Raw genomic sequence first — 56,731 nt, 5'->3', positions numbered from 1 at the left:
GGATGGGCGTGGCGCCATGCAACCTCTCGCCAATTGAACCTGTGGAAACGAGGGGGTAATCTTGCCGGGCCCGCAGTAACCGAGCATTGGCCGCCGTGACGGATTCCAAGATTCCCTACACCCGAATGGATGTGTGCAACCGTTCCCTGGAAACGGTAAAGCACTCGCGCAACCTGGGCATGGAAGTGCTCAGCGCCGAGGAAGAGGGCGTGCGCGTGCGCCTGCCCTGGCGCGAGGATCTGGTCGGCAATCCGGACACCGGCGTACTGCATGGCGGTGCCATCTTCGCGATGATGGACCAGGCCGGTGGCATGGCCAACAGTTGCCGGCTGTACCCGAACTTCGAGATCACCCCGACCATCGACTTCCGGGTCGATCACCTGCACGCGCCGACGCCGGGCAAGGCGGTGATCTGCCATGCCGCCTGCTACCGGCTCACCGAGCACGTCACCTTCGTCAGGCTGACCACCTGGGAGGAAGGCAAGGAAGACGGCGAGCCGGTGGCCACCGGGCTGGCCACCTACACGCGTATGAAAATCGACAAGAACGGCCGGGTGGTGTCCTGATGACCGAGAGCCTCAAAGCGCTGATCGAAGCCTGCCGGCACGGCAAGGCGGATTATCAGGATCTGGTGGACCGGGTGCCCTACGCCCGCTTCCTGGGCATTGAACTGCGTGTTCAGGGAGAGGAGCTCACCTTTATCCTGCCCAAGAATCCGGACAATATCGGCAACCCGACGCTGCCGGCGCTGCATGGTGGCGCGGTGGCCGGCTTCATGGAACAGGCCGCGATCATTTTCATCCTGCTGGAAATGGGCGAGCCCAAGGTGCCCAAGACCATCGACTTCACCATCGATTACCTGCGTGCCGGGCTGTTCCGCGATACTTTCGCGGAATGCCGAATTACCCGCCTGGGACGGCGTATCGCCAATGTGCACATCAGCGCCTGGCAGAAGCGCCGGGAAGAGCCGATCACCATCGCCCGGGCCCATTTCCTGCTTTCCGAAGAAAACAATTGAACCCCTCGCTCGCCCCCGGCCCGACCCAGGCCCTGCTGCTGGGGGCCGTGGGCGTCACCGCCCTGGGCCAGACCCTGGTGTTCATTCTGCTACCTTCCCTGGGCCGCGCCGCCGGGCTGGCGGAAATCCAGGTGGGCCTGATCATCAGCTGCTCGTCCCTGGCGTTCGCCCTGGCCAGCCCGATCTGGGGCTATCTGAGCGAACTGCGCGGGCGCCGTCCGGTGCTGATCATCGGCCTGAGCGGCTACGCCGTGGGCACGCTGATCTTCGGCGTGATCTTCCACCTTGGCCTCACCGGGTTGCTGGCCGGCGGCGCGCTGCTTGCCCTCCTGGTGGTGGCGCGCATGGCCCAGGCGCTGATCATGGCCGCCACGCCCCCCTCGGCGGCGGCCTACACCGCCGACATCACCACCCCGGAGGCCCGTACCCGGGGCATGGCCCGCATTGGCGCCGCCAACAATCTGGGCACCGTGCTGGGCCCCGGCGTGGGTGGCATGCTGGCCGCGGTGTCCCTGGTGCTGCCGCTGTATCTGGTGGCGGCCCTGGTGGGGCTGATGGCCCTGGCGGTGATGTTTTTCCTGCCGCCTTCGCCGTACCGGGGCCAGCCCGCCGACCAGCGCGTGCGCGCGGTGCTTGCCACCGGGCTGCGCGCCTATGGCGACCGCCGTTTCCGTGATCTTCTGGTCACCGGCGTGGTGCTGTTCATGTGCCTGGCGCTGATCCAGCAAACCCTGGGTTTCCTGTTCCAGGACGCGCTGCACATGAGCCCGGCGGAGGCCGCCGGCGCCCTGGGCACCACCATGATGGCGGCGGCGATAACCTCGCTGCTGGGCCAGTTGCTCGTCGTGCAGTGGTTGCGGGCCCCGGCGCTGGTGCTGCTGGCGGTGGCGGTACCCGCCATCGGCGTCGGCGCCGGGTTGCTGTGGGTGTTCGATAACCGCATCGGCATGACCGCGGCGGTGATGCTGGTGGGGCTGGGGATCGGTTTCGGGATGCCCGCCATCATGGCCCTGGCCAGTCTTCGGGTGGCCAGCGAGGAGCAGGGCAGGGTGGCCGGCCTGGCGAGCGCCTGTCCGTCCCTGGGGTTCGTGCTGGGGCCGTTGGTGGGAACCGGGCTCTATTCGGTGGATCACCGCTTCCCGTACATGCTGGTGGTGGTGTTGATGGTGCCGCTGGCGTTTCTGGTATGGCGGCTGCGCGCCAAAAAGCAGATCGAGGAAGTGCCGGTGGAGGACGCCGCGGAATAATCGCGGAATAGCAGGAGCGGCGGGCGCCGCCCCTGCTGGTGGGGCTTACTTCTCGTAGGGGATCAGGGTCAGTTCAACGCGACGGTTCTGCTGGCGACCGCTGGCGGTGCCATTGTCGGCGATCGGCTGGGTTTCGCCGAAACCGACCGTGTCGATACGCACCGCCTGCACGCCGAAGCCCTGCAGGACCTGGGACACGGCCTGGGCGCGCTGCTGGGACAGCAGCAGGTTATAACGCTCGCCGCCGGTGCTGTCGGTGTGGCCGGCCACCTGAATCATGGTGGATTTGTACTCCTTGAGCACTTCGGCCACGGAATCCAGCACCGGGCGGAAGTTGCCTTGCACGGCGGTGCTGTCGGTGGCGAAGGTCACGTTACCCGGCATGTTGAGGATGATGCGGTCGCCCTGACGGGTCACGGATACGCCGGTGCCTTCCAGTTTCTGGCGCAGCTTGGCTTCCTGGGTGTCCATGTAGTAGCCCACGCCGCCGCCGGCGATGGCGCCGATACCGGCACCGGCCAGTGCCCGTTCCTTGCGCTCCTTGGCGTTGTCGGAGGTGGCGATCCCCAGCAGGGCACCGCTCACCGCGCCGATGGCGGCGCCGGAGGTGGCCTTGGAAGTCTGTTTCTCACCCGTGTACGGGTTGATGGTGCTACAGCCGGCCAGGGTCACGGCCCCCGCCAGCATGAGGCTTCCGGCAAGACGTTTCATTGTCGCTCCTTAGATCCTTTGTTTTCCGGTGGCTTCACCTTAGCCCACCGGGGAGGCGAAACCATAGCCAGCCGGTAAAAATCGGTAAAGTCGCGTAGCCTGGGAATGAGACCGGCGTTGCCTCACCTGGGCCCGAAGCGGGGCGCCTTGTCCTTAAAAGTCCATTTTTGTCCGCCAAGGCCAGTGAAAGCATGCCGCCCGGGCACTATCATCGAGGTTTTATCGCGGCCACCGCAGGAGAACCGACCGCATGCGACGCTGGAACGGCTGGGGCGACAGCGCCAACGACTATCCCTTGAAAGCGACCGGCGCCGCCTTTCTGGAGGCCCGCCTGGGTGCCGGCCGGCGGCTCGCCGACGCGGATCTGCGGCAGGTGCTGGCCACGGTGCCGGCCAGCCGCCTGCCGGACCACCCGCTGGTGGTCACGGACCCGGAGACCCGGCTGCGGCATGCCCGCGGGCAAAGCCTGGCCGACTGGCTGGCGATGCGCTCCGGGGACTTCGGAGTGTTTCCGGACGGCGTCGCCTTTCCGGACAGCAGCGATCAGGTACGCGAACTGCTCGACTGGTGCGCCGACCAGGACCTGCTGCTGATTCCTTACGGCGGTGGCACGTCGGTGGCGGGGCACATCAATCCCCGTGCCGGTGAGCGCCCGGTGCTGACCCTCAGCCTGGCGAAGCTCAACCGCCTCACCGACCTGGATGAAGCCAGCCAGATCGCCACCTTCGGGGCGGGCACCGCCGGCCCGGACGTGGAACGCCAGCTTGCCGAGCGGGGCTACCGGCTCGGCCACTATCCCCAATCCTGGGAGCTTTCCACTCTGGGGGGCTGGGTGGCGAGCCGCTCCAGCGGTCAACAATCCCTGCGCTACGGACGCATCGAGCAGCTGTTCGCCGGCGGCCGGATGGAAACGCCCACCGGTACCCTGACCCTGCCCACCATTCCGGCGTCCTCCGCGGGCCCGGATCTGCGTGAGATGGTGATGGGCTCGGAAGGCCGCCTGGGGGTGATCACCGAGGTCAAGGCGCGGGTCAGCCCGCTGCCCGAGGACGAGCAGTTTCATGTCGCCTTCCTGCCGGATTGGGACAGCGCCGTGTTACTGGCCCGTCACCTGGTGCAGGCGCGGGTGCCACTGTCCATGGTGCGCGTTTCCAACGCCGAGGAAACCCGCACCCAGCTTACCCTGGCCGGCCACGAACGGCTGGTGGCGGCCCTGGAACGTTATCTGGCCCTGCGCGGCCAGCCGCGACAACGCAAATGCATGCTTACCTTCGGCGTCACCGGCGACAAAGCCCATTGCCGCCGGACCCTGGCCGAGGCACGCCGGGCCATCCGCGCCGCCGGTGGGGTGACCACCGGCCGGGCCCTGGGCCGTAAATGGGAGGAGGCGCGTTTCCGTTCCCCGTATTTGCGCCACGGCCTCTGGGAACGGGGCTACGCGGTGGATACCCTGGAGACCTGCGTGGACTGGGGCCAGGTACCGCGCACGGTGGCGGCCATCGAGCAGTCGATCCGCGATCACGCCGGCGATGGCGAAACCGCACACGTATTCACGCACCTGTCGCATTTGTATGCGCAGGGTTCCAGTATCTACACCACCTATGTGTTCCGCTGCTCGGAGGACTACCAAGGCACCTGGCGACGCTGGTGGGCGATGAAGCAGGCCGCCAGCGACGCCATCGTCGCCAACGGCGGCACCATCAGCCATCAACACGGCGTCGGCCGCGACCACGCTCCCTGGCTGGTGCACGAGAAAGGCGAGCGGGGCCTGGCCGCCCTGCGTGACCTGGTGACCCATTTCGACCCGCAAGGGCGGCTCAATCCGGGCTGCCTCCTGGAGGACTGAGAACATGCTGGCACAGCGCCCGACCCTGGCCGACCTGGCCGGACAACAGTGGGATCTGATCGTGGTCGGCGGCGGCATCACCGGCGCCGGCGTGCTGCTGGAAGCCGCCCGGCAGGGCCGCAAGGCGTTGCTTCTGGAGCAGCGCGATTTCGCCTGGGGCACCTCCAGCCGCTCCTCGAAGATGGTGCACGGCGGGCTGCGCTACATCGCCCAGGGCGACGTGCGGCTGACCCGCGACGCGCTGCGCGAACGGGAAAGGCTGCTGCGCGACCTGCCCGGGCTGGTGGAGCGCGCCACCTATCTGTTCCCGTTGCGCAAGGGCCGCTTCCCCGGTCGCTGGCCAATGACCGCGGTGTTGTCCCTGTACGATTTCCTGGCCGGCATCCGCGACCACCGGTTCCTGTCCAGAAAGGAACTGTTGCGCCGGGTACCGGGCCTGGACGACACCGGCCTCAGCGGCGCCATGAGCTACACCGACGCGCTCACCGACGATTGCCGCCTGGTGATCCGCTGCCTGCTCGAGGCGGCCCGGGCCGGGGGGCAAAGCCTCAATTACGCCCGCGTTACCGGTACCCGCCGGGATGACGGCGTCACCCGAGTCCTGGTCCGGGACGAAGTAGCCGGCGAGGAGGGAGAACTGAGCGCGCCGGTGGTCATCAACGCCACCGGCGCCTGGGCCAACCGCCTCGGGGATGACAACGGCCAGGGCCCGCGCATTCGCCCGCTGCGCGGCAGCCACCTGTTCGTTGATCCCCAGCGCTTGCCGGTGGACGACTGCCTTACCGTGATGCACCCCCGGGATGGCCGGCCGGTGTTCGTGTTTCCCTGGGAAGGGGTCACCTGCGTGGGCACCACGGACCTGGATCACGGTGATGATCTGGACCTGGAGGCCAGCGCCAGCGGCGCCGAGGTGGATTACCTGCTGGAGCTGGTCAACGGCCAGTTTCCCGCCGCCCGGCTGACCCGCGACGATGTGCTGTCCACCATGGCCGGGGTGCGCCCGGTGATCGCCTCCGGAGACGGCAAGGACCCTTCCAAGGAACGCCGGGATCACGCGGTCTGGGAACGCGACGGCCTGGTCACGGTCAGTGGCGGCAAGCTCACCACGTTCCGCCTGATCGCCCTGGACGCTCTGGCCGCCGCCGGCCTGCTGGACCCTCGATCGGCACGCCGCGCGCGGCGCAGCAATGCGCCTCTGTTCCGCCCTTTACCGGAGGCGCCGCCCCAGGTGGATGCCTTCCTGCACGGTGCCCAGGATGACGACGCCCTGCTGCGCTGGGTATTGCGGAACGAGGCGGTGGTGCACCTGGACGATCTGTTGCTGCGGCGCACCCGTCTGGGCCTGCTGCGCCGCGATGGCGGCGAGGGCCTGGCGGAACGCCTGCGTCACCTGAGCGCGGAGCTGCTGGGCTGGGACGATACCCGCTGGGGGCAGGAGTGGGCCCGCTACCAGGACCTGCGGGCCCGGTTCTATGGGGTGCCGCCGGTGGAGCGGGCAGCGGCGTGAGCACCGCCCCGGCCCGGCCGGCGCCACTGCTGCTGGCGCTGGACCAGGGCACGCAAAGCGCGCGAGCCATGCTGTTCGACACCGCCGGCGAGCTGGTGGCGCGTCATCAGCAGCCGATCCAGGCCTACCGGGACACCGGTCCGGGGCAGGCGGAGCAGGACGCCGACTACTTCTGGGCGCAACTGGCGCGGGCCTGCCTGGGCCTGTGGGCGGAGCACGGCGCGCTGCGCGAGCGGGTGGTGGCGGTGGCGCTCACCACCCAGCGCGCCTCCGTGGTATGCCTGGATCAGGCCATGCGGCCGCTGCGACCGGCGGTGATCTGGCTTGATCAACGCCGCACCCGGGACTATCCGCGTCTGCCCTGGTACTGGCGTTGGCCGGTGGCGGCGCTGGGGCAGGGCGAGACCCTGCGCCAGTTTCAATCCAAGGCGGAATGCAACTGGCTGGCCGCCGACGAGCCCGAGCTGTGGGCCAGCACCCGTTATTTCCTGCTGCTGTCCGGTTACCTGACCTGGAAGTTGTGCGGCCAGCGCCGTGACTGCACCGCCAGCCAGGTGGGCTATCTGCCCTATGATTTCAAGCGCCAGGACTGGGCCGCTCCGACGGATATGAAATGGCGCGCCCTGCGCGTGCGCCGCGAGCAGTTGCCGGAGCTGGTGGGCCCCGGCCACTCCCTCGGCGCGATCACCGCCAGCGCCGCCGCCGACACCGGTATTCCAGAGGGGCTGCCGCTGATCGCCTGCGGTGCCGACAAGGCCTGTGAGGTACTCGGCGCCGGCGCCTTCAGCCCGGAGGTGGGCAATCTGAGCTACGGGACCACGGCCACCTTCAACACCTGCAACGAGCATTTCGTGGAGCCGATTCCCTTCGTGCCGGCCTATGGGGCGGCGGCGCCGGGGCGCTACAACTCCGAGATCATCGTGCAGCGCGGTTATTGGATGGTGAACTGGTTCAAGCGCGAGTTCGCCGCCGAGGAGGTTCGCGAGGCGGAGCGCCTGGGGGTGACCCCGGAGCACCTTTTCGAGCGCTTGCTTGAGCAATCGCCTCCCGGCGCCATGGGGCTCACCCTGCAGCCATTCTGGAACCCGGGCGTGCGCATTCCGGGGCCGGAGGCGAAGGGCGCCATCATCGGCTTCGGCGACGTGCACACCCGCGCCCACCTGTACCGGGCTATCATCGAGGGCATCGCCTACGCCCTGCGCGACGGCAAGGAGCGCTTGGAGAAACGGAACCGCACGCCGGTACGGGAATTGAGAGTGTCCGGTGGCGGCTCGCGGAGCGATGCGGTGATGCAAATTACCGCCGACCTGTTCGGCCTGCCGGCGGTGCGACCGCACACCTTCGAGACCTCCGGCCTGGGCGCCGCCATCAACGCCGCGGTGGGGGCCGGCTTGTACCCGGACCACGGCGCCGCCGTGGCGGCCATGACGCGCCGTGGCGAAACCTTCACGCCGCGCCCGGTGCCTGGCGCGCTCTATGACCGTCTTTACCGCCGTGTATACCGACGGCTTTATCCTCGCCTGGCGCCACTGTACCGTTCCATCCGCCATGCGACTGGTTACCCGGGCCAGTATTGAAAGCCCGGTGTTACACTGGGGTTTTGCCGATGCCAACACCGGGGTAATGCCATGCGCGTCACCGACCTGGCCCGCCGGGCCGACACCACCGCCGAAACCGTGCGCCACTACACCGACCTGGGCCTGCTGCGACCGCGCCGCGATCCGGGCAACGGCTACCGCCTGTATGGTGGCGACGATCTGCGCCGCCTGCGCTTCGCGCTCAAGGCGCGCAGCCTGGGCTTCACCCTGAGCGACGTGCGCGAGCTGATCGAGGAGTCGGAAGGGGGCGAGGCACCCTGTCCCCGGGTGCGTAAGCTGATCGAGACGCGGCTGAGCGAGGTGGAGGACCGGATTCGTGAACTGAGCGGCCTCAGCGAGCGCATGCGCGCCGCCATGGCCGCCTGGGAGCACGCCCCGGATTGCCGACTGGACGACGGTCGCGTGTGCGGGCTGATCGATTCGTTCAACGCGGTCGGCGAGGAAACACATCCCTGAAGGAGATCGCCTTCCCGGGCCGATCGCGGCTGAAGCCGCTCCTACAGCTCTCCAGTAGGAGCGGCTTCAGCCGCGATCGGTGCCCTTGCCGGCGCCTTTCTCCGACGCTTTTTCGGAGGCCTTTTCGGAGACCCGTTCTTCCTTGGCATCATCCTTGATCAGCGCCATCACCGACCAGCCCGGGCGCGGTTCCGGCTGCGCCTCGGCGGTGAATACATGGATGCGGTCGCGGGGGTCGATGGCGAACAGCGGCCACACCTGGCGGTCTTCCACCGCCAGGTAGGCCTGGAAGTCGAATTCCTCGGTGATCCGGGTGCGGCGGATTTCCGCGCCCTGGCTGATCAGGCTGGCCAGTCGCGCGTAGCTGGCCTCGTTGCTGAACAGGGTGGCGCCGCGATGGTGCGCCGCCACCTCGTGCTTGTCTTCCTTCTCGCTCACCCAGGGCAGGCTGTAGACGTTGGGCTCGCCGAATTCCAGCCGGTAGCGCATGGTGGATACGGTGTTCAGTTCCCGTCGCGGGCTCAGCCCCAGCAGCTTGCCATAGCCGACCAGATCCAGGTGCTGGTCGGCGTGGCTGGACACCGGATTACCATAGAAGGTACTCAGCCCGTCCATGCGCGCGGAACGAATGCTCTCCCAGTTGGAATCGATCAGCAGCACCGGGAAGTTGTTCTGTTGCAGGGCCTTGCCGATGGCCCGGGACACCGGGTTGGCGCCGATCAGCAGGAAGCCGCGCGGCCCCGGCTCCGCCACTTTAAGCAAGCGCGCCAGCGGGCGCGCGGTAACGCTCTGCAGGGCCACCGTGCCGATAATGATCATGAAGGTAAGGGGCACCAGAAGGTCGGCACCGGCCACGCCACTTTCCTCCAGTCGCTGGGCGAACAGCGCCGACACCGCCGCGGCGACGATGCCGCGCGGCGCGATCCAGGCCAGCAGTGCCTTCTCCCGCCAGTTGAGGCTGCTGCCCAGGGTCGCCACCCATACCGACAGCGGCCGGGCCACCAGCTGCACGATGGCCAGCACCAGCAGGGCGGACGCCCCGAGGCTGAGCAACTGGTCCATTTCCAGGCGCGCCGCGAGCACGATGAACAGACCGGAGATCAGCATCACCGACAGGTTCTCCTTGAAGTGGAGAATGTCGTCGGTGCGCACGCCCTTGCGGTTGGCCATGACGATGCCGGTGACGGTTACCGCCACCAGGCCGGATTCCTCGCTGAGACCATTGGCGAGCACGAATTCACCGATCACCGCCGATAGAACCAGGAAGCTGCGCAGGTATTCCGGCACCAGATGGCGGCTGAGCAGGGCGCTCAGCATGAAGGCCACCACGGTACCGATCACGGCGCCCACGGCGATCGCCTGGAAGAACAGCCACAGGCCATGCAGCAGGGCGCCTTGCTGGCCGGTGGCCACCACCAGCTCATAGGCCAGTACCGCCAGGATCGCGCCCAGCGGATCGATGACGATGCCTTCCCAGCGCAGCAGCCGGGCGATGTTGGCCTTGGGCCGCACGCTGCGCAATAACGGCACGATCACCGTCGGGCCGGTGACCACCACCAGGGCGCCGAACAGCAGCGCCAGCCCCAGCGGCAGCTTGAGCAGCCCCCAGGCGGCCAGGGTCACCACGCCCCAGGTGATCAGGGCACCCCAGGTCACCAGCCGGCGTACCGTCTTCTCCAGGCCGCGAATCTCATCGAACCGCAGGGTCAGGGCGCCTTCGAACAGAATGATCGATACCGCCAGGGACACCCCCGGCAGCAACAGGTCGCCGAACAACTCAAGGGGTTGGATCAGTCCGCCCACCGAGCCGAGCAACAAGCCGGAGATCAGCAACGGCAGAATCGCCGGCAGTTTGATTCGCCAGGACGCCCATTGGCACAGAAAGGCGACCACGGTAATCAGCGCCAGCTGGAAGGGAGCGGAAAGTTCCATGGGCTTCCTTGTCTCGAGAATGCGGCTATGGTCCCAGCCAACCCGGAACGCCGCAAGCCTTTGTTTTGAAGCGATCAAAATCTGATAAAAAGCGCGTCAAAGCGGGCACCGGGGGCACTTGAATGATAGGCTTGCCCTCCCTCTGAACTGGTTTCCCGGGAAACGATTCATGTCCGCGATTTCTCCGCTGCGCCTGGCGCTCATGCTGGGCACGCTGGTGGCCCTTGGGCCGCTGGCCATCGACACCTATCTGCCGGCACTGCCGACCATGGCGGAGGGCTTCGGCGTGGCGGTGCACCGGGTGGAACTCTCGGTCAGTTTCTATGTGATCGGCGTGGCCCTGGGGCAATGGCTGGGCGGTCCGCTGTCGGACCACTTCGGTCGCAAGCCAGTGGCCTACGTGGGGTTGGTGGTGTTCATTCTCGCCAGCCTGGCGATCAGTATCTGCCGTACCGTGGAGCAGCTTTACCTGCTGCGCGTGGTGCAAGCGCTCGGCGGCGGCGCCACGGTGGTGATCGCCGCCGCCTCGGTGCGCGATCATTTCAACGGTCGGGAAGCGGCCCGGGTACTCACCTCCGTGGGCCTGGTGCTGCTCATCGCGCCGCTGCTGGCGCCGGCCATCGGCGCCGCGCTGCTCAAGCTGTCCGGCTGGCCCAGCATCTTCGTGATGCTGGCCGGTTACGCCGTGGTGGTGGGGCTGATGCTGCGTTTCGCGCTGCCCACGGTGACGCCCCAGGTAGCGGAGGAACCGCTGCGCCACCGCATGTTCGCCGCCTACGGGCGGGTGCTTCGCCAGCGCAAGGCGATGGGGTTCATCCTCGCCAACGGCCTGGTGTTCTCGGCCATGTTCACCTTCATCACCGACGCCGCCTTCCTGTACATCGAGTACTTCGGCATGGACGAGTCGGAGTTCCCGCTGCTGTTCGGCGCCAACGTGGTCACCATGCTCGGCCTGAACCGGGTCAACGTGCTGTTGCTGCGCCGCCATGACAGCCCGGTGATCATGGGCGTGGCGGTGCTGATCCAGGCGGTGGCCGCCCTGGTGCTGCTGGGCCTCACGCTGAGCGGCCACCTGACCCTGTGGACCACGGTGCCGTTGATCATGCTGGTGGCGGGCATGGCGGCGCTGGCGATTCCCAACGCCCTGGCCAGCTTTCTGGCCTATTTCGACCGGGACAGCGGCGCCGCCACCGGGCTCAACGGCTGCCTGCAGTTTCTTCTGGCCGGCCTGATCGGCACCGGGTTGGGCATGATCCATGATGGCACGCCGCTGCCCATGACCGCCCTGATGGCGGGCAGCTCGGTGGCGGCACTGATTTGCTTCCGGGCGCTCGCCGGCGAGCGCATCGCCAACCGGCTCTAACCGCCGGCGCCGTCAGCCGGCCAGGCGCGCCAGAGGGCGCTCCTGGTTGCGCGGCCGCGCCGCCTCCAGGACCAGCATGGGCACGACCAGCGCCCAGGGCAGCAGAATCCAGCCGGACAACGGCAGGTCGCCGTCGAACAGCTTGATGCCCAGGGGCACCAGCGCCGCCAAGTGCAGCAGGTGGGCGAACAGGGCGGCGCCGCCGAGCAGCAGCAACTGCTCCAGCACCGCCACCCGCCGCAACAGGGCGCTGCGTGCCCCCAGCACCCGCAGCAGCGCTTCGTCCTTGCGCCGCTGCTGGCCGCCGGCCAGCCAGGCCGCCGCCATCACCAGCACGCTGGCCGCCAGCAGCAGCGCCGCCAGGGCCAGGGCCGCGCGGCTGGCCTGGGCGATCAGCGCCTGGGCCTGGTCGAGCAGGGCGTTCACGTCCAGCAGGGTGATCTGCGGAAACTGGCGAATCAGCGCCGGCAGTTCCGTGGCGCGGTCCTCGGGTAGATAGAAACTGGTCAGCCAGTAGCGGCTCTGGCCGTCCAGGGTGCCCGGGCTGAACATGAAATAGAAATTGGGCTCGAAGCTTTCCCAGTCCACCTCGCGCAGGCCTACCACCGTGGCGGTCAGGTCACCGGCCTGGGCGGTAAAGGTCAGTTGGTCGCCCACCTCAAGGCCCAGGGACTCCGCCAGTTCCGACTCCACCGACACCTCGCCGGGGCGGTCGCCGAGCCAGCGCCCCGCCAGGGTCCGGTTGCTTTCCGGCAGGGCGTCCGCCTCGGTGAGTGACAGGTCCCGGTTGAGGGCGCGCTGGCCCTGATCGTCCTCGTCCTCTTCCTTGGTTACCGCCTCGCGGACCGGCTGGCCATCGATTTCGGTGAGCCGGCCACGTACCACCGGGTAATAGCCGGGCACGCGGGCACCATGATCGTCCAGCCAGGCGCGGAAAGCGTCCAGATCCTGGTCGAACAGGTTAAGCACGAAGTAGTTCGGCGCCTGCTCCGGCAACCGGTCGCGCCAGTCCGCCAGCAGTTGCCGGCCGACCTGCGTGGCCAGCGACATGATCGCCAGGGCCAGCACCATGGCGGCCAGCATCGGCAGGGTGGTCAGCGGTCGCCGCGACAGCCGGCGCAGGGCCAGCCGCGCGGCCAGGGGCCAGCGCTGGCCGGCCCGGTCCGCCAGGCGCAGCGGCATCCACAGCAGCAGTGGCAGCCCCACGGCCACCGCCACCATCAGCGCCAGCAACTGGCCCAGATCCATCAATGATCCGGACAGCATCATCGCCACCAGCACCGGCGCCAGCAGGGCGCCGACCAGATTCAGGCCGGCCCGGGCGGAGGGCGCTTCCGGGCTGTCGCCGAGGATTTCCCTGGCTGGCAGATGGACCAGCCGCCACAGGCGCGGCAGGGCGAAGCCCGCCCAGATCACCACCGGCGCCAGGCCCAGCAGTAGCCAGGTGTGCCAGGGCGGTCGCCAGGCCAGTTCGTCGCCCAGCCATTGCCGCAGCGCCAGGAAAGCGCCGGCGGCCAGGGCCAGCCCCACCAGCAGCGACGGCAGCAGCGCCACCAGTTCGCGGCCCAGCACCCGGGAAAGTATCTGGCGACGGCGGGCGCCGAAGGTCTTCATCACCGCGCAGCGACGCGCCTGCTCGGCGCCGCGCACGCCGGCGGCCAGGTAGACCGCGCCGCCGCACAGCAGCACCACCATCATCACCGCCAGTTGCCCCCACAGGGTGAGCTGGCGCAGCGGGCCCATGGAGCGCAGACCGGCATCGTCGCGGGTGTCGATTTCCTGGTTCACCGCCAGGGTCGGGCGCAGCGCCTCCGCCACCGTGTCCAGGGCGTCGCCGGGGGCGGCGATGCGCAGTTCATGGCGCACCCGGGTGCCCGGGCCGAGAATGCCGGTGGAGGCCACGTCCGCCCGGTTCATCATCAGCCTCGGGTTCATGCTGTAGAAGCCGGCGCCCTGGTCCGGCTCGCGGATCAGCACCTTGCTGACCAGCAGGGCGCGGTCGCCCACGGTGATGAACTCTCCGGTGGCCTGGCCAAGCCGGTCCAGGGCGGTGCCGGCCAGCCACACCTCGCCGGGAGCCGGTCCATGGGCCGCCGGGTAGGGATCGCCGAAGCGCTGGTCGGCCACGGTGAGCGCGCCGAACAGCGGGTAGCCGTCGTCCACCGCCTTGACGCTGGCCAGCACGAAGGTGTCGTCGCGCACCAGCACGGTGGTGAAACGGGTGACCTGGGAATGGGGCCGGTCCGCCACCAGCGCGACCTGCCCGTCACCGGCCGGCTGGCTGCCTTCCAGGATCAGGTCACCGCCAATGGCCTCGGCGGTGCGGTTGGCGAAGCGGTGGTCCAACTCGCCGCGCATCAGCACCACCGCGGCGATCGCCAGGGACGCCACCAGCAGCGCCAGGGCCTGGATGCGGAAGGCGCCGGAACGCCAGGGGCGCATCAGCAATCGTGGATCAAACACTCAGACGGCCCTCCACCAGCTCATGGTGATGGGCGCAATGGGCGGCGAGGGCCGGGTCATGGGTGACCAGCACCAGGGCGGTGCCATGGTCCCGGTTGAGGTCAAACAGCAAGCTCGCCACCTGTTCGCCGTTGGCCCGGTCCAGGCTGCCGGTGGGTTCGTCGGCGAACAGCAGGTCCGGTTCCAGGGCGAACGCTCGGGCCAGGGCGACCCGCTGCTGCTCGCCGCCGGACAACTGGCCGGGAAAATGGCGCTCGCGGTGCGCCAGGCCAACCCGCTCCAGCCAGTGACGGGCCCGCGCCCGGGCCCGGTCGGCGCCGGTGATCTCCAGCGGCAGCATGACGTTTTCCACGGCGTTGAGGTCGGAAACCAGATGAAACGCCTGGAATACGAAACCGCAATAGCGCCCGCGCAATGCCGCCCGACCGTCCTCGTCCAGGCGGCTGAAAGGCTCGCCGCGCAGCAGTACTTCGCCGCCGCTGGGCACGTCCAGGCCGGCGAGCAGGCCCAGCAGAGTGGATTTTCCGGAACCGGACGGCCCGGTGATGGCCATACTGTCACCAGGGTTCAGCGTCAGGTCGATATCATCGAGGAGGGTAAGCGTGCCTTCCGGGGCGGGAACCGTTTTGCTAAGTTGACGCGCGTCGAGTACCGGAGTCGAAGCCATATGTTGGGACGCCTGCTGATCGTAATCTGTTTGATTGTGCCCGCCATCGTGCGCGCCGAAGGGGTGCTGGTGCTGGGCGACAGCATCAGCGCGGCCTATGGCATCGACGAAACGCAGGGATGGGTACAGCTTCTCCGACAGCGTCTGGATAAGCAATGTTCCGGGTTACCGGTGGTGAACGCCTCGGTGAGCGGCGATACCAGCGACGGTGGCCGGGTGCGTCTGCCCAAGCTGCTGGAACGCCACCAGCCGGATACCGTGGTCATCGAGCTGGGCGGTAATGACGGCCTGCGCGGTCTGCCGCCGCGCCGGCTGGCGGACAACCTGGCCACCATGATACGCCTCAGCCGTGAAGCCGGCGCGGAGGCGGTGCTGCTGGGCATGCGCATCCCGCCCAACTACGGACAGGGCTACACCCGCCTGTTCGAGGGCGCGTTCCAGGACGTGGCCGAAGAGACCGGGGTGCCGTTCCTGCCGTTCCTGCTGGACGGCGTGGTGGAGGCCGGGCAACTGCAGGGCGACGGCATCCATCCCACCGCCGAGGCGCAGCCCCGGTTGCTGGACAATGCCTGGCCGGTGATCGAGACCGCGCTGCCCGATGAGGCCTGCGAATGACCTGCCCACCGCCCGTGACCTTCCAGGAAGGAGCCGCCCCATGGATCTGAGCGCCCCCCATCAGGACGTCCTCACCTTCTGGTTTGGCGACGCCGGCGGCGACTGGCCGCCGGCGTCGGTGAGCCGGCGCTGGTTCAAGAGCACCCCGGCCCGAGACGCGGAGATCGAGGAACGGTTCGGCGACCGGGTGCGGGCCGCTTTGCAGCGGGAACTGGTGGACTGGGAACGGGAAGCCGGCTCGCGGCTGGCGCTGATCGTGCTGCTGGATCAGTTCACCCGCAACATTTACCGGGGCACCGCCGATGCCTTCGCCGGCGATCATCGGGGCGCCACTCTGTGCCTGGAAGGATTGTCGACGGGCATGGACCGGCGCCTGGATTGGGCCGGGCAAGTGTTCTTCTGCATGCCGCTGATGCACGCCGAGGATGAGGACCTGCAGAAACGGTCAGTGGCTTGCTACCGGGACATCCAGGCACGGGCGCCGGAGGTGGCACGGGCCGCCATCGGGCACAGCCTGAAAGCAGCGGAAGAACATTCGCGGATCATCCGGCGCTTCGGGCGCTTCCCGCACCGCAACCAGGTTCTCGGCCGGGAAAGCACCGCCGAGGAACTGGTGTTCCTGGAAACCGCCAAACGCCACGGGCAATAGCGGGATTTGAGCGCCGGATCGCGACCGAAGCCACTCCTACGGTGGCTTCCATACCCGGTAGGAGCGGCTTCAGCCGCGATCAGCTTTATCCGGCGTGCGGCTCAACAGCGGCCAGGGCCACCGTCATGCGCTGGCGCAGCGCCGGGTCCAGCGGGGCGTCCGCGTCCCGTTGCTCCACCAGCTTGAGCGCTTCTTCCAACGGCGCGTAGCCGGCGGACTTCATCGCCCGGGGCAGTTGTTCAAGCTGCCAGGCCATGCGTTCGGCGCGGGCATGCTCCGGGCTGTCCACGCCGGCCAGGGCTTCCAGGGCCACCGCCAGGGCGCGGTCCTGATCGGAGACCTCGCCGTCCGGGGCGGCCGCCAGGCGTTGCTCCGCATCGCGCCAGCGATGCCAGCGGGGCAGATCGGCGCGGCGGCGGCGCAGGCTGTCCAGCAGCTGCTGCTTGCGGCGCTGCTGACCGCGTTCCAGAGCACCATGATCGAGCCCATCCAGCTCCCCGATCAGCGCCGCCAGCGCGGCATCATCCAGCTCCAGCGGATCGTCGCGCAGGCGGCGTTCGCCGTCGTCGAGCAGGGCGGCGGCCCGCTCACGCTCAGCCTGCCGGGCCTCGTCCCGGGCCTGGCTGGCGGCCTGACGGGCGCCGAAGATGGCGTCCATCAGGCCCCGGAAATCCTTCTGCCAGCGCCGGTGCCGGGCCGGTGGCAGCCAGGGCGCGGCGCGCCACTCCTTCTGCAACTCGCGGGCCTGGCGGGCGGCGTCGTGGGCATCTTCCCGCTCGCTCAGGGCGCGGGCGCGGTCGATCATCCCGGCGCGCTGGCGCTCGGCCTCCTGCCAGGCTCGGTCCAGGTGTTCGTCGATCTCGGAGAGCAGGGCGGAAAAGCGCTTGCGCAAATCACGACCGTCGGTGAAGCGCACCGGTGAATGGTCCTTCCATTCCTGGGGGGCGCGCCGGCGGATCTCCCACACCGCCTGCCAGTCCGCCTTGTCCCAATTCTCGCCGTTGACGAAGGCCGCCAACTGGTCGCACAGGGCGCGGCGGCGGCGCAGGTTCTCGGCTCGTTGCGCATCCAGTTCCTCGAAATGGGCCCGGCAGGGTTCATAGGCCCGGTCCGAGGCGGCCTTGAAACGGTCCCAAAGAGCCTGATCCTGGTCCTGGTCGGAGCTCATCAGCGCCCGCCATTCATCGTGCAGGGCCTGGATCGCACTGGCCCGCTCGTCGGCGTCCATGGACTGCTCGATAAGCGCTTCCATGCGCTCACACAACGCTTCCTTCTTGGGCTGGGCGGCGAAGGCATGCCAGTCACGCAACTCCTCGCGCCGCGCGCCGTGGCGTTCCAGTTGCCGCGCCAGCCAGGGATCGTTTTCCTCGGCGAGCACCGCCTCGGCCTTCAACCAAAGGCGGTTGGCGTGTTTCAGGTTGCCGCGCTGCAACTCGCGGCGCAGTGCCACCACCAGGCCCTGGTGGCGGCTGCGCTGGGAGCGTCGCGGGGAAGCCTCCCCGGTCAACTCGGCAGGCCCGGCGGCATCGACATCGCCGCCGAGCGGCGGCGCCAGGTCCGCCAGGGATGAGGGGGCCGGCACCCGCCGGGGCCATTGTTCGGCCAGCGCGCGGCGGTCTTCCGGGTCCGGGTTATCGCGGGCGGCCTCGGCCAGCGCGATCAGTCGCCGCCACTCATCCAATTGCGAGCGGAACGCCAGCTCCTGGTCGTCGTCGCCGGGGGCTTCCTCGGCGGCGGCCTGCCAGCGGCGCTCCTGGGTGGCCACCGCGGAACGCAGCTCGCCCAGTTGCTGGTCCCAAGTGTCGCCGTCCAGGTCGCGCATCAGAGCGCGCAGGGTGTCCAGGGCCGCGTGCCGCTCTTGCCGGGCGGCCGCCAGCTCCGCTTCCCGTCGCTCCTCCTGGCGCGCCTGCTCAAGCCGCGCGCGGGCGTCCTCCAGGGCCTTGCCGGCGCGTTCCGCCTGACGTGGGTCGGCGCCCTCGGCGAGCGCCTCCCAGCGTTGTTCCAACTGGCCGAAACGGGCCGCGAACAGGGGATCGGCGCTATGGGCGGCGAGGTGCTCCAGGGCATCCAGGGTCTGTCCCCGTTCCTCCTCCCGACGCTCCTGTTCGGTGTGTTCGCGCTGATGGGCCTTGAGGCGCTCCCGAGCCAGGCGCACCACCTTCTTGTCGCGACCCTCACGGCCCAGCTGGCGCAACCGCTCGTCGTCTTCCAGCCGTTCCGCGGCGGCCAGCCGGGTGGCCGCGTCCTTGCCATGCAACGCCAGTTGGTACAACGACTCGGCATCGCGGATCGACGCCAGCGCCGCCTCGCGGCTGGCCGCGTCCGGGCTGTGCCGGACCACATGCATCAATACCCGGGGATTGTCGGTATGGCGGATCAGCCGCAGGCGGGTCTCGGCGGCGGGAGCCCCGGCCACGGTGCCGGCCAGCAGCGCCATGATGCGCTCGGAGGCGGCGTCACGCACCGCCGCGTCCGTGTCCTTGGCGATCAGTTGATCAAGCAGGCTGAGATCAAGCAGGGCGGCGGCGGCCGCCGCGCGTACTCGCGGGCTGTCGTCGTCGCGCGCCAGCCGCGCCAGCAGTTCGCTGTCCTGGTCCGGATTCAGGGCCGTGGCGGCTTGCGCGCGCACGTCGGCGTCCCGGTGTCGCCACCGGGGTTTGAACAGATTGCCTAGCATGGCCTTCCCATCGGATTCGCTTTGTATTTCTCGGGGCCGGGATGGCACCGGGCCACTACTATAGGCAAATCCGCCCTTACGCGGAAAGCCGTGACTGAATCAAAGCGTCCTTTTCCGTCCACAATTCGCTGATCCAGGCCTGGATGCGAGCGCGGAATTCCGGGTCATTCTCGTAATCGCCCCGCGAAGCCCAGTCCGGGATTGGCCGGCGGTGCACGATCACCTGAACTTCATCCATGGCGCCGCCCAGGAATCCGAGCAGCGAGCGGGTGGTATTCGGCGGATAGACGATGGTGAAATCGAGCAGGGTATGTAACTGGCCGCCCATCGCCTTCAGGGTGAAGGCGGCGCCGCCGGCCTTGGGCTTGAGCAGGTGGGTATAGGGCGAGCCCTGTTCGTCGTGTTTTTCCCGGGTGAAGCGGGTGCCCTCGAAGAAGTTCATCACCGACACCGGGTAATGGGCGTATTTCTCGCAAGCCCGGCGGGTGGTTTCCATGTCCTTGCCTTTCAGTTCCGGGTGCTTGGCGAGCTGGGCACGGGTGTAGCGCTTCATGAACGGAAAATCCAGCGCCCACCAGGCCAGCCCCAATAGCGGCACCCAGATCAATTGCTGCTTGAGAAAGAACTTCAAAAACGGCACCCGGCGGTTGGTGGCCATCTGCAGCACCAGGATATCGGCCCAGGACTGGTGGTTGGACGTGACCAGATACCACTCCTGGCGCGCCAGCCCCTCCATCCCCTCAATCCGCCAGCGTACGCCACTGGTGAGCCTGGCGATGGCGTTGTTCACCGCGATCCAGGTCTCCGCGATCACCACCAGCACCCGGGCCAGCATCACCTGGGCCCGATGGAACGGCAGGCACAGCCGCAGCAGGGCGAACAGATACAGCAGTGGCGCCATGATCAGGGTGTTCAGTGTGATGCCCACCAGGGCCAGGGTGCCGCGCAGTTTGATGAGTGGCGTCATAATGATCCGCGATATCCATGGAAGAGGCGCATGCTAGCGCAGTTGACGCCCGCGCCCCATGTCCGTTTCGGTCAGTCGGCGATGGCAATGGCCATTGGCGGCGCCGTCCCCGGACGGTAGGGTTCCGGTTCCCCACAGCCCGTTTTGGAAAGGAGCGGTTTCATGAGCGGACCCCTGGCCACCCTGAAAGTCCTGGATTTTTCCACCTTGCTGCCTGGCCCCTTCGCCACCCTGTTGCTGGCCGACATGGGCGCCGAGGTGCTGCGCGTGGAGTCGCCCACCCGTCCGGATATGGTTCGTCTGCTGCCGCCCTCCGAGGACAATGTCTCGGCGGTGCACGGCTACATCAACCGTTCCAAACGCTCCCTGGCGCTGGATCTGAAAACCCCGGAAGGCCGCGAGGTGGTGTACCGGCTGGTAAAGGACTACGACATCGTGGTGGAGCAGTTCCGGCCCGGCGTCATGGACAAGTTGGGGGTCGGCTACGAGACCCTCAAGGCGATCAACCCGGGCCTGATTTACTGCTCAATCACCGGCTACGGCCAGGATGGCCCCTACCGCGACCGCGCCGGCCACGATCTGAATTACCTCTCCATCGCCGGCATGACCAGCTATAACGGTCGCCGGGACAGCGGCCCGGCGCCGATGGCGTTCCAGGTGGCGGACGTGGCCGGCGGCTCCTGCCATGCCGTCATGGGCCTGCTGGCGGCGGTGATTCATCGCCACCATACCGGCGAGGGCCAGCAGCTGGACATTTCCATGACCGATGCCGCCTTCAGCCTGCACGGGCTGAGCGCGCCGCCGGCCCTGGTGGCCGGCGAGGACCCGACCCTGGAAGGCACCACCCTGAATGGCGGCAGCTTCTATGATTGCTACCGTACCCGTGACGGTCGCTACCTTTCCGTGGCGGGGCTGGAGCCCCAGTTCTTCAGTCAGTTTTGCGAGACCATTGGCCGGCCGGATCTGACCACCAAGGGGCTCAGCCGCGAGCCCGCCCAGGTGGCGGAGGTGAAGGCGGCGATCGCCGAGGTGATCGGCGGCCAGGACCATGATCACTGGTGCCAGGTATTCGCCGAACTGGACTGCTGCGTGGAGCCGGTGCTGAGCTTCAGCGAGGCGGCGGCGCATCCGCAGCTCCAGGCCCGCGGCATGGTGGTGGAGGTACCGCGCCACGATGGCGGGCATCAGCGTCAGGTGGCGTCGCCGTTCAAGTTCTCGGCCACGCCGGTGGGCTACCGGTTCAGCGGCGCCCGGCTTGGCCAGCACAATGAGGCGGTGCTGCGCGAGCAGGGCTTCGACGACGACGAAATTGCCGCTCTTCGCGCCGCCGGCGCCCTGGGCTGATTCCCGAGGCGTCGCCGGCACGCTATGCTGGCGCCATGAGGTGTTGGTGGTCACTTGGTCGTTCGTTGTTGCCCGGCATGATAATGCTTGGTATGTCGTCCATGGCGGGGGCACAGTCCGTCGACGCCTGTCGTTGGGAAGGCGCCGGCACCCTGGTGGACCGCACCCATGACTGGCTGTCGCGCAGCCTGTGCTGGCCGAGCCGCTGGGTGGACGGTTTCTTCGAGGACCCGCTGCGCGAGAACAACGAACCGGCCGCCAGCCTGGTGCGTCTTACCGGTGAGCGGGTATGGCGCGACGATGGCGACGGCGCCAGCGACGTGGACCTGGACGCCCGGGTCTGGCTGCCGAGCGCTGAACGCCGCTTCTCGCTGCTGTTCCGCAGCCACGATGAGGATCAGGATCCGGAGACGCCGGTGGCCCGGGAAATTCCCGCCGGGGAACGCGACAATGGTTTTCGTGGGGCCCTGCGCTGGGCCATCGAGCGCACCGACGCCATGGATCTGGATCTGGACGTGGGCGTGCGTTCGGACCTGACCACCTTCACCCGCCTGCGTTACCGCCGTCTTTATCCACTGTTCAACGAATCCGCCTGGTTGCGCTACACCCAGCGCATCTACTGGCGCGACCCTGACGGCTGGGGCAGCCGCTCCCTGTTCGACCTGGACCGGCCCCTGGCGCCGGACACCACCCTGCGTTTTTCCAGCGAGATCCGTTACACCGAGGAACTCAACCAGGCCGGTGATGGGCTGGGGCTGTTCCAGGGCGTGAATTTGTTCAAACGGCTGGACGGGCGCTCGGCGCTCAATCTGGGGCTCGGGGTAGGGGGCCACAGTAAACCGGCCGTGGTGGACAATTACCGGGTCTATGCGCGCTATCGGCGTAACGTGTGGCGGCCCTGGCTGTTCTTCGAGGTGGAGCCGTTCGTGCTGTGGCCCCGGGATCAGGGTTACCAGGGCGTCAACGGGGTGGTGCTGCGCCTGGAAACCCTGTTCGGGCGGGTGGCCAGGGAGCCTCTGAATACCGCCTTGCGTACTCAGGCTTACAGGCTGGCTCACAATCAAGGCGCCCTTTTGAAGGCAGGCTGGTTGCCTGTCGAAAAAGGGCAACGATGAGTGTGGGCCAGCCTGTAAGCCCCACCGGGCGTGGCCTGAAGTGCACCGCCGCCGCGCCTTGCCTCTTGGAAAGGGCACCACCCTGTCCGTCGAGACAAGACACGACGGCGGTGCACTTCAGGCCACGCTGAGCACGTAAGGCGGTATTCAGAGGCTCCCTAGTTAGCCCAGGTGCTGCGGCGGCGACCGGATTTGGATTTGAGCAACAGGCCGGCGATGGCGCCGAGCAGCAGGATGCCGACCCCGGTGATCCATTTGCGCGAGGTGTTGTCGCTGCGCAGCATGGTGTTTTCCGCCTTCAACTGATCCAGATCCGAGCGCAGCATGCTCAGTTCCTCGTTGAGCCGGCGGTTGGCCTGGTCCAGACGAATCGGATCGGCGGCCACGTCGCGCAGCTTGTCCAGCTCCTGACCACGGCTGCTCAGCGAGCCCTTCAATTCCTCGTTCTCGCCACTCAGGCTGTCGCGCTCCTGGCGAATCCGCCCGAGTTCCTCCTGGAGTTCACCGACCTGTTTCTCGAGCTGCTGGTTTTCCTGGCTGACCCGCTGCAGGCGGATGGCGGCGGTGGGGGAGCGGCTGATGTACTGCTTGCCAATGTAGCCCTCGGTGCCCTGGTAGCGGATGTGCGCCCAGTCGCCTTCCTCGCCGAGAAACTCCACCTGGGTACCGCTTTTCAGCCCGCGGTGGACGATTCGATAACCGGAACCGGCGCCGGAGCGGACCGGTACGTAGATTTCATCGTCCACCCAGGCGGTGGCGGCCAGGGCCGGCGCCGACAAAGCGGCAATCAGGAAACAGCAGAACCAGCGAACCAGCATGAACGGGCACTCCTTGATGATCTGGGCGCGAAGTTTAGGCAACCGGCGCGGCGAACGGCGCCGAAGTAGTCACATTTCCCGGCCCTGGCGGGCCGGGTTTGTAAAAAATCAGGGCAGAACGGCCTTGAACGGTTTCACCGTGACCCGCTCGTAGACGCCGGCCTCGATATAGGGGTCGGCGTCGGCCCAGGCGCGGGCATCGTCCAGGGAGTCGAACTCCGCCACCACCAGGGAGCCGGTGAAACCCGCTTCGCCGGGATCGGCGCTGTCCACCGCCGGGTGCGGCCCGGCCAGCACCAGGCGGCCCTGATCACGGAGCCGCTCCAGGCGCGCCAGGTGGTCGGCGCGAGCGCCGGCCCGGCGGCTCAGGGAATCGGCCACGTCTTCACTGATGATCGCGTACAGCATCGTCCTCGTCGTCCTTCTTGGTCGGTTCCGGTTCGTTTTTGTCCTGGTGAAACAGGCGTTGGCGATCCGCCTCCGGCATGCGTTTGTAGAAATACAGGAAGGCGGCCACGTAGAACACCATCTGGATGGCGGTGAAGCCGAACAGCTTGAAGTTCACCCAGAATTCAGTGCTGAAATTATAGGCGATGAACAGGTTCAGCCCCCCCAGAGCCAGAAAATACAGCACGAAGGCCAGGTTCAGCCGGCTCCAGTCGCGGCGCTCCAGCGTTACGACGAAGCCGAAGCCACCCACCATCAAGCGTTCGCACAGGCGTTGCAACAGGTTGCGCTCGCCCAGGAAGTGGCCCACCAGCAGCACCGCGCCAAGCACGAAGCTGATGATCGAGGGACGCCATTTAATGAACACATCATCGCGCAGCAACAGGGTCAGGCCACCGAACACCAGGGTGATCACGAACACCACCAGATGCAGCCGGTGCCAGCGCTTCCAGATCAGCCGGCCGGCCAGCACCTGGAAGGTGGTGGCGCCGATGATGCCCCAGGTGGCCAGCATGATGTCCTGGCCACTGAGGAAATAGAGGCCGAAAAACACCACCACGGGCAGGTAGTCGAACAGTTGCTTCATGGAATCGTTCCTTGTTCGGATCGCCGATGGTATCGGGAACCGCACGGCAAATCATCCCGAGTATGGTACCGTTGCCCCCATGATTGAAGCCGCACCCTTCCAACGCCCCGACCTGCATTGCCACAGCCTCGCCTCCGACGGCGTGCTGTCGCCGGCGGATCTGGTCGCCCGCGCCGCCGAGTACGGCGTCGATGCCCTGGCGCTCACCGACCACGACACCCTGGCCGGGTTGCCCGAGGCCCGCGCCGCGGCGGCCCACCATGGCCTGACCCTGGTCAACGGCATCGAGCTGTCGGTGCTGTGGGGCAGTCGCGAGATTCATGTGCTGGGCCTGTGGGTGGACCCGGATTGCCCGGTGCTGGCCGCCCGCGTCGCCGATCAGTTGGAAGCCCGCCGGCAGCGGGCAAGGCGCATCGGCGCCCGGCTCGACAAGGCGGCCCGGCTCGAGGACAGCTACGCCAAGGCCTGCGCGCTGTCGGATTCGGACACCCCCGGCCGGCCCTGGTTCGCCCGGGTGCTGGTGGAGGAGGGCGTGGTGCGCGATCAGCGCCATGCCTTCAACCGCTTTCTCAAGAAAGGCCAGTCGGCGTTCGTCGCCACACCCTGGGTCAGCCTGGAGCAGGGCATCCAGGACCTGCGCACCGGCGGCGGCGTGGCGGTGCTGGCCCATCCCCAGGCCTATGACCTGACCCGCAAACGTCTGCGCGAGCTGGTGCGCGACTTCCGCGCCGCCGGAGGCCAGGCCATGGAGGCGGTGATGCCCGGACTGACCCGGCACCAGGCCGGCCTGCTGGAGGAATGCTGGCGCCACTTCGGGCTGGCGGTGTCCGGTGGCAGCGATTTTCACTCGCCGCAACAGAAATGGCTGAGCCTGGGCGGCCTGCCGCCGTTCCCGCCGGACGGCACGCCGGTATGGCGATTGGCCGGTGCTCCGGGGGACCTTGCGCCGACCCCGGGCCGGGTGGAGAATGCCGCCCCATGACCGAAGTACTGCATATTCATCCCGAGACTCCCCAACCGCGCCTGATTCGTCAGGCCGTGGACGTAATCCGTCAGGGTGGGCTGATCGCTTACCCCACCGACACCACCTATGCCCTGGGCTGCGGCATCGGCGAGAAGGATGCCCTGGAGCGTCTGATCCGCCTGCGGCGGCTCGACGACAAGCACCAGTTCACCCTGCTGTGCGCGGACCTGTCCGTGCTCGCCACCTATGCCAAGGTGGACAACCCGGACTATCGCCTGCTCAAGGCGCACACGCCGGGGCCTTACACCTTCATTCTCAAGGGTACCCACGAGGTGCCACGGCGCCTGATGCATCCGAAGAAACGCACCATCGGCATCCGCGTGCCCGATCATCCGATCTGCCAGGCACTGCTCAAGGAGCACGGCGAGCCGATCATGACCTCCACGGCACACCTGCCGGACGATGAGTTCCCCCTCACCGACCCCCAGGACGTTCGTGACTTCCTGCAGAATCAGGTCGATCTGGTCATCGATGGTGGCTTCTGTGGCGTCACCGAAACCACGGTGATCTCCCTGGCCGATGGCACCGGGCCGGAAGTGGTCCGCGAGGGCGCCGGCCCCCTCGACGCCATTTTCTGAACATTCGTTACCCAACCGGGCCGGGCTGGCATCGAGTCTGCATGAAGAAAATGGGTTGAACGGGCTCCGGTGGACCGCCGGCCCTGTCTTTACCCCGGCGGTTCCCTTTATAATCGCCGTTTTCTTGCCGTTACGACAGGAGTCGGCTTTTGAGTTCCGTGGTTCCCTCCCAAAGAGTGGTATCGGGCATGCGCGCCACCGGGCGCCTGCATCTGGGGCATTACCATGGCGTGCTCAAGAACTGGGCACGTTTGCAACACGAGTACGAGTGTTTCTTTTTTGTCGCTGACTGGCACGGTCTCACCACCGAGTACGAGAATCCGCACGCCATTCAGAACCATGTCTGGGACCTGGTGATCGACTGGCTGGCCGCTGGCGTCAACCCGGGGTCCGCGACCCTGTTCATCCAGAGTCAGGTGCCCGAGCACGCGGAGCTGCACCTGCTGCTGTCGATGATGACGCCGCTGTCCTGGCTGGAGCGGGTGCCCACCTATAAGGACCAGCAGGAAAAGCTGCGTGAGAAGGATCTGAGCACCTACGGATTTCTTGGCTATCCGCTGCTGCAGGCGGCCGACATCCTGATCTACCGTGCCGGCCAGGTCCCGGTGGGCGCCGATCAGGTGGCCCATGTGGAGTTGACCCGGGAAGTGGCGCGCCGCTTCAATCACCTGTACGGCCGCGAGCCGGGCTTCGAGGAAGCGGTGGTGGCCGCCATCAAGAAGATGGGCAAGAAGCAGGCGCGCATCTACACGGAGAACCGGCGCAAGTACCAGGAACAGGGTGACGAGACCGCCCTGGAAACCGCCCGCGCCCTGGTCCAGGGTCAGCAGAACATCACCCTGGGCGACAAGGAACGCCTCAACGGCGACCTCGAGGGCGGCGGCAAGATGATTCTGCCGGAGCCCCAGGCGCTGCTGACGCCGGCGTCGCGCATGCCCGGCCTGGACGGGCAGAAAATGTCCAAGTCCTACGGCAACTTCATCAGCCTCCGCGAGGAGCCCGACGAGGTGGACGCCAAGATCCGGCGCATGCCCACGGACCCGGCCCGGGTCCGACGCAGCGATCCGGGCACGCCGGAAAAATGCCCGGTGTGGGAATTCCACAAAGTGTACTCCGACGCCGACACCCAGGACTGGGTGCGCCAGGGCTGCACTACCGCCGGCATCGGCTGTCTGGAATGCAAGAAGCCGGTGATCGAGGCGGTCCAGGAGGAGCTGGCCCCGATCCGCAAGCGCGCCGAGGAACACATGCGCAATCCGGATCTGGTACGCACCATCGTCGCCGAGGGGTGCGAGGAAGCCCGCGAGGAGGCCCGCGCCACCCTCGAGGAAGTGCGCGCGGCGATGGGACTCCATTACCGGTGATCGCCAAGGAGGCGAAGCAGCAGCCATGAACGACGTCATCGACCAACAGGCCCCCCCGCGAGGGGATGGCAATAATCCGCTGGCGCCGCCCGGTCCGCGGCAGGCGGAGATGCCCTTTGGTCTGATGTACGGTCAGGCGATCACCAAGCTGCCGGACGACCTCTATATTCCGCCGGATGCCCTGGAAGTCTTTCTGGAGGCCTTCGAGGGGCCGCTGGACCTGCTGCTTTACCTGATCAAGCGGCAGAACCTGGACATTCTGGACATCCCGGTGGCGCAGATCACCAGCCAGTACATGGAGTACGTGGATCTGATGAAGGCGCTCAACCTGGAGTTGGCCGCCGAGTATCTGGTGATGGCCGCCATGCTGGGCGAGATCAAGTCGCGCACCCTGCTGCCTCGGCCCAGCCACGACGAGGACGAGGACGGGGAGGACCCGCGTGCCGAGTTGATCCGTCGGCTGCAGGAGTACGAGCGTTTCAAGCAGGCCGCCGAGGACATCGACGGGCTGCCGCGTCAGGAGCGTGACTTCCAGATCGCCGCCGCGCGGCGCCCGGACTATGTGCGCGAGAAAGCGCAGCCGGACGTGGACCTGCGCGAGCTGTTGCTGGCCTTCAAGGAGGTGCTGCACCGGGCCGATATGTTCGAGAGCCACCAGGTATCGCGGGAAAAGTTGTCCACCCGCGAGCGCATGGCCAACGTGCTCGACCGCCTCAAGGGGCGAGAGTTCGTGCCCTTCGTGGAGCTGTTCGAGGCCGAGGAAGGGCGTCTGGGCGTGGTGGTGAGCTTTCTCGCGGTGCTGGAACTGGTGAAGGGTTCGCTCATCGAGCTGATCCAGAACACACCGTTCAGCCCGATCCACGTCAAGGCGAAAACCCTGGTTCTGGAGGAAAGTGAAGCCCTGGCGGCGCTGGAAATCGACGACGAGCCCTCAAACGACATAGCCGAGGACGATTGACCGTGGAGCCCCAGCAGATCAAGAACATCGTGGAAGCGGCGATCTTCGCCGCCGACGGCCCGCTGGACCGGGACGCGCTGTTGATGCTGTTCGACGAGCACGACCGCCCGGACAAGGCTGACTTGTCACGGTTGCTCGAGGAAATCGCCACGGAATACGGCGAGCGCGGCATCGAGCTGCGCGAAGTGGCCAGCGGATTCCGCTTCCAGGTGCGCAAGGACCTGGGGCCCTGGGTCAGCCGGCTGTGGCAGGAAAAACCGCCGCGCTACAGCCGCGCGATCCTGGAAACCCTGGCGCTGGTGGCCTACCGCCAGCCGATCACGCGGGGCGAGATCGAGGAGATTCGCGGCGTTTCGGTCAGCTCGCACATCGTCAAGAGCCTGCTTGAGCGGGGCTGGGTGCGGGTAGTCGGGCACCGCGACGTGCCCGGCCGGCCGGCCATGTTCGCCACCACGCGGCAGTTCCTGGACTACTTCGATCTGAAGAGTCTGGAGGACCTGCCGCCGTTGTCGGAGATCAAGGATCTCGACAAGCTGAACGAGGAACTGGCGCTCAGCGACGTCCCCGACGCGGACGGCGACGATGACCAAGAGGCCGGCCATGGCGAGCCCGGAGCGGCGGCGGAACGCCTGTTCGGCGTCGAGGACGACGAGCCGGAAATCGACGATGCCACCTTGATGAGCATGGACAAGGTGGACGCCGTGAATGCCGGTTTCGAAACCCGGTTCCGCCACAAAAGCTCACCGGAAGCGGAGAACGACGCCGCGCCGGTGGCCCCGGTCGCCGCCGAAGCGGCGCCGCGAACGAATGACGACGACGGCGGCGACGATGCCGCCAACGAGGACGAATCGACCTCATGAGTGAGAAATTACAGAAAGTCCTGGCCCGCACCGGGCTGGGATCACGCCGTGAACTGGAGACATGGATCGCCGATGGGCGCGTCTCGGTGAACGGCCAGGTGGCGACCCTGGGCGACCGGGTGGAGCCGGAAGACACAATCAGAGTGGACGGCAGGATCATTCCAGTGAAGGCGGAAGAAGACGTAATTCGGCGCGTGATCATTTATCACAAGCCCGCCGGTGAGGTGTGCTCGCGGAACGACCCGCAGGGCCGCCCCACGGTGTTCGACAACCTCCCCCGGCTGCAGGGCCTGCGCTGGGTGCAGGTCGGCCGCCTGGACATCAACACCACCGGCCTGATGCTGTTCACCACCGACGGGGAACTGGCGCATCGGCTGATGCACCCGTCCAACGGCTTCGTGCGTGAATACGCGGTGCGGGTGCACGGCGAACTCACCGACGCCAAGCGCCAGGCGATGCTGGACGGGGTGCTGCTCGAGGACGGCGTGTCCAGCTTCGAGAGCATCGAGGACGCCGGCGGAGCGGAAGAGGGTGCCAACCACTGGTACAAGGTCAGTCTCACCGGTGGCAAATACCGGGAAGTGCGCCGCCTGTTCCAGTCCCAGGACCTGGAAGTGGCGCGGCTGATCCGCATCCGTTTCGGCGACCTGACACTGCCTTCCGATCTGCGCATGGGGCGCTGGAAGGAACTGACCGCCGAGGAGATCCAGCCGCTCACCGACCGGGTCGATCTCAAGGGCAAGAAATACACCGGCCTGTACGGTCGTGCCCGACTGCGTCATCAGCGCGGCAACAAACCGCCCCGCAAGCCGCGCCGCAACCCCTACCGCCGCTAAGGCATTTAGCAAGCCATCGCGACTGAAGTCGCTCCTACGGCGGGTCGTACGTCCCCGTAGGAGCGACCGGGCGGCGTTCCGCTTCAGTCGCGATAACCCGCCACGCCCTACGGCAACCGCATCAAAGCCCCCACCAACGCCGGCAAAGCCGTCTCCACCCGCAGAATGCGGGTGCCGAAGCGGTGCGCCCGGAAGCCGTGTTCCTGCAGCAACTCCACCTCGAACGGTGTCCAGCCCCCTTCCGGCCCGATCGCCAGGGTGGCCGGCCCGGCCTGCTCGTGGGGCAGGGCGGGGTGGTCGCCGGGGTGGGCGAGGTAACGCGCCCCGGGACCCGCCCAGCCATCCAGTTCATCCTCCACGAACGGCCGGAAGCGTGGCGCCTGGATCAGCTCCGGCAGCACCGTGTCGCCGGCCTGCTCCAGACCCAGGAGCAGTTTTTCCCGCAGCAACCCGGCCTTCAGGTTGGGGGTGCGCCAATAGCTCTTGTCCACCTTCCAGGCGTTGATCAGCACGATGCGCTTGATGCCCAGGCTGCCGGCGTCGATCAGCAGGCGTTTGAGCATCTTGGGGCGGGGCAGGGCCAGTACCAGATTCAGCGGCAGCGGCGCCGGCGGCTTTGAATCCACTTTAAAAGATAGTGTTATCTCATTGTTTTTCATGGATTCTATCCGCGCCTCGCCAAGGCCGTCGTTGAGCACGCCGGCGCGACAGGTGTCGCCCTCGGCGAGCTTGAGCACGGTGCGCGCATGGGCGCTCTGACGCTCGTCGAGCCGCCATAGATCGCCTTCCAGGCGTTGGTCGGGGTGCAGCAGGAACAGGTTCATGGGCGGCGATTATGGCACAGCCACTGACGTAATCCTCCCGCTCCGTGGCGGTTCCGGCCCTTTGCCCCGGGCCCGGGGGTTGCTAGAGTGCGCAGCGTTATTCTCGATGATGTGGAGAACCCGCATGCAGTTTCAGGGCACCGAAAAGTACGTTGCCACGGAAGATCTGAAAATGGCCGTCAACGCGGCCATCGCTCTGCAGCGCCCGCTGCTGATCAAGGGTGAGCCCGGCACCGGCAAGACCCTGCTCGCCGAGCAGGTGGCCGAAGCGCTCGGCAAGCCGTTGCTGGCCTGGCACATCAAGTCCACCACCAAGGCCCAGCAAGGCCTCTATGAGTACGACGCGGTGTCCCGGCTGCGCGACTCCCAGCTCGGCGCCGAAGGCGTCGAGGACGTGTCCAACTACATCAAGAAGGGCAAGCTGTGGGAGGCGTTCGCCGCCGACGAGCAGGTGGTGTTGCTGATCGACGAGATCGACAAGGCGGACATTGAGTTCCCCAACGATCTGCTTCAGGAACTGGACCGCATGGAGTTCTTCGTCTACGAAACCGGCGAAACCGTGCGCGCCGAGAAGCGCCCGATCGTGATCATCACCTCCAACAATGAGAAGGAGCTGCCCGACGCCTTCCTGCGCCGCTGCTTCTTCCACTACATCAACTTCCCCGACGCCAAGACCATGCAGTCGATCGTTGATGTGCACTTCCCGGAGATCAAGAAGGAGCTGGTCACCGAAGCGCTGGAGCTGTTCTTCGACCTGCGCAAGGTGCCGGGCATGAAGAAGAAGCCCTCCACCAGCGAGCTGATCGACTGGCTCAAGCTGCTGATGGCCGACGACATCCCCGAGGACATCCTGCGCAACCGCGACACCAAAAGCGCGGTACCGCCGCTGTACGGGGCGCTGGTCAAGAACGAAGCCGACGTGCAACTGCTCGAACGGCTGGCCTTCATGAACCGCCGCGAACGCTGAGCGGTGATCGCGGCTGAAGCCGCTCCTACGGTGCACGTTGTAGGAGCGGCTTCAGCCGCGATCCGCACCGAGGATTGGGGAGGCACCTTCCATGCTGATCGGTTTTTTCGAGGACCTGCGCGCCCACCGGGTGCCGGTGAGCCTGCGCGAGCTGCTGGACCTGTTCGACGCGCTCAAGCACCACGTGGCGTTCGGCTCCATCGAGGACTTCTACATGCTGTCCCGGGCGGTGATGGTCAAGGACGAGAAGTACTATGACCGTTTCGATCGCGCCTTCGCCCATTACTTCGAGGGGCTGGAGAGCATCGAGCCGGACTGGCTCAGCCAGACCATCCCCGAAGAGTGGCTGCGCAAGCAGCTCGAGAAGACCCTGTCTCCGGAGGAACGGGAACAGCTGCAGGGTCTGGGCAGCCTGGAGAAGATTCTCGATGAACTCCGCAAGCGCCTCGAAGAGCAGGAAAAACGCCACCAGGGCGGCAATAAATGGATCGGCACCGGCGGCACCAGCCCGTTCGGTGGCTACGGTGAAAATCCGGAAGGCATCCGCATGGTGGGGCCGTCACGCAATAAGAGCGCGGTGAAGGTCTGGGAGAAGCGGGAATTCCGCAACCTGGACGATTCCGTGGAGCTGGGCATCCGCAACATCAAGCTGGCCCTGCGCCGGCTGCGCAAGTTCGCCCGTACCGGCCGCGAGGACGAGCTGGACATGGACGACACCATCAAGTCCACCGCCCGCAACGCCGGCCTGCTCGACATCAAGATGCGCCCGGAGCAGGAAAACCGGGTCAAGGTGCTGCTGTTCTTCGACATCGGCGGCTCCATGGACCCGTACATCAAGATGTGCGAGGAGCTGTTCTCCGCCGCCCGGCTGGAGTTCAAGCACATGGAGTATTTCTATTTCCACAACTTCATCTACGAATACGTGTGGAAGGACAACCGCCGCCGCTGGGACGAAAAGGTCTCCACCTGGGACGTACTGCACAAGTACGGCAGCGACTACAAGGTGATCTTCATCGGCGACGCCGCCATGAGCCCCTATGAGGTGAATTCCGTGGGCGGCTCCGTGGAGCACTGGAACGACGAGCCCGGCGCGGTCTGGTTCCAGCGTCTCATGGAAACCTACGAGAAGGTGATCTGGCTGAACCCGGAACCGGAACGGGCCTGGCAGATGACCACCTCCACCCAGTGGATCAAACAGCTCACCGACAACCACATGTACCCGCTTACCCTCGAAGGCATCGAGCGGGCCATGAAATACCTGAGCAAATAAAGCGCGGTGGGAGCGGCCCGGGCGGCGGGCCGCGTCGGCCGCGATCCCTCCTTAAGCTTTCCTTAAGCCAACCCTCCAACCGCCGCGCTACCCTTGCCGGGTCTCATGCATCAACAAGGCCCCGGAATGAATCAACGCCTGCCGCGCCTGATGGCGCTTACGTTTTGCGTCAGCCTGCCCGCCCTGACCCTGGCCGACGTGGACAAGGTCTATTCGCCGCGCATCCATGCCGGCGACTGGGAACTGGAAACCCGGGGCACCTACCTGGATGATGGCGACCAGGCGGAAGACGGTCGCTGGCTGGAGAAATTTTCCCTGGGCCACGCTTTTAGCGACCGTTTCGCCCTGGAAGCCTATCTGAAAACCGAAAAACCACCCGGCGAATCCCTGGAGCTGGAAGCCTACGAACTGGAGGCCCGCTTCAACCTGTTTCAGAACCCGGACCGGGCCCTGGCGCTGCTCGGCGAAGTGGAAAAGGAGCGCGAGGACGACGTTTGGGAGTACAAGCTCGGCCCGCTCTATGAGCAGCGGCTGCCATCGAACCTGCGCCTGCGATTAAACGCCTTCGCCGAGAAGCAGGACGGCGCCGACGCCGAGGAAAGCGACATCGAATACTCCGGCGCGGCCCAACTGGCCTGGTTGGCCGACGACGAGCTGGCGCCGGCCTTGGAGTACTACGGCGAAAGCGGCAATCATGGCGCGGGCCCGGTGCTGCTGGGCGAATTCGAGCTCGGCGGCCACGAGCTGGAATGGGAAGCCGGCGCCATCTTCGGCCTGTCCGGCGGCGCCGACGAGGTGGTGTATCGCTGGTCCCTGGAAACGGAATTCTGACGGTTCAGCGTCGGGCCGGCGTCTTCACCAACTTGAGGGCGCCGATGCTGGCCAGCACCACCACCAGACCCAGCCACTGGACCGGCCCCAGGTGCTCGTCCGGGAACAGGGCCAGGGCGGCGGTGACCGTGACCACCGGCCCGAACATGGCCACCACCGCCGCCTCCGAGGCGTTGGCGCGGTGGAAGCCCTCGAACAGCAAGAAGAAGGGCAGCACCGTGGACAGCACCACCAGCACCACCATCCAGCCCAGGGCCGGGGCGCTCAACGCCAGTTCCGAGGCCGGAATGCCCGGCAGCAGCCCCACCGTCATGAACACCAGGGTGAAGCTGTTGGACACCTGGTTGAAACGCACCGATCCGAGCGGTTTCATCAGTCCCTGGCTGAGCGTCAGGAAGCTGGCGTAGCAGGCCGCCGCGCCCAGGCCGTACAGAGTGCCGGCCAGGGTCACCCGCCCGATCTGCCAGCCCGGCAGCAGTAGCAGGGCGATGCCGGTCCAGGCGCCGGCGAACACCAGCAGGTGGAGCGGGGCGGGCAGGCGCCGCAAGCGCACCGCCTCGATCAGCATGATCAGCGCCGGGAACAGGTACAGCAGCATCCGCGACAGGCTGGCGCCCAGTTCATGGATGGCGTTGAAGTCGCACCAGGTGGAGAAGAAGAACAACAGCCCGCTGACCGCGCACAGCCCCCACTGCCGGCGGCTGAGCCGCTCCTTGGGCCGGCCCCGGTTGATCCACAGGGCGCCCAGCCAGAACAGCGGCACGGCGAGCAGGAAGCGCCAGATCAGCAGGGCGTCCACGGACACGCCGTGCTGGTAGACCAAGCGGGCGAAAATGCCCTTGAAGGCCATGGCGAAGGTGGCGACGGCCACCAGCGCCAGGCCGGACTGCCAGAAGCGGCGCGACATGGGGAGACTCCCGTCCAGAGGGGCGCCCATGGTCCACGCCGGCGGCGCCGAAATCCAATGAAAACGGCGACTTTATGATATTCCCCACGGGAATCATTTGTCCCGGTTCATAAAACTTTCGATCATGTCCATGGGCAACGGGAAGACGATGGTGCTTGAGCGCTCGTTGGCCACCTCGGTGAGCGTCTGCAGGTAACGCAGCTGCAACGCCTGGGGCTGGGAGGCCAGGGTGCGGGCGGCATCCAGCAGCACCTCGGAGGCCTCCTTCTCGCCGTTGGCGTGGATCACCTTGGCGCGCCGGATGCGCTCCGCCTCCGCCTGCCGGGCGATCACCCGCACCATGTCCTCGTCCAGGTCCACGTGCTTGATCTCCACATTGGTGACCTTGATGCCCCAGGGGTCGGTCTGCTCGTCGAGAATCGCCTGGATGTCCTGGTTCAGCTCGTCCCGGGAGGCCAGCATCTCATCCAGCTCGTGCTTGCCGAGCACCGACCGCAGGGTGGTCTGGGAGAGCTGGCTGGTGGCGGCGTAGAAGTCCTCCACGTTGATCACCGCGCGCTCGGAATCCACCACCCGGAAATAGAGCACCGCGTTCACCTTCACCGACACATTGTCCCGGGAAATCACGTCCTGGCTGGGCACGTCCAGTACCCGCACGCGCAGGTCCACCTTCACCATCTGCTGGATCACCGGGACCACCAGGATCAGCCCGGGCCCTTTCACCTTGTAGTAGCGGCCGAGCATGAAAATCACCCCGCGCTCGTACTCGCGCAGGATGCGGAACATGCTGAACACGAAACCGATCACCAGGATCGCGAACGCGATCCAGAAGTAGCTGAACATCATGGGGAGTCCTCCTCCACGTCGAGGGTAAGTCCGTCCCGGCCACGCACCAGCAGTACCTGGCCCCGGCGCACCGGCCGGGCGGCGCGGGCGCGCCACACTTCACCGGCGGCGCGCACCTGGCCTTGTTCCTGAAAATCCTCCAGGGCCACGGCCCGGGTGCCGATCAGGGTGTCGGCGCCGCTCACCACCGGGTGGCGGTGCGCCTTCACCGCCAGTCGCACCGCCACGCCCAGCAGCAAGGCGCCGCCGGCGCCCACCGCGGCGATCACCGGCAGCGCGATCTGGAAAGCGGGCAGGTCCGTGTCCATCAGCATCACCGAGCCGATCAGCAGGGCGGCCAGCCCGCCGGCGCCGAGCACGCCGAAGGAGGGCGACAGGGCCTCCGCCACCATCAGCGCCACGCCCAGCACGATCAGCCCCAGGCCCACGTAGCTCACCGGCAGCATCTGCAGCGCGTATAGCGCCAGCAGCAGGCAGATGGCGCCCAGCACGCCGGGCACGCCGACGCCGGGGCTGGAGAATTCCAGTACCAGGCCGTAGAGGCCCACCAGCATCAGGATGTAGGCGATGCTGGGGTCGGTGATCACCGCCAGGAAGGCGGTGCGCCAGTCCTGCTCCACGGTTTCCACCGTGGCGCCGGCCAGCTCCAGGGTCACGGTGTCACCGTCCACGGTGACCTGACGGCCGTCCAACCGGGCCAGCAGGTCGTCCAGGTCGGTGGCCATCAGATCGATGACGTTGCGTTCCAGGGCCTCCCCGGCGGGCAGGCTTCGCGCCTGGCGCACCGCCTGTTCCGCCCAGTCCGCGTTGCGCCCGCGCAACTCCGCGAGCGCGCGTATATAGGCCACGGCGTCGTTGATCTGTTTGTGGCGCAGGGCCGAGCCGCTGTCCGGCGGGGCGCCCGAGGAGGTTTCGGGATCGGAGTCCGGCGGGTCGGCGCCGCCGGGGAGCGGCGAGTCGCCGCCGATTTGCACCGGGGTGGCCGCGCCCAGATTGGTGGCCGGCGCCATGGCCGCCACATGGGCGGCGTAGAGCAGGTAGGTGCCGGCGCTGGCCGCGCGGCTTCCGGACGGCGCCACGTAGACCGCCACCGGCACCCGGGAATCGAGCAGGGCGTGGATCATGTCGCGCATGGCGGCGTCCAGGCCGCCCGGCGTGTCCAGGCGCAGCACGAACAGCGCCACCCGGTCCTCGTTGGCGCGCGCCAGGGCGCGCACGAAACCGTCGCTGACCGCGGGCCCGATGGCGCCCTTCAGATCCAGCACCCGCACCGTGGGCGCCGCCGTGGCGAACGCCGGGGCCAGGGCGCCGAGCAGCAGCGTCATCAGGGCCAGCCGGCGGGTGCCGTCCTGCCATCGCCTCATAGCCACCTCCTGGTGATCCGCACCCCCATGAAACCGCACTCCAGGCCCGCCGGGCAATCTTCCGTTGACCCCGGCCCGCTCGACCGCTAGCGTTCCGCCGATAACAGGGAGAAAGACGAATGGAACACCACGACGCCTCGCCACGGACAGACGGCAGGGCATCGCTGGCCCCCAACCGCACCATGCGCCGTCTGGTGATGGAAGGGTTGGGGCGGCTCGGGCACGACGGTGCCCGCCTTGCCTACGAAACGCTGCCCGGTGGCCACCCCGCCTATTGCGACCCGCATCTGGAGGCGCCGCTGTTCTGGAGTGGCATCGCCGAGCGCTCCGGGGATGACTGTATCGGCCTGCATATCGCGGAGGCGGTGCGGCCACGACTGCTGGACGACATTCTGCTGATCATGTACGCCAGTGACAGTTTCGAGGACGCACTGGCGCATTTTCTGCGCTTTCAGAGGCTCCTTTCCGGCGGTTTCCAGGCCGCTCTGGAGCGCCGGGGCGAAACCTCCCGGCTGATCTACGACATCAACTACCCGGGCTTCGGCCCCCTGCGCCAGCAGGCCGAGTGCCTGGCCGTGTTGCTGACCAAGTTGTTCGCGTTGTTCACCGACGACGCTTTCAGGCCCACGGCGGTGACGTTTCGCCACGGTTGCCCAGGGCGTACTCCGGAATATCGCCGCCTGCTGGGGCTGGACCCGGCCTTCGGCCGCCCCCACGACAGCCTGGGTTTCGCCAGCTCGCTGCTGGAGCGGCGCTCGCTGAATGCCAACCCGGGCCTGGTGGCGCGCCTGCTTCCGCCGCTGGAAGACGATCTGGAGAACCTGGACGATCAGCAATTCCTGCTGCGGCTGCAGCATTGGGTGGAAGCGCACCTGGGCAGCGATGAGTTGCGCTTGTCTCGCTGCGCCCGGGCCTTCGGCCTCAAGCAGATCGACCTGCGGCGCTGGTTGGCGGAGCGGGGCACGGACTTTCCCACTCTGTGCGACGAAGCCCGCGAGAGGCGGGCGCGCACCCCGGGCCAAACGTAAAATTCACGCTGGCGCCTTTTAACAATTGGCCTCGCTATTGCATAGTACGGTTTTTCCGGTTCGAGCTTTCCCTGGAGCGAACCCGCCCATGCGTCTGTTGGCCTTAACGACCCTGCTTATGTTCACCGTCACCGCCCACGCCGAGCGCTTCTTCGGCGAGCTGGACGCGGTGAGCGAGCCGGTGCTCGGTGCCCGCACCGGGCTGATCGAGGATCTGGACCGCGACAGTCTGCGCGTGAACGCCGATGCTGGCACCAGCGTGGAGCTGCCCACCCAATGTGTCTCGTCCTCGCTGATGGCACGCAGCCAGACTCGCTTCTCCGCGCTGTTTCCCCGTGATGGCGGCGACCGGGCGCAGCGTATGCAAGGGCAGGGCAGTTCCGTCACCGAAGCCGGGCTGACCCTGGGCCGGGTGTTCGGGCCCAGCCGGGGCTACCATCTGGATGCGGTGTTCAAGGCCCAACGCAGCCTCAACTACCACTACGACCTGCCCGCCATGGCGGATTTCAACCCGCGGATGGAGGAGGCTGGCTCGCTTACCGAGAGCCAGGGCTTCAACATCGACACCCGGCTCAGCAAAACCTTCGGCGACCTGGATATGGCCCTGCGGGTGGAAAAACTGTTTCCGCGCCGGGACGGCGACCTGGTCTACAGCCCCTACCGCACCACCGCCCTGGCCAGCCTGGCCACCTATCTGGACCCGGCCTGGTGGTGGCCCTGGCCGAGCGCCAGGCTGAACATCAATATCGACGCCCGCGAGGCCTTCAACGAGGCCGACGACGCCCGCTTCGCCGGCGCCAATCTGGCGTTCGCCCAACTTGGCTTCGCCACCGTGCGGCTCGGCTACCGCCACGATCTGATCGCCAACCTGGACTCCAGCGCCAGCCTGGGGCTGGGCTTTTCCCTGTTCAAGCGTTTTGATTTCGACATTTCCGGCACCAAGAATCCCGGCGACTCCTACGGGGTCCGCGCCAGCCTGATGGCGCCGCTGTAGACCCCGGGGCTTGAGTCCGGGCCCGTGAGTTGGCATGGTTGCCCGACTCTTCCAGCCCTGGACCCGTTATGTCTTCCATCGATCTCGCCTTCGACCGTGATCACCTCTGGCACCCTTACACCTCCACCTCCAAACCGTTGCCGGTGTACCCGGTGGCCCGCGCCCAGGGCGTCCATCTGGAGCTGGAGGACGGGCGGCGGCTGATCGACGGCATGTCGTCCTGGTGGGCGGCGGTGCACGGCTACAACCACCCGCGCCTCAACCGGGCCGCCAAGGACCAGATCGACAAGATGGCCCACGTCATGTTCGGCGGCCTCACCCATGAGCCGGCGGTGGAACTGGGCAAGCGGCTGGTGGCGCTCACCCCGGAGCCGCTCAGCAAGGTCTTTCTCGCGGACAGCGGCTCGGTATCCGTGGAAGTGGCCATCAAGATGGCGCTGCAATACTGGCTCAGCCAGGGCAGGGCGGAGAAACATCGTCTGATCGCCCTGCGCCACGGCTACCATGGGGATACCTTCGGCGCCATGGCCACCTGCGATCCGGTCAACGGCATGCACCACCTGTTCAACAAGGTGCTGCCCCAGCACCTGTTCGCCGACGCGCCGCGCATCGGCTACCACGATGACTGGGATGATGGTGATCTGGATTCCCTACGCACGCTGCTCGAACAACACGCCGATGAGGTGGCCGCGGTGATCCTCGAGCCCATCGTGCAGGGCGCCGGCGGCATGCGCTTTTATCACCCGGAGTACCTGCGCGGTGCCCGCCGTCTGTGCGACGAACATGGCGTGCTGCTGATCTTCGATGAGATCGCCACCGGCTTTGGCCGTTCCGGGGAACTGTTCGCCCTGGAGCACGCGGGCGTTTGTCCGGATATCCTGTGCCTGGGCAAGGCGCTGACCGGCGGCTACATGACCCTGGCGGCCACATTGTGCAGTGACCGGGTGGCGGCTGGTATCTGCGACGGCGAAGCCGGCGTGCTTATGCACGGCCCTACCTTCATGGGCAACCCGCTGGCCTGCGCGGTCGCCAACGCCAGCATCGATCTGCTGCGCGAAAGTGACTGGCGCGACCGGGTGGCCGGCATCCAGTCGCAGTTGCGCCGGCAACTTGAGCCGCTGCGCGACGCCCCCGGCGTCGCCGATGCGCGCGCTCTTGGCGCGATCGGCGTGCTCGAGCTGGAACAACCCCGGGACGTGGCCGCCACCCAGAAAATGCTGGTGGAGCGGGGCGTCTGGATTCGACCGTTCGGCAAGCTGGTTTACATCATGCCCCCCTACGGCATTGAAGCGGACCAGCTCACCGCGCTTACCGACGCCATGGCGGCGGTGGTTAGCCTATCACCAGCTCCCCGGACTCCGGCAAGCGACTGACGAGATCCGCGCCCACCAGTTTAGAGGGCGTATAGGCACCGCCGGCATGCGGTTGCGCCAGCAGATGTTCGATCACCGCCAGTGAACCGGTGATGGTAAGGCTGTAGCCGTTGGCCGTGCGGATGCGGGCGGTTTTCTTTTCGCCTCGGGCATTGCGCGCCTCGCCCCACACGAAGGTAGGCATGCTTGCCCGTTTTTCCTCGTCCGGGCCCTTCACGGTCTTCTCGATACGCGCCTTGATCAATCGCTGCACCCATTTGAAGCCCAGCACCGGACGGATGTAGTTGGCCCGTTTGGCGCCCGAAATCATCCGCGGAGAGCCGGGGATGAACACCTCGATATTGGCGATGCCCGTGCTGTGGTAGGCGGTGGACACGTCGCCCCAGGGAATGGTCATCGCTTCCTTTTCACCATCGCCGAAGTCAATGCGGCGCACCTGGTAGGCGAGGGGAACGGTTACGATGTGGCCGTCCCGGCGCACCTTGCCGCCCTGGGCCAGCCCCTCCACGGAAGTCTTGGCGGTACCCGGCGAAAAGCCGGAGCGGGAATCGAAGCCCAGCGCCAGATGCGTGGCGTCGGGCAGGGCGGCTTTCAGCGATGCCGCCACGCAATCCGTGGGAATCACGTCGAAACCGACACCAGGGCAGAGCACCACGCCGGCGGAACGGGCCTTGTCGTTCAGCGACTGGGCCAGTTCGAACACGGCGATCTCACCGGTGATGTCCAGATAGTGGGCGCGCGCCGCCAGACAGGCCATCATCATCGGCTCCGCGGTGGCGGAAAACGGCCCGGCGCAGTTCAGCACCAGTGAACAGCCCTCGATCTCCCCGGTGGCTCGCGCCACGTTATCCAGCCCGAACACTCGTGCCTCCAAACCCAGCTCCCCGGCCAGCGCCTCCACCTTGCCGGCGCTGCGTCCCGCCAGAACCGGGCGGTGACCCCGGCGGGCCGCTTCCCGGGCAATCAGCTCGCCGGTATAGCCATTGGCGCCATAGATCATCCACGGCGCTTGCGCCGAATCGTTATTCTGCTCACTCATGGTGTCACTCCTGACTCCGGATTCAGTGCGTCTCTTTCAAAGGGCGGGGCCCGCCAGCCAAAGCTGCCAGTGTTTGAGCACCTTGTAGTTGGCCGGCACGCCGAACATCTCCGCCACGCATTCGCCATATCGTGTATTTAACATAATATACATTATACGCACTCAGGCGGATTTCTTCTCTGAGTCAGGGGCGGCCCGTTGCCGGCCTCGATGCCACAGGAAGCACGCTTTCATGGCCTGGTACAGCATCACCGCGAACATCAGCCGGATCACCTCCACCAGCACGCCCGCGAAGTTTCCGAACCGGATCAGCGATTCCAGCCACAGCGCCAGGAACAGTAACAATAAGGCGACCGCCGCCACGCGGCTTCGCCGGTACACGCCATACGCCAGGCCCGCGCACGATAACGCCGCGAGCAGATTGATCACAAACCCAATGCCGTCGCCCATGGCCAGCCTGACTACGGCGCCGACCAGCAACACCAAGGCGCTGATCGCGCCGACCACCCAGCCGTTGTGGATGCCATGGGCCAAGGTCCGTGAGTTGTCGGTCTCGACCTCCGCGGCTTCCCCCGCGCAGTACGGCCACTTCTTCATGTTGATTTCTCCCCCGAAAAAACGAAACCGTCCTTTTTAATGCAATAAGATGCATTTTCAAGAAACGGTCGTCGTTTTTGCGATCAGGGTCGAAACCTATACTCAATCTGGCGCGGCTGCAGGAGGATTGGTGCCCGCCCTCCCCTGGCCACCCTCTTTTTTACCCGAATCGCCGGTAAGCCGGGCAAAAAAAAGGCGCGCCAGGCGGCGCGCCACAAGGGGTTGCTCGGTTGGTGTTTCAGTATTTCTTGCTGGCGTCCACGAACTCGTCGGCCCGCTGGGTCGGCGCGCTGGTCGCCAGGCTGACGCCAATGTACAGGGCCGTGGAGACGATGATGCCCCAAATGCCGGCGGGCAGGCCGAACAGGCTGTTGCCGGTGGCGTACATGATCAGCACGAACACGCCGGTACCGACCACGCTGACGAACGCGCCCGCGCCGGTACCACGCTTCCAGTAGAAAGCACCGATGATCGCCGGCACCACCGCCACCAGGCCGGAGGAAGCGGCCACGGACAGCACCGCGATGAGATCGAGCTGCAGCTCGGCGAAACCCAGGGCCAGCAGCGCGATGATCGGGATCACGACCTTACCCACCCACAGCTGCTTGCTGTCGTCGCTGCCGGGTTTGACGTTGGCGTACACGTCCCGGGCCAGCATGGAAGACAGCGTCAGCATGATGGAGTCGATGGTGGAGACGGCGGCGGCCATGATGCCGATCAGAACGATGGCGCCCAGCACCGGGGGCACGAATTCAGAGCCCAGCAGCGTGGCGGTGGCCAGGTCGGCCTTGGCCAGATCCGGGAAGGCGGCCAGGGCGGAGAAACCCCACAGTACGGAGACCAGGGTGTAAACCAGGCCAAAGCCGAGGAAGCCAAGCAGCATGCGGCGCATGGCGTGCAGAGACGACGGCATGTACAGGCGCTGGCTAACCTGCGGGTTGGAGAGGCTGAAGAAGAACCAGGGAATGGTCAGCCCCAGGAAGGTGACGAAGCTGAACAGGCCCGGCCCGGGCACCACCAGGCTTTGCGGTTTTTTCTCGGCGAGGGTATCGAACAGTGCGTGGAAGCCGCCAAGCCCCTGGATCACCAGCCAGGCCACCAGGGTGGAGGCGATGATCATCATGATCGCTTGCAGGGAGTCGGTCCACATCACCGAGCGGATGCCCGCGACATAGGAGAAGAAGATCGCCACGGCGGTGGCCAGGACCACGCCGGTGGTGAACGGGATGGCACCATCGGTGGCGCCCTGCAGCAGGTAGCCAACGCCGGCCAGTTGCACGGCGGCGTAGGGAATCAGGAACACACAGCTTGAAACCGCCACGGCCACGGACACTTTTTTGTCGTTGTAACGGTGGCCCAGCATTTCACTGGGGGTCACATAGCCGAATTTCTTGCCCACGGCCCAGAATTTGGGACCGAAGATGGCCACCAGGGACACCCCGGCGAAATAGACGATTTCAAAGCCCAGGGCACCCACCCCGCCTTTGTAGGTAAGGCCCGCCAGGCCCACCATCATGAAGGCGCTGTAGGTGGTGGCGCTGTAGCTCATGGCGGAAACGAAACCGCCCATTTTACGGTCACCCAGGAAGTACCCGGACATGTTGACCATTTTGCCCTGCCGGGCCAGTACCGCGATGGCGATGGCGACCACCAGGTAGATCGCCACCGACCACCAGATCATCGATTCGGTCATGTTCAGTGCCCCTCGAAATCCTTGGTGATAATGAAGTTGACGACGATCACGGCGACGCCGGCCAGGGTCCAGAACAGGAAGCTCCCGTACCAGGCGTGCACGTCACTGAGTACCGTGTAAGGCACCACGTAACAGAGCACGACCACGGCCCAGATGAGCCAGATCCACTTGCTTCGTTGCATTTCCCACCTCGTATGCTTTGGTTGATTAGCGAAGTACGCTTTTATGGTTGTTGGTTGTGCTCCCTGCGTATCTCGGCGACGGTCCTTCCGACGTCTTTCCAGGGCGTTTCTCCCGGTGCGAAACGCGCCCGCAAGTAATGCACCAGATCGCTGACCTGGCGGTTGCTCAAACTGTGTGAAAAGGCCGGCATCGAGCCGGCGGCGGCGACGCCCTGGATATGTACGCCACCCAGAATGGATTGAATGACGTTATCCGGGCGCTCGCTGTGCAAATTGGTGTTCAGCGCCAGCGACTGCTGGGCGCCGGTGAAGCTGGAAGCGGCACCGTCGGCGTGGCAGGAGGCACAGGCGCCGTCGAACACGCGCTGGCCGGCTTCCAGGCCGACCGGTTCGGCGCTGGCGGCGAGCCGCTTCCGGGCCTGCTGTTGCTGGGCCTCGGTGGCGCTGCGCGGGGCGTCCATTTGCGTGGCTACGTAATGGGCGATGGCGCGCACGTCGGTTTCCGGCAGCTCCGCCAGGCCCGCCACCACCGGCGCCATCGGCCCGCCGGCCACGCCGTGGAAGTCCGAACGTCCGGTACGCAGATACTGGAACAGGGATTCCTCGGTCCAGGCCACCGGCGCGCGGCTGTTGGCGGTCAGCGCCGGCGCTTCCCAGCCATCCACCAGGGCGCCGGCCAGGCGCGCCTGGCCGGTTTTCTCGGCGCCAAACAGGTTGCGCGGTGTGTGGCAGGCTCCGCAGTGCCCTGCCCCCTCGAACAGATAGGCGCCGCGATTCCACTGCGGCGAGCGCGTCGGGTCCGGCTGGAAGGTCCGGTCCCGGTGGAACAGAGTGTTCCAGCCCGCCATCATCGAGCGCACGTTGAACGGGAAGCGCAGGTCGTTGTCCGGCGCCGGCGCGGCCACCGCCGGTTGCGCCATCAGATAGGCGTACAGCGCCTGCATGTCGGCGTCGCTGAGTTTCGCGAAGTCGGTGTAGGGAAACGCCGGATAAAGGTGGCGGCCATCCCGGGAGATGCCCTCGCGCATGGCGCGCTCGAAAGCGGCGTAGGACCAGTTGCCGATGCCGGTATCCGGGTCCGGCGTCAAATTGGTGCTGTAGAGGGTACCGAACGGTGTTTCAAAAGGCCGCCCGCCGACGTTGGTGAGACCCTCTTCCGCGGTATGGCACACCGCGCAATCACCGGCCTCGGCCACCAGCCGGCCACGCTCGATGGTCTCCGCCGAATACAGATTGGTGGCGGGCCGGCTGATCGGCGCCAGGGACGCCCGCCAGGGCCACAGGGTGGCAAGCAAACCGGTGAGCGCCAGGCCCGCGGCCCACCACCAGCGGCGTTTGCCCCGGTCCCGGCGCGCCTGCAGGGAGGCGCGTACCCGTGCCGGCGAAAACGGTGGCGACCGGAAACGCACGCCGGTGGCGTCATACAACGCGTTGGCCACCACCGCCACCGCCGGGCTGAGGTCCACTTCGCCGGTTTCCGCCAGCGGGCCCGCCGGACGCCGCGGCGCCGGTGGCATGGCGGCGGGTTTTACCGGCAGGTGGCGGTCATCGTCACCGCCCCACTCGTCCGCCGGCGGCGCTGTGTCCGGCATGCCCAGCAGTTTTTGTTCCAGGGCGGCGCGCAGCGGTGTGCTGTCCAGCAACGGACCCAGGGGGCCGTCGGCGCCGGCATCCTGTCCGGCCACCAGCCGCGACAGGCGCACGCCGCCGGTCACCGTGTTCACCTCGACGTCGGCGATCCAGGCGCTACGGGTGCCGGAGCCGGCGTCGCCGGATTCCGAGGGGCGGTGGCTGTAGGCCACGCCGCGCCCGCGAACCAGGTCGGCGCGGCCATCGTTGGCGGCGGGTCGATCCCAGGCGGCCTGGCTGGCCACCGATTGCAGCAGTTGCCGGCCACGGGGGTCCTTGATGTGGCGCAGGCGCAGGGCCACCGGGTCCTCGCCGAGGGCGGCGGCGACCTCATCCAGGAATGACTCCTGAACAAAGGTGTATTGCAGCGCCGCCGCGTCCGGATCACGCAGCAGGCCGTCGGTGAGACGGCCCGTAAGCCACAGTGCCAAAGGCGGCACGGAGACGTAACCCAGGTCGTCATCGACCTGGAAGTCGCCGCCGTCGGCGGCGCCGCTGACCCGCAGGCGGCGGGCACGGGCCAGGGCCCGGGCGTCCAGCGCGTAGGGTTCCGGCTCCAGCCGCACCGCCACCGGCTGGCCCACCGCGCGGGCCAGCAGCGCGGCATCGGCGGCGGCGTCATCGCTGCCCTGGCGGCCGACCCGGGCTTCGCCATGGCCGTCCAGGTGAATGCGTGTCGGATCGGTCTCCAGCAAACAGGCCAGTTCCCGGCGTAGCCGGTCGGTGTCCGCCACCGGACCGTCCACGCGCACCGCGCCTTGCGGGTTGCAGTCGGCGATCACCCAGTCCGGCTCGATGCCCCAACCCAGCCGCCCGGGCCACTCATAGCCACGCTGCAAACGGTCGGAGGCCGGGGCCGGCGGGGTGCCGCGTTGGTCTCCGGCGAGCGTCGACCAGCGCAGCCGCAACCGGTTGGTGGCGCGGCGGGCGGCCTCCGGCGTCGGCGCCACCACGCCAACGAAATTGCCATCGGTGACCACGGTGACGTCATCGTCCAGGCCGTCCCGGTTGACGTCCAGCAATTGCGAACAAACGAAGGCGCGGGCATCCAGGCGATACACGGGGGGCCGGACCACCCGCCCATAGGCCAGCGGCTGATCACCGTCACGTGACCGTGGCAGGCGGCTCATGCGTCGCCCTCCTGGTCCAGACCCGCCGCGCGGCAGGCGGCGGCAAGAATTTCCTGGTGAGTGCCGCAGCGGCACAGGTTGTGATCCAGGGCGCGAACCAGGGCCTCACGGCTGGGTGCCGGGTTCTCGTTGAGCAAGGCCCGCACGCTCATGATCATACCGTTCAGACAGTACCCGCATTGCGCGCCCTGCTCATCAATAAAGGCCTGTTGCACCGGGTCCAACCGGTCGCCGTCGGCCAGGCCTTCCAGGGTGGTGACGCTGTGGCCTTCCACGGCACCGGCGGGCAGCACGCAGGCACGCGCCGCGCGACCGTCCACCAGCACCATGCAGGCGCCGCACTCGCCCAAGCCGCAGCCGAACTTGGGACCGTTCAGGGACAGATCGTTGCGCAGCACATACAACAATGGCGTGGACGGCGCCACATCGAGGCACCGGTCCTCACCGTTGACGGTAAGCCGGAGTTCCCGGTCCTGGGACCGGTCACTGTTTGTAGCGGGCATGCGTATGCTCTCTCCGACGTCGCACCGTTCAAGTGCGCGACGGTATTTATTCGTTACTTTATGGGGCACACACTCTTTTTTGGTGCTGATTTAGAATGTGTGCACCCTTGTTGGGCAGAGGCGTGGGGATTGTTTCCAAATCGGAATTCCGCCCCTCAAAGCCGGTAAAATAGCTTTAAATAGAATCAAATGTGATGTCAACAAGGCCGTACAGAATAGCAGGAAATTCTTTGCCTTCATTTCCTTGACCCTCGGATAAATGGTGTATACGTTTTTTCTCCAGAAAATTCCCGGGGTCCGCGCCAGCCACGCCCCTTGCCCGCGTCCGTACACCGCGTGATGATTTGAAGCCTATGCCAACCAACGCCCTGCCAACCCGCGACGCCCTGCTCCACCAGCCCGATGTGCTGGTGGTGTTTCGCGACCCGCAACCGACGCCCAAGCCGGCGCCGGGCCAACCCGGCACGCACTCGGATTTCGTGCCCACGGAGCCGGAGCTGTTCATCGCCGTGCTGGCCGATGGCCGGGTACTGGGCTTCAACGGCCACGTGGATCTGGGCACCGGCATCCGCACCGCGCTCGGCCAGATCGTGGCCGAGGAGTTGGAAGTGCCGTTCGAGGCCGTGACCATGGTGCTCGGCCACCCCTCCGAGGTTCCCAACCAGGGCCCCACCATCGCCAGTGCCAGCATTCAGATCACCGCCCAGCCGCTACGTATCGCCGCGGCCCAGGCCCGTGAACGGCTGCGGACCCTGGCGGCGGCGCGCCTGGAGGTGCCGGTGGACCGGCTAGTGATAGCCGAGGGCACCGTGCACGACCGTGAAGATCCGGCTCGCCGGGTCGATTACGGCGGCCTGCTGGCGGGCCGCCGCGAGGCCCTCAAGCTGGCCGCCGAGGCACCGCTGAAGCCACGCGCCGACTACCGGCTGGTGGGCCGACCGGCGGCGCGGGTGGATATCCCCGCCAAGGCCCGGGGTGAACTGACCTTCGTTCACGATGTGCGCGTGCCCGGCATGCTGCACGGGCGCGTGGTGCGCCCGCCCTACCACGGCCTGGATCGCGGTGAATTCGTGGGCAACAGTCTGATCGAAGTGGATCGGGACTCCGTGGCCGGTCTGCCCGGCTTGGTGGAGGTGGTGGTGATGGGCGACTTCGTCGGCGTGGTCGCGGAGCGGGAGGAGCAGGCGATCCAGGCCGCCCGCCAGCTGCGGGTGCGCTGGCGCGAGCCGGATCCGGCGGCGCTGCCGGCACTGAACGGTGCCGAGGATCTGGAAGCCGCCCTGCGCGCGCTACCCGCCCAGCGCCGCCCGCTGCTCGACGATGAGGACATCGACCCGCCCGCCGGCGCCACCACCCTGCGACGCACCTATGTCTGGCCCTACCAGTTGCATGGTTCCATCGGCCCGTCCTGCTCGGTGGCCGAATATGGCGAGCAGGGTCTGACGGTATGGTCCGGCACCCAGAATCCGCACAGCCTGCGCGCCGATCTGGCCCGCCTGCTGGAGCTGGATGAAGGTATTATCGAGATCCGGCGCCTGGAAGCCTCCGGCTGCTATGGCCGCAACTGCGCCGACGACGTGGGGGCCGACGCGGCACTGCTGAGCCGTGCCGTGGGCCGGCCGGTGCGCGTGCAGCTGTCCCGCGAGGAGGAACACCTGTGGGAGCCAAAGGGCGCCGCGCAAGTCATGGACGTGGAAGGTGAACAGGCCGCCGACGGCGCCCCCGCCAGCTACCGTTTCCTGACCCGCTACCCATCCGACAACGCACCCACCCTGGCGCTGCGCCTGACCGGCAAGGCGGCGGCCTCGGAGACACCTTTCCAGATGGGCGACCGCACCGCCGTGCCGCCCTACGCCTATCCAGCCCGGCACATCGCCTGCGACGACGTACCAACGCTGATCCGCGCCGCCTGGCTGCGCGGCGTTTCGGCGCTGCCCAACACCTTCGCCCATGAGAGCTACATCGACGAACTGGCGGAACGGGCCGGCGAGGACCCGTTGGCCTACCGGCTCCGCTACCTGGACGATGAACGGGCCCGGGCGGTGCTGAGCGGTGCCGCCGAGCGCGCCGGCTGGCAACCCCGGCAACGGCGCGCCCCGGCGCCGGACGCGGACGGCTGGCTGCACGGCCGCGGGCTGGCCTATGCCCGCTATGTGCACAGCAAGTTCCCGGGTTTCGGCGCCGCGTTGGCGGCCTGGGTGGCCTTCCTCAAGGTGCATCCGGACAGCGGCGAGATCCGCGTGCAACGGCTGGTGGTGTCCCAGGACGCCGGCCTGATGATCAACCCCGCCGGGGTACGCCATCAGGTTCACGGCAACATCATCCAGATGCTGGGCCGCACCCTGAAGGAGAGCGTGCCGTTCGAGGACGGTCGCCCGGCGGCCCGGGAATGGGGCGGTTACCCGCTGCTGCGGTTCTCCGAGCTGCCGGACATCGATCTGCTGCTGCTGGAGCCGCCCGAGACCCCGCCTCTGGGCGTGGGCGAATCCACCGCCCTGCCCGCCGCGCCGGCCATCGCCAATGCTCTGTTCGACGCCACCGGGGTGCGTTTCCGGCGTCCGCCCTTCACCGCGGATCGGGTGCGCGCCACCCTGGCCGCCGGCGCCCGGGAAGCGGTGTGACCGATAGCGGCGCCGATCCGTGCCAGGCCCTGGCGGTGGTCGCCGCCGCCGGTCGGGCACGCCGCTTTGGCGCCGATAAACGGCGCGTACCACTCGCCGATGGCCGCCCCTTGATCACCACCACCCTGGACCGGGCGCGGACCTTCTTCGACCGCGTGGCCGTGGTGATCCGCATTGACGACGACCCCGCCGAGCTGGGGCTGGGTGATGCACGGGTGCTGCGCGCGCCCCGTGCCGACCGGGGCCTGGGAGCCAGCATCGGCGATGCCTTCACCGCCCTGCTCGCCAGCGATGATCCCGCCACGGTGACGGCCCTGTGGCTCGGCGACATGCCCTGGGTCAGCGACGCCACCGTTCAGGCCCTGCTCGCCCGGGCCGGCGCCACGCGCATCGTGCGCCCGCTCCTGGACGGCGTGCCGGGTTTCCCGGTGTTGTTTGGCCGCGCCTTCTGGCCCGAGCTCGCTGCCCGGGCCGATGGCGACGGCGCTCGGGACCTGATCGCCCGCCATCGTGAGTCGTTGATCGAGCTGCCGGTGAGCGACCCCGGCGTGCTCCGCGATGTGGATCGCCCTGGTGACCTCCCCCACGCCTGACCCCGGCAACCCTCTTGCTTGATCCGGGTCCACCGACTTGGCCTAATGCCACTCCGTAACTGATAACCGGAATCATTAACAGGGGTAGCGGATGGTTAGCGGAACCCGCCCGTGGTGGGCGTTGGTGGTATTGCTCTGGACCGGGGGCGCATCCGCCGCCGAGCCGGTGACCCTGGCCGAGGTGCGCGCCGAGCATCGCGAGGAACACCTGCCACTCACCGGCACCATCACCGCCCGTCGTGGCGCGCTGCTGTCCACCGCCGTGGCCGGCCAGGTTACCGGGCTGAAGGTGGAACCGGGCGACAGCGTGGCCCGGGGGGACGTGCTCCTGGAGCTGGACGCGGAACTCAACCGGCTGGCCCGTGACAGCGCCCGGGCCGCCGCCGAGGAGGCCCGGGCGGCCCGTGACGATGCCCGCCGCCGGCTCAACGAGGCGAGCACCTTGGCGGCAAGGCGCAGCATCGCCGCCACCGAGGTGCGCGGCCTGGAATCGGAGTTGGAAATGGCCGAGGCCGCCCTGGCCGCGGCGCGGGTGGAGCAGCGCCGCCAGGAGGCCCTGCTGCGCCGCCATACCCTCACCGCGCCGTTCGACGGCGTGATCAGCGGCAAGCTCACCGAGGTCGGCGAATGGGTGACGCCGGGCACCGCCGTGCTGGAGCTGGTCAATCTGCAGGAGCTGCGCGCCGATTTCGCGGTGCCTCAGGAGTACTTCCCCCGCCTCGATAAGGACAACGTGCTGACCGTACGTCTGGGCGGAGACGCCGGCCCGGCCCACGATGCCCGCATCACCGCCATCGTGCCGGTCAACGACCCGGATTCCCGCACCTTTCTGTTGCGCGCCCGGGTCACCGAGCCGCCGCCGATGACGCCCGGCATGTCGGCCCGCGCCACCCTGGTGCTGCGCGGCGACACCGCCAGCCTGGCGATACCCCGGGACGCCCTGGTGCGCTATCCGGACGGCCGCGTCACCGTGTGGGTGGCCGAGTCTCGGGATGGCAAGCTGCTGGCCCGCGAGCAGCGCCTGCGCGTGGGGCCGGGCCTGGACGACCGGGTCACCGTGCTGGAGGGCCTGAGCGCCGGCGACCGGGTAGTGGTACGCGGCAACGAGAGCCTCAGCGACGGTCGTGAGTTACGGATTCACCCATCGGGTCCGTCCGACCGACCGGCCCCGGAGTAACCGCCCGTGTTCGAGAAGATCGTCCGTAACGGGACCTTGATGACCGTGGTGGTGCTGATCATCACCCTGCTGGGTATTCTCGCGGCACTGCGTATCCCGGTGCAGATGATTCCCGACCTGGAGGTGCGCACCATCACGGTGCAGACCCGCTGGCCCGGCGCCACGCCTCAGGATGTGGAAAAGGAAATCCTCATCGAGCAGGAAGAATATCTGCGCAACGTACCGAACCTGCGACGACTCACCGCCACCGCCTACAGTGGCGAGGCGGAAATCGAGTTGGAATTTCCATTTGGCGTGGACATCACCGAAACGCTGATCCGCGTCAACAACGCCCTCAGCCAGGTGCCGGACTACCCGGACAACGTGGACCAGCCGCGTATTCTGTCCACGTCCTTCTCCGCCAATGCCTTCATGTACTTCTGGGTGGCCCCCCAGTCCGGTAATCCCAAGGACCTGGATCTGGACATGATGCGCGACTTCATCGACGACAATGTGCGTACCCGCATGGAAAGCGTCGAGGGGGTCTCCCAGGTGGAGTTGCGCGGCGGCGCCGAACGCCAGGTACGTGTGCTGCTGGACCCGCAACGGCTGGCGGAGCGCGGGCTCACGGTGATGGACGTGCGCGACGCCCTGCGCCAGCGCAACAGGGATGTGTCCGGCGGCGAGGTGGACAGCGGCAAACGCCGTTACCTGCTGCGCACCGTGGGTCGCTTCGACCAGGTGCCGGCGTTGCTTGATCTGGTGCTCACGCGCCGTGGCGACGGCGTGATCCGCCTGCGCGATGTGGCCGAGGTGGAACTGGACCACTTCCCGGTGCGCGGCCTGTCGCGGGTCAATGGCGACCCGGTGATCACCCTGGCGGTGCGTCGGGAGAGCGGCGCCAACGTCATCGACATCAAGTACGCCATGTTCGATCAGGTGGCGTTGATTGAACAGGAGGTGCTGGAACCGGCGGGCCTGCGCATGGGCCTGATCTCCGACGACGTGCGTTATGTGGAAGCCTCGGTACGCAATGTCTGGATCAACCTGGCGATCGGCGCGCTGTTCGCCACCCTGGTGATGTTCCTGTTCCTGCGCTCGGTGCGGGTTACCGCCCTGGGCGTAATCGGCATTCCAATCTGTACCATCGCCGCTTTCCTCGGCCTGTTGCTGGCCGGGCGCACCATCAACGTGATCTCCCTGGCCGGGGTGGCGTTCGCCATCGGCATGACTCTGGACAATTCCATCGTCGTGCTGGAGAGCATCGAGATCGAGCGGCGCCGGGGGCTGGACCGGTTCCGGGCCTCCGTGGAGGGTATCCGCAAGGTGTGGCCCGCGGTGTTCGCCTCCACCCTGACCACGGTGCTGGTATTCCTGCCGGTGGTATTCATCACCCAGGAAGCGGGCCAGCTCTATTCCGATATCGCCATCGCCGTGGCGGCCTCGATCCTGGTGTCGATGCTGGTGGCGATGACGGTAATACCGACCCTGGCGGCGCGGCTGGATTTCGCTGCCGTGTTCGATCATCAGCGCCAGGAAAGCCGCTGGTTGGGCCGTCTGCACGGCCTGTCCCGCTGGCTGAGCGCCAGCGCCGGGCGGCGCGCGGTGGTGATCGCCACCACCCTGCTCGGTGGCACCCTGGTGATCGTGCTGCTCACACCGCCGGCGGAGTACCTGCCCGAAGGGGAAGAAGCCAAGACCTTCGCCTCCATGAACGCGCCACCGGGCTACAATCTCGAGGCCATGACCGGGATCGGCGATCAGGTCCAGGCCCATTTCCTGCCGTTGGTGGACGCCGACCCGGCCGCCTGGGAAGCCGGTGAACTGCCGGCGCCACCGGTGCGCTACCTGAACCTGTATGTGGACGCCCAGGGCCTGCGGGTGATCGCCGAGCCGGTGGACCCGGGCCACATGGAACCCCTGATGGACGCGCTTACCGCTTTCTATGAGCAATACCCGGGCATGCGCGCCTTCGCCGCCCGGGGGTCGATCATCTCCAGCAACGACGGCGGCACCCGCAGCGTCAACCTGGACATCGCCGGCAGCGACCTGGCGACCCTGTTCCAGGTGGCCCGGGCCGCCTACCGGCGCGCCGGGCAGGTGTTCGACAACCCGCGCATTCAGACCCAGCCCGGCAGCTTGTCCCTGGCCCAGCCGCTGCTGGAAGTACGGCCGGACTGGGAACGGGCCGCGGAAGTGGGCCTCAGTGCCCAGGACCTGGGCTTCACCGTGGCGGCGCTTACCGATGGCGCCTACCTGGACGAATTCTTCCTCGGCGATGACAAGGTGGATATCTACGCCTACGGCAACCGGGGCGTGACGCCACGCCTGGCCGCCCTGCCCGGCCTGCCGGTGCAAACACCCCAGGGCACCAGCGTGCCTCTGTCTTCCCTGGCTCGCCTGGAGGAAACCGTGGATACCAGTACCGTGCGCCGGGTCAATGGTCGCCGCACGGTGACACTGAACATCATTCCCCCCAGGGAGGTGGCACTGGAAACCGGTGTGCGTCTGGTGCGCGAGGACGTAATCGGCGCGCTGCGCGCCGAGGGCCTCATCCCGCCGCAGATCAGCGTCGACATTTCCGGGGCCAGCGATCAATTGGACGCCACCCGTGAGGCGTTGACCGGCAACTATGTGGTGGCCCTGCTGTTGATCTACCTGCTGCTGGTGGCGATCTTCACCCACTGGGGCTATCCGCTGCTGATCATGACCACCATTCCGGTCGGCATCGCCAGCGGTATTCTCGGCCTGGCCCTGCTTAACGGCGCCGGAGCCCTGCTGCCGGCGCTGGGCCTGCCCGGGTTCAATCAACCGTTCGACATGATCTCCATGCTTGGCTTTCTGATCCTGATGGGCACGGTGGTCAACAATCCAATCCTGATTGTCCATGAGGCGCTCACCAACCGGCGCCAGGGGCTGCCCGTGGCGGAGGCGGTGAGCGAAGCGGTAAGCAGCCGCCTCAGACCCATCGCCATGACCACCATCACCACGGTGTGCGGCCTGGCCCCCTTGGTTCTTATCCCGGGCGAGGGCACCGAGCTTTACCGTGGCGTGGGCGCCATCGTGCTGTTCGGGCTGCTTGGTACCGCCCTGGTGACCGTGACCTTCCTGCCGGCACTCACCGCCAGCGTGCTGTCGCTGGGCAAAACGCCGGCCCGCCCCTGATTCCACCCCGCCCCGAACCGGTGCGGGGCGCCGCGCCTTTCCTGTTTATGGTGCATGCACTGTTTTATTTCAAAATCAGCGTGTACGCACCATAAAGGGGCCCTGCTTGAGGGTCTCGCTCCAAACCCTTTATTTCTCGGGGTCCAAGCGGCCGTTAACGCCTTTTTCCTGCTTGTCAACGAACAGATGCTGAAATAATGACCGGGAGCAAAAAGAGGGTTGACCCCCAAATAAATGGTGTATACGTTGTTTCTAGTTGTCCAACACCATGAATCGTCAGGAGGGTCTGATTTTGACTACCACCAAGCCTAATATCGCCGTGATTGGCGCCGGACTGGGGGGCGCCGCCGCCGCCGCGCTGCTGCAGAAAGCCGGCTACCCTACCCAGGTTTACGAGCAGGCACCGGAATTCTCCCGCCTGGGCGCGGGTATCCACCTGGGTCCGAACGCCATGAAAGTGATGCGTCGGATCGGCATCGAGGACCAGCTGGAGCGCATGGGTTCCCATCCCAGCCACTGGTTCAGCCGCGATGGCGAAACCGGTGAGTACCTGTCACGCATCCCCCTGGGCGACTTCGCCAAGGAAGAATACGGCGCCGCTTACATCACCGTGCACCGTGGCGATCTGCACGCTCTGATGGTGGATCAGCTCGATCAGGACCGCCTGCACTTCGGCAAGCGTCTGGAAAAAGTGGATGATCAGGGCGATCAGGTGGTGATGACCTTCGCCGACGGCAGCGAAGCCACCGCCGACCTGGTGATTGGCGCCGACGGCGTGAATTCCGTGATCCGCGAGCATCTGCTGGGTGAGGAAGCACCGATCTACAGCGGCTGGGTGGCGCACCGGGCGATCATCTCCGCGGAAAAACTCAAGGCCTACGACCTGGACTTCGAAGCCTGCGTGAAGTGGTGGTCCGAGGACCGGCACATGATGGTTTACTACGTCACCGGCGACCAGAAGGAATACTACTACGTGACCGGTGTTCCGGAGCCCGACTGGAATCACGGCACCTCCTTCGTGGACAGTTCCCGCGAAGAAATGCGCGCCGCCTTCAAGAACTACGGCCCGGAAGTTCAAGCTCTCATCGATTGTACCGATAAAGTCACCAAGTGGCCGTTGCTTGAACGCAACCCGCTGCCGCTGTGGCACGATAACCGCCTGGTTCTGCTTGGCGATGCCGCTCACCCGATGAAGCCCCATATGGCCCAGGGCGCGGTGATGGCCATCGAGGATGCCGCCATGCTGGTTCGCTGCATGGAAACCACCGGCGCCGAGAACTACGCCGACGCCTTCGAGCTGTACCGTACCAACCGCTTCGAACGTGCTTCCCGCGTGCAGCAGGTGTCCCACGACAATACCTGGTTGCGTCAGAACGAGGACCCGGCCTGGGTATTCGGTCACGACGTTTACGAAGTCCCCCTGAAAGACCCCAAAACGGAGGTCGAGGAGCAAGCATGAGCAGCACCCGACTCTACGGCGCCAACGTTAACGCCAACGGCATTCGCCAGCATTACCTGCGTTACGGCGGCAAAGGCCAGCCGCTGATTCTGATCCCGGGCATCACCAGCCCGGCGATCACCTGGGAATTCGTGGCTGAACGCCTGGGGCGGAATTTCGACACCTATGTTCTGGACGTGCGCGGTCGCGGCCTGTCGTCCACCGGCCCGGATCTCGACTATGGCACCGACGCCTGCGCCGATGACGTGGTTGCCTTCGCCGAGGCCCTGGGCATTGAAGATTACGTGCTGGCCGGTCATTCCATGGGGGCGCGGTTCGCGCTGCGCGCCGTGACCCGAGGCGCCAAGGGCGTCGCCAAACTGGTGCTGATCGACCCGCCGGTGTCCGGCCCGGGCCGCCGCGAGTACCCGAGCAAACTGCCCTGGTACGTGGATTCCATCAACGACTGCACCGAAGGTGCCGGCCTGGAAACCATGCGCAAGTACTGCCCGACCTGGACCGAGGAGCAACTGCTGCTGCGTGCCGAGTGGCTGCACACCTGCTACCTGCCGGCAATCGTGAAAAGCTTCGAGGAATTCCACGAGGTGGATATTCATCAGGATTTCCCGAAGGTTCAGGTGCCGACCCTGCTGATGTGCGCCGGCAAAGGTGGCGTGATCCAGGAAGAGGACAAGGAAGAGATCAAACAACTGCTGCCATCCGTGCGCATCGAAACGGTGCCGGATGCCGGCCATATGATTCCCTGGGACGATTTTGAAGGTTTCTTCCAGGGCTTTGGTGACTTTCTGGGAGCGCGGCCTTGAGCCGCCTCCTTGAGGAGAGAAGCATGACGCGACCCTATCGAATTGGCCAGATCGTTCCGAGCTCCAACATCACCATGGAGACCGAGATCCCGGCCATGCTCACCGCCCGGC

Annotated in this window: 50 protein-coding genes (1 of these 50 cut by a window edge); 30 read left to right on the top strand and 20 right to left on the bottom strand. The window is 66.8% G+C overall.

The genetic code is table 11. The annotated features are described in order from the left end of the window. Nucleotides 1-18, bottom strand: partial view of an alpha/beta fold hydrolase gene (locus tag ACLD02_RS17180; protein ID WP_203101585.1) — the beginning only. Its footprint begins 1,107 nt before the window's first position; the window shows 18 of its 1,125 coding nt (coding positions 1-18); its start codon is at nt 16-18; the stop codon falls past the left edge of the window. 77 nt (nt 19-95) lie between these two features. On the opposite strand from ACLD02_RS17180, the gene ACLD02_RS17175 reads away from it, so the two are divergent. Genes ACLD02_RS17175 through ACLD02_RS17165 form a run of 3 tightly spaced genes read left to right on the top strand, consistent with a single transcriptional unit; the run spans nt 96 to nt 2,265 of the window. Then, complete coding sequence (locus tag ACLD02_RS17175) at nt 96-566, top strand: PaaI family thioesterase (RefSeq protein ID WP_338015170.1); 471 nt, start codon at nt 96-98, stop codon at nt 564-566. Further along, nucleotides 566-1,018: a PaaI family thioesterase gene (locus ACLD02_RS17170; protein WP_203101583.1), complete on the top strand. Its 453-nt coding sequence runs from the start codon at nt 566-568 to the stop codon at nt 1,016-1,018. The genes ACLD02_RS17175 and ACLD02_RS17170 overlap by 1 nt, the downstream gene beginning before the upstream one ends. Next, nucleotides 1,015-2,265, top strand: coding sequence for an MFS transporter (locus tag ACLD02_RS17165; RefSeq protein WP_203101886.1), 1,251 nt, complete (start codon nt 1,015-1,017; stop codon nt 2,263-2,265). The genes ACLD02_RS17170 and ACLD02_RS17165 overlap by 4 nt, the downstream gene beginning before the upstream one ends. 45 nt (nt 2,266-2,310) lie before the next feature. Here the strand turns inward: ACLD02_RS17165 and ACLD02_RS17160 are convergent, their stop codons facing one another. Next, nucleotides 2,311-2,976: an OmpA family protein gene (locus ACLD02_RS17160; protein ID WP_203101581.1), complete on the bottom strand. Its 666-nt coding sequence runs from the start codon at nt 2,974-2,976 to the stop codon at nt 2,311-2,313. 250 nt (nt 2,977-3,226) lie between these two features. Here ACLD02_RS17160 and ACLD02_RS17155 point away from each other — a divergent pair, with 250 nt between their 5' ends. From ACLD02_RS17155 to ACLD02_RS17140, 4 genes are read left to right on the top strand one after another with little or no spacing between them, the layout of a single operon-like run. Next, on the top strand, nt 3,227-4,822 hold the full coding sequence (locus ACLD02_RS17155; RefSeq protein ID WP_410299265.1) for an FAD-binding oxidoreductase: 1,596 nt from the start codon (nt 3,227-3,229) through the stop codon (nt 4,820-4,822). Nucleotides 4,823-4,826: 4 nt separating this feature from the next. Next, nucleotides 4,827-6,329 carry a glycerol-3-phosphate dehydrogenase/oxidase gene (locus ACLD02_RS17150; protein ID WP_203101579.1) on the top strand — a complete coding sequence of 501 codons (1,503 nt, stop codon included), beginning with the start codon at nt 4,827-4,829 and terminating at the stop codon, nt 6,327-6,329. After that, nucleotides 6,326-7,906: an FGGY-family carbohydrate kinase gene (locus tag ACLD02_RS17145; protein WP_410299264.1), complete on the top strand. Its 1,581-nt coding sequence runs from the start codon at nt 6,326-6,328 to the stop codon at nt 7,904-7,906. Before ACLD02_RS17150 ends, ACLD02_RS17145 begins: the two co-directional genes overlap by 4 nt. A gap of 51 nt (nt 7,907-7,957) precedes the next feature. Beyond that, a complete protein-coding gene (locus tag ACLD02_RS17140) occupies nt 7,958-8,383 on the top strand; it encodes a MerR family transcriptional regulator (RefSeq protein WP_203101578.1) in 426 nt (141 codons plus the stop codon). 66 nt (nt 8,384-8,449) lie between these two features. Here ACLD02_RS17140 and ACLD02_RS17135 read toward each other — a convergent pair whose 3' ends face one another. Then, nucleotides 8,450-10,315, bottom strand: coding sequence for a cation:proton antiporter (locus ACLD02_RS17135; protein WP_203101577.1), 1,866 nt, complete (start codon nt 10,313-10,315; stop codon nt 8,450-8,452). A 169-nt stretch (nt 10,316-10,484) separates the two neighbouring features. Here ACLD02_RS17135 and ACLD02_RS17130 point away from each other — a divergent pair, with 169 nt between their 5' ends. Beyond that, nucleotides 10,485-11,678, top strand: coding sequence for a multidrug effflux MFS transporter (locus ACLD02_RS17130; protein WP_410299263.1), 1,194 nt, complete (start codon nt 10,485-10,487; stop codon nt 11,676-11,678). A 12-nt stretch (nt 11,679-11,690) separates the two neighbouring features. Here ACLD02_RS17130 and ACLD02_RS17125 read toward each other — a convergent pair whose 3' ends face one another. Next, nucleotides 11,691-14,141, bottom strand: coding sequence for an ABC transporter permease (locus tag ACLD02_RS17125; RefSeq protein WP_410299262.1), 2,451 nt, complete (start codon nt 14,139-14,141; stop codon nt 11,691-11,693). Then, the gene (locus tag ACLD02_RS17120; RefSeq protein WP_410299261.1) at nt 14,134-14,808 is read right to left on the bottom strand and encodes an ABC transporter ATP-binding protein; all 675 of its coding nucleotides are present in this window, start codon (nt 14,806-14,808) and stop codon (nt 14,134-14,136) included. The genes ACLD02_RS17125 and ACLD02_RS17120 overlap by 8 nt, the downstream gene beginning before the upstream one ends. Between ACLD02_RS17120 and ACLD02_RS17115 the strand changes: the two genes are divergently transcribed. After that, nucleotides 14,809-15,423 (top strand): arylesterase, encoded by a 615-nt coding sequence (locus tag ACLD02_RS17115; protein WP_203101565.1) that lies wholly within the window; start codon nt 14,809-14,811, stop codon nt 15,421-15,423. 40 nt (nt 15,424-15,463) lie between these two features. Continuing rightward, nucleotides 15,464-16,072, top strand: coding sequence for a DUF924 family protein (locus ACLD02_RS17110; protein ID WP_410299260.1), 609 nt, complete (start codon nt 15,464-15,466; stop codon nt 16,070-16,072). Between the two features lie 85 nt (nt 16,073-16,157). On the opposite strand, the gene ACLD02_RS17105 is transcribed toward ACLD02_RS17110, so the two are convergent. Both ACLD02_RS17105 and ACLD02_RS17100 read right to left on the bottom strand, forming a co-directional pair. Continuing rightward, entirely contained in the window at nt 16,158-18,749 is a 2,592-nt protein-coding gene (locus tag ACLD02_RS17105; protein ID WP_410299259.1) for a DUF349 domain-containing protein, read from the bottom strand. A 76-nt stretch (nt 18,750-18,825) separates the two neighbouring features. Beyond that, nucleotides 18,826-19,716 carry an acyltransferase gene (locus tag ACLD02_RS17100; RefSeq protein ID WP_203101559.1) on the bottom strand — a complete coding sequence of 297 codons (891 nt, stop codon included), beginning with the start codon at nt 19,714-19,716 and terminating at the stop codon, nt 18,826-18,828. Between the two features lie 162 nt (nt 19,717-19,878). Here ACLD02_RS17100 and ACLD02_RS17095 point away from each other — a divergent pair, with 162 nt between their 5' ends. Both ACLD02_RS17095 and ACLD02_RS17090 read left to right on the top strand, forming a co-directional pair. Continuing rightward, nucleotides 19,879-21,060, top strand: coding sequence for a CaiB/BaiF CoA transferase family protein (locus ACLD02_RS17095; protein WP_410299258.1), 1,182 nt, complete (start codon nt 19,879-19,881; stop codon nt 21,058-21,060). 101 nt (nt 21,061-21,161) lie between these two features. Further along, nucleotides 21,162-22,175 (top strand): hypothetical protein, encoded by a 1,014-nt coding sequence (locus tag ACLD02_RS17090; RefSeq protein ID WP_410299257.1) that lies wholly within the window; start codon nt 21,162-21,164, stop codon nt 22,173-22,175. A gap of 158 nt (nt 22,176-22,333) precedes the next feature. Here the strand turns inward: ACLD02_RS17090 and ACLD02_RS17085 are convergent, their stop codons facing one another. From ACLD02_RS17085 to ACLD02_RS17075, 3 genes are all read right to left on the bottom strand, one after another. After that, entirely contained in the window at nt 22,334-22,993 is a 660-nt protein-coding gene (locus ACLD02_RS17085) for a TIGR04211 family SH3 domain-containing protein (RefSeq protein WP_203101554.1), read from the bottom strand. A 108-nt stretch (nt 22,994-23,101) separates the two neighbouring features. Beyond that, nucleotides 23,102-23,401 carry a YciI family protein gene (locus ACLD02_RS17080; RefSeq protein ID WP_194296684.1) on the bottom strand — a complete coding sequence of 100 codons (300 nt, stop codon included), beginning with the start codon at nt 23,399-23,401 and terminating at the stop codon, nt 23,102-23,104. Beyond that, nucleotides 23,379-24,026: an inner membrane-spanning protein YciB gene (locus ACLD02_RS17075; RefSeq protein ID WP_203101550.1), complete on the bottom strand. Its 648-nt coding sequence runs from the start codon at nt 24,024-24,026 to the stop codon at nt 23,379-23,381. The genes ACLD02_RS17080 and ACLD02_RS17075 overlap by 23 nt, the downstream gene beginning before the upstream one ends. Before the next feature lie 79 nt (nt 24,027-24,105). Between ACLD02_RS17075 and ACLD02_RS17070 the strand changes: the two genes are divergently transcribed. The 6 genes from ACLD02_RS17070 (at nt 24,106) to rluB (ending at nt 29,646) form a co-directional block, all read left to right on the top strand. Next, nucleotides 24,106-25,008: a PHP domain-containing protein gene (locus ACLD02_RS17070; protein ID WP_203101548.1), complete on the top strand. Its 903-nt coding sequence runs from the start codon at nt 24,106-24,108 to the stop codon at nt 25,006-25,008. Further along, nucleotides 25,005-25,628 carry an L-threonylcarbamoyladenylate synthase gene (locus tag ACLD02_RS17065; protein ID WP_203101546.1) on the top strand — a complete coding sequence of 208 codons (624 nt, stop codon included), beginning with the start codon at nt 25,005-25,007 and terminating at the stop codon, nt 25,626-25,628. Before ACLD02_RS17070 ends, ACLD02_RS17065 begins: the two co-directional genes overlap by 4 nt. A 149-nt stretch (nt 25,629-25,777) precedes the next feature. After that, on the top strand, nt 25,778-26,992 hold the full coding sequence (locus ACLD02_RS17060) for a tryptophan--tRNA ligase (protein WP_203101537.1): 1,215 nt from the start codon (nt 25,778-25,780) through the stop codon (nt 26,990-26,992). Between the two features lie 25 nt (nt 26,993-27,017). Continuing rightward, complete coding sequence (locus tag ACLD02_RS17055) at nt 27,018-27,950, top strand: segregation and condensation protein A (protein WP_410299256.1); 933 nt, start codon at nt 27,018-27,020, stop codon at nt 27,948-27,950. Between the two features lie 2 nt (nt 27,951-27,952). Beyond that, entirely contained in the window at nt 27,953-28,810 is an 858-nt protein-coding gene (scpB, locus tag ACLD02_RS17050) for an SMC-Scp complex subunit ScpB (protein ID WP_203101827.1), read from the top strand. Then, the gene (gene rluB, locus ACLD02_RS17045) at nt 28,807-29,646 is read left to right on the top strand and encodes a 23S rRNA pseudouridine(2605) synthase RluB (RefSeq protein WP_203101535.1); all 840 of its coding nucleotides are present in this window, start codon (nt 28,807-28,809) and stop codon (nt 29,644-29,646) included. The genes scpB and rluB overlap by 4 nt, the downstream gene beginning before the upstream one ends. Nucleotides 29,647-29,753: 107 nt before the next feature. On the opposite strand, the gene ACLD02_RS17040 is transcribed toward rluB, so the two are convergent. Beyond that, on the bottom strand, nt 29,754-30,470 hold the full coding sequence (locus tag ACLD02_RS17040) for a 16S rRNA (uracil(1498)-N(3))-methyltransferase (protein ID WP_410299255.1): 717 nt from the start codon (nt 30,468-30,470) through the stop codon (nt 29,754-29,756). A 124-nt stretch (nt 30,471-30,594) separates the two neighbouring features. On the opposite strand from ACLD02_RS17040, the gene ACLD02_RS17035 reads away from it, so the two are divergent. The 3 genes from ACLD02_RS17035 (at nt 30,595) to ACLD02_RS17025 (ending at nt 33,538) form a co-directional block, all read left to right on the top strand. Continuing rightward, a complete protein-coding gene (locus tag ACLD02_RS17035; protein WP_203101533.1) occupies nt 30,595-31,437 on the top strand; it encodes an AAA family ATPase in 843 nt (280 codons plus the stop codon). Nucleotides 31,438-31,528: 91 nt separating this feature from the next. Further along, a complete protein-coding gene (locus ACLD02_RS17030; RefSeq protein ID WP_203101532.1) occupies nt 31,529-32,707 on the top strand; it encodes a vWA domain-containing protein in 1,179 nt (392 codons plus the stop codon). Nucleotides 32,708-32,833: 126 nt separating this feature from the next. Next, nucleotides 32,834-33,538 (top strand): hypothetical protein, encoded by a 705-nt coding sequence (locus tag ACLD02_RS17025; protein ID WP_203101531.1) that lies wholly within the window; start codon nt 32,834-32,836, stop codon nt 33,536-33,538. Between the two features lie 4 nt (nt 33,539-33,542). Here ACLD02_RS17025 and ACLD02_RS17020 read toward each other — a convergent pair whose 3' ends face one another. The 3 genes from ACLD02_RS17020 to ACLD02_RS17010 form a co-directional block, all read right to left on the bottom strand. Beyond that, a complete protein-coding gene (locus tag ACLD02_RS17020) occupies nt 33,543-34,445 on the bottom strand; it encodes a DMT family transporter (RefSeq protein ID WP_203101530.1) in 903 nt (300 codons plus the stop codon). A gap of 93 nt (nt 34,446-34,538) precedes the next feature. Next, the gene (locus tag ACLD02_RS17015) at nt 34,539-35,291 is read right to left on the bottom strand and encodes a slipin family protein (RefSeq protein ID WP_202553075.1); all 753 of its coding nucleotides are present in this window, start codon (nt 35,289-35,291) and stop codon (nt 34,539-34,541) included. Further along, the gene (locus ACLD02_RS17010; RefSeq protein ID WP_410299254.1) at nt 35,288-36,655 is read right to left on the bottom strand and encodes an NfeD family protein; all 1,368 of its coding nucleotides are present in this window, start codon (nt 36,653-36,655) and stop codon (nt 35,288-35,290) included. The genes ACLD02_RS17015 and ACLD02_RS17010 overlap by 4 nt, the downstream gene beginning before the upstream one ends. Before the next feature lie 119 nt (nt 36,656-36,774). On the opposite strand from ACLD02_RS17010, the gene ACLD02_RS17005 reads away from it, so the two are divergent. The 3 genes from ACLD02_RS17005 to bioA all read left to right on the top strand — a co-directional run bounded on the left by ACLD02_RS17005 (nt 36,775) and on the right by bioA (nt 40,050). Further along, nucleotides 36,775-37,683, top strand: a complete 909-nt coding sequence (locus tag ACLD02_RS17005) for an AraC family transcriptional regulator ligand-binding domain-containing protein (RefSeq protein WP_410299253.1) — start codon at nt 36,775-36,777, stop codon at nt 37,681-37,683. An 88-nt stretch (nt 37,684-37,771) separates the two neighbouring features. Further along, complete coding sequence (locus ACLD02_RS17000; RefSeq protein ID WP_203101525.1) at nt 37,772-38,677, top strand: hypothetical protein; 906 nt, start codon at nt 37,772-37,774, stop codon at nt 38,675-38,677. A 68-nt stretch (nt 38,678-38,745) separates the two neighbouring features. After that, on the top strand, nt 38,746-40,050 hold the full coding sequence (gene bioA / locus ACLD02_RS16995) for an adenosylmethionine--8-amino-7-oxononanoate transaminase (RefSeq protein ID WP_410299252.1): 1,305 nt from the start codon (nt 38,746-38,748) through the stop codon (nt 40,048-40,050). On the opposite strand, the gene ACLD02_RS16990 is transcribed toward bioA, so the two are convergent. From ACLD02_RS16990 to ACLD02_RS16965, 6 genes are all read right to left on the bottom strand, one after another. After that, nucleotides 40,010-41,089 (bottom strand): saccharopine dehydrogenase family protein, encoded by a 1,080-nt coding sequence (locus ACLD02_RS16990; protein WP_203101520.1) that lies wholly within the window; start codon nt 41,087-41,089, stop codon nt 40,010-40,012. The two genes, bioA and ACLD02_RS16990, sit on opposite strands and share 41 nt — an antisense overlap. 162 nt (nt 41,090-41,251) lie before the next feature. Beyond that, a complete protein-coding gene (locus tag ACLD02_RS16985; protein WP_410299251.1) occupies nt 41,252-41,686 on the bottom strand; it encodes a hypothetical protein in 435 nt (144 codons plus the stop codon). A gap of 238 nt (nt 41,687-41,924) precedes the next feature. Next, entirely contained in the window at nt 41,925-43,379 is a 1,455-nt protein-coding gene (locus ACLD02_RS16980; RefSeq protein WP_203101516.1) for a sodium:solute symporter family protein, read from the bottom strand. 2 nt (nt 43,380-43,381) lie between these two features. Next, entirely contained in the window at nt 43,382-43,561 is a 180-nt protein-coding gene (locus ACLD02_RS16975; protein WP_203101514.1) for a hypothetical protein, read from the bottom strand. Between the two features lie 41 nt (nt 43,562-43,602). Further along, nucleotides 43,603-46,320, bottom strand: coding sequence for a c-type cytochrome (locus ACLD02_RS16970; protein WP_410299250.1), 2,718 nt, complete (start codon nt 46,318-46,320; stop codon nt 43,603-43,605). Further along, nucleotides 46,317-46,823, bottom strand: a complete 507-nt coding sequence (locus ACLD02_RS16965) for a (2Fe-2S)-binding protein (protein ID WP_203101510.1) — start codon at nt 46,821-46,823, stop codon at nt 46,317-46,319. Before ACLD02_RS16965 ends, ACLD02_RS16970 begins: the two co-directional genes overlap by 4 nt. Nucleotides 46,824-47,176: 353 nt before the next feature. Between ACLD02_RS16965 and ACLD02_RS16960 the strand changes: the two genes are divergently transcribed. From ACLD02_RS16960 to ACLD02_RS16935, 6 genes are all read left to right on the top strand, one after another. Next, a complete protein-coding gene (locus tag ACLD02_RS16960; RefSeq protein WP_410299249.1) occupies nt 47,177-49,444 on the top strand; it encodes a molybdopterin cofactor-binding domain-containing protein in 2,268 nt (755 codons plus the stop codon). Continuing rightward, complete coding sequence (locus tag ACLD02_RS16955) at nt 49,441-50,037, top strand: NTP transferase domain-containing protein (RefSeq protein ID WP_410299248.1); 597 nt, start codon at nt 49,441-49,443, stop codon at nt 50,035-50,037. Before ACLD02_RS16960 ends, ACLD02_RS16955 begins: the two co-directional genes overlap by 4 nt. Nucleotides 50,038-50,128: 91 nt before the next feature. Beyond that, on the top strand, nt 50,129-51,214 hold the full coding sequence (locus ACLD02_RS16950; protein WP_410299247.1) for an efflux RND transporter periplasmic adaptor subunit: 1,086 nt from the start codon (nt 50,129-50,131) through the stop codon (nt 51,212-51,214). Between the two features lie 6 nt (nt 51,215-51,220). Beyond that, the gene (locus ACLD02_RS16945; RefSeq protein ID WP_410299246.1) at nt 51,221-54,358 is read left to right on the top strand and encodes an efflux RND transporter permease subunit; all 3,138 of its coding nucleotides are present in this window, start codon (nt 51,221-51,223) and stop codon (nt 54,356-54,358) included. Nucleotides 54,359-54,650: 292 nt separating this feature from the next. Further along, nucleotides 54,651-55,817 (top strand): FAD-dependent monooxygenase, encoded by a 1,167-nt coding sequence (locus ACLD02_RS16940; protein ID WP_238400863.1) that lies wholly within the window; start codon nt 54,651-54,653, stop codon nt 55,815-55,817. Continuing rightward, complete coding sequence (locus tag ACLD02_RS16935; RefSeq protein ID WP_203101501.1) at nt 55,814-56,620, top strand: alpha/beta fold hydrolase; 807 nt, start codon at nt 55,814-55,816, stop codon at nt 56,618-56,620. The genes ACLD02_RS16940 and ACLD02_RS16935 overlap by 4 nt, the downstream gene beginning before the upstream one ends. Nucleotides 56,621-56,731 lie beyond the last annotated feature (111 nt).

Origin of the sequence: Alloalcanivorax sp. C16-2, assembly GCF_046507615.1 — a bacterium.
GTDB lineage: Bacteria > Pseudomonadota > Gammaproteobacteria > Pseudomonadales > Alcanivoracaceae > Alloalcanivorax > Alloalcanivorax marinus_A.
This window is presented reverse-complemented; position numbering and strand designations above follow the sequence as displayed.

Bases quoted from the DNA above. Each gene is read 5' to 3' on its own strand.
- ACLD02_RS17170 (WP_203101583.1), top strand. From the start codon at position 566: ATGACCGAGAGCCTCAAAGCGCTGATCGAAGCCTGCCGGCACGGCAAG.
- ACLD02_RS17160 (WP_203101581.1), bottom strand. From the start codon at position 2,976: ATGAAACGTCTTGCCGGAAGCCTCATGCTGGCGGGGGCCGTGACCCTG.
- ACLD02_RS17155 (WP_410299265.1), top strand. From the start codon at position 3,227: ATGCGACGCTGGAACGGCTGGGGCGACAGCGCCAACGACTATCCCTTG.
- ACLD02_RS17150 (WP_203101579.1), top strand. From the start codon at position 4,827: ATGCTGGCACAGCGCCCGACCCTGGCCGACCTGGCCGGACAACAGTGG.
- ACLD02_RS17140 (WP_203101578.1), top strand. From the start codon at position 7,958: ATGCGCGTCACCGACCTGGCCCGCCGGGCCGACACCACCGCCGAAACC.
- ACLD02_RS17135 (WP_203101577.1), bottom strand. From the start codon at position 10,315: ATGGAACTTTCCGCTCCCTTCCAGCTGGCGCTGATTACCGTGGTCGCC.
- ACLD02_RS17130 (WP_410299263.1), top strand. From the start codon at position 10,485: ATGTCCGCGATTTCTCCGCTGCGCCTGGCGCTCATGCTGGGCACGCTG.
- ACLD02_RS17120 (WP_410299261.1), bottom strand. From the start codon at position 14,808: ATGGCTTCGACTCCGGTACTCGACGCGCGTCAACTTAGCAAAACGGTT.
- ACLD02_RS17115 (WP_203101565.1), top strand. From the start codon at position 14,809: ATGTTGGGACGCCTGCTGATCGTAATCTGTTTGATTGTGCCCGCCATC.
- ACLD02_RS17110 (WP_410299260.1), top strand. From the start codon at position 15,464: ATGGATCTGAGCGCCCCCCATCAGGACGTCCTCACCTTCTGGTTTGGC.
- ACLD02_RS17105 (WP_410299259.1), bottom strand. From the start codon at position 18,749: ATGCTAGGCAATCTGTTCAAACCCCGGTGGCGACACCGGGACGCCGAC.
- ACLD02_RS17100 (WP_203101559.1), bottom strand. From the start codon at position 19,716: ATGACGCCACTCATCAAACTGCGCGGCACCCTGGCCCTGGTGGGCATC.
- ACLD02_RS17095 (WP_410299258.1), top strand. From the start codon at position 19,879: ATGAGCGGACCCCTGGCCACCCTGAAAGTCCTGGATTTTTCCACCTTG.
- ACLD02_RS17090 (WP_410299257.1), top strand. From the start codon at position 21,162: ATGGCGGGGGCACAGTCCGTCGACGCCTGTCGTTGGGAAGGCGCCGGC.
- ACLD02_RS17085 (WP_203101554.1), bottom strand. From the start codon at position 22,993: ATGCTGGTTCGCTGGTTCTGCTGTTTCCTGATTGCCGCTTTGTCGGCG.
- ACLD02_RS17080 (WP_194296684.1), bottom strand. From the start codon at position 23,401: ATGCTGTACGCGATCATCAGTGAAGACGTGGCCGATTCCCTGAGCCGC.
- ACLD02_RS17075 (WP_203101550.1), bottom strand. From the start codon at position 24,026: ATGAAGCAACTGTTCGACTACCTGCCCGTGGTGGTGTTTTTCGGCCTC.
- ACLD02_RS17070 (WP_203101548.1), top strand. From the start codon at position 24,106: ATGATTGAAGCCGCACCCTTCCAACGCCCCGACCTGCATTGCCACAGC.
- ACLD02_RS17065 (WP_203101546.1), top strand. From the start codon at position 25,005: ATGACCGAAGTACTGCATATTCATCCCGAGACTCCCCAACCGCGCCTG.
- ACLD02_RS17055 (WP_410299256.1), top strand. From the start codon at position 27,018: ATGAACGACGTCATCGACCAACAGGCCCCCCCGCGAGGGGATGGCAAT.
- rluB (WP_203101535.1), top strand. From the start codon at position 28,807: ATGAGTGAGAAATTACAGAAAGTCCTGGCCCGCACCGGGCTGGGATCA.
- ACLD02_RS17040 (WP_410299255.1), bottom strand. From the start codon at position 30,470: ATGAACCTGTTCCTGCTGCACCCCGACCAACGCCTGGAAGGCGATCTA.
- ACLD02_RS17035 (WP_203101533.1), top strand. From the start codon at position 30,595: ATGCAGTTTCAGGGCACCGAAAAGTACGTTGCCACGGAAGATCTGAAA.
- ACLD02_RS17030 (WP_203101532.1), top strand. From the start codon at position 31,529: ATGCTGATCGGTTTTTTCGAGGACCTGCGCGCCCACCGGGTGCCGGTG.
- ACLD02_RS17025 (WP_203101531.1), top strand. From the start codon at position 32,834: ATGAATCAACGCCTGCCGCGCCTGATGGCGCTTACGTTTTGCGTCAGC.
- ACLD02_RS17020 (WP_203101530.1), bottom strand. From the start codon at position 34,445: ATGTCGCGCCGCTTCTGGCAGTCCGGCCTGGCGCTGGTGGCCGTCGCC.
- ACLD02_RS17015 (WP_202553075.1), bottom strand. From the start codon at position 35,291: ATGATGTTCAGCTACTTCTGGATCGCGTTCGCGATCCTGGTGATCGGT.
- ACLD02_RS17010 (WP_410299254.1), bottom strand. From the start codon at position 36,655: ATGAGGCGATGGCAGGACGGCACCCGCCGGCTGGCCCTGATGACGCTG.
- ACLD02_RS17005 (WP_410299253.1), top strand. From the start codon at position 36,775: ATGGAACACCACGACGCCTCGCCACGGACAGACGGCAGGGCATCGCTG.
- ACLD02_RS17000 (WP_203101525.1), top strand. From the start codon at position 37,772: ATGCGTCTGTTGGCCTTAACGACCCTGCTTATGTTCACCGTCACCGCC.
- bioA (WP_410299252.1), top strand. From the start codon at position 38,746: ATGTCTTCCATCGATCTCGCCTTCGACCGTGATCACCTCTGGCACCCT.
- ACLD02_RS16990 (WP_203101520.1), bottom strand. From the start codon at position 41,089: ATGAGTGAGCAGAATAACGATTCGGCGCAAGCGCCGTGGATGATCTAT.
- ACLD02_RS16985 (WP_410299251.1), bottom strand. From the start codon at position 41,686: ATGAAGAAGTGGCCGTACTGCGCGGGGGAAGCCGCGGAGGTCGAGACC.
- ACLD02_RS16980 (WP_203101516.1), bottom strand. From the start codon at position 43,379: ATGACCGAATCGATGATCTGGTGGTCGGTGGCGATCTACCTGGTGGTC.
- ACLD02_RS16975 (WP_203101514.1), bottom strand. From the start codon at position 43,561: ATGCAACGAAGCAAGTGGATCTGGCTCATCTGGGCCGTGGTCGTGCTC.
- ACLD02_RS16970 (WP_410299250.1), bottom strand. From the start codon at position 46,320: ATGAGCCGCCTGCCACGGTCACGTGACGGTGATCAGCCGCTGGCCTAT.
- ACLD02_RS16965 (WP_203101510.1), bottom strand. From the start codon at position 46,823: ATGCCCGCTACAAACAGTGACCGGTCCCAGGACCGGGAACTCCGGCTT.
- ACLD02_RS16960 (WP_410299249.1), top strand. From the start codon at position 47,177: ATGCCAACCAACGCCCTGCCAACCCGCGACGCCCTGCTCCACCAGCCC.
- ACLD02_RS16950 (WP_410299247.1), top strand. From the start codon at position 50,129: ATGGTTAGCGGAACCCGCCCGTGGTGGGCGTTGGTGGTATTGCTCTGG.
- ACLD02_RS16935 (WP_203101501.1), top strand. From the start codon at position 55,814: ATGAGCAGCACCCGACTCTACGGCGCCAACGTTAACGCCAACGGCATT.